The organism is Vibrio sp. ER1A (assembly GCF_000733315.1).
GTDB classification, from domain to species: domain Bacteria; phylum Pseudomonadota; class Gammaproteobacteria; order Enterobacterales; family Vibrionaceae; genus Vibrio; species Vibrio mediterranei.
In genome coordinates this window covers 1388792-1446462 of sequence record NZ_JPJA01000086.1, presented here as the reverse complement: position 1 = coordinate 1446462, position 57671 = coordinate 1388792, and the positions used below count along the sequence as shown (strand labels likewise).

Annotated in this window: 50 protein-coding genes (1 of these 50 cut by a window edge); 31 read left to right on the top strand and 19 right to left on the bottom strand. The window is 44.2% G+C overall.

Features of this window, described 5'->3' with window-relative positions; genetic code table 11:
- From recQ to HW45_RS13410, 3 genes are all read right to left on the bottom strand, one after another.
- A protein-coding gene (recQ, locus tag HW45_RS13420) for a DNA helicase RecQ (RefSeq protein ID WP_038227801.1) crosses the window boundary here: on the bottom strand, nucleotides 1-2003 show its 5' portion. The gene continues 130 nt to the left of window position 1, outside the view; only the first 2003 of its 2133 coding nucleotides appear in the window; its start codon is at nucleotides 2001-2003; the stop codon falls past the left edge of the window.
- Nucleotides 2004-2335: 332 nt separating this feature from the next.
- Nucleotides 2336-3136, bottom strand: coding sequence for a glucosamine-6-phosphate deaminase (gene nagB / locus HW45_RS13415; protein WP_031493925.1), 801 nt, complete (start codon nucleotides 3134-3136; stop codon nucleotides 2336-2338).
- 270 nt (nucleotides 3137-3406) lie between these two features.
- On the bottom strand, nucleotides 3407-3829 hold the full coding sequence (locus tag HW45_RS13410) for an organic hydroperoxide resistance protein (RefSeq protein ID WP_031493924.1): 423 nt from the start codon (nucleotides 3827-3829) through the stop codon (nucleotides 3407-3409).
- Between the two features lie 106 nt (nucleotides 3830-3935).
- Here HW45_RS13410 and HW45_RS13405 point away from each other — a divergent pair, with 106 nt between their 5' ends.
- The 3 genes from HW45_RS13405 to HW45_RS13395 all read left to right on the top strand — a co-directional run bounded on the left by HW45_RS13405 (nucleotide 3936) and on the right by HW45_RS13395 (nucleotide 6459).
- Complete coding sequence (locus tag HW45_RS13405) at nucleotides 3936-4391, top strand: MarR family winged helix-turn-helix transcriptional regulator (RefSeq protein WP_031493923.1); 456 nt, start codon at nucleotides 3936-3938, stop codon at nucleotides 4389-4391.
- 6 nt (nucleotides 4392-4397) lie between these two features.
- Complete coding sequence (locus tag HW45_RS13400) at nucleotides 4398-5312, top strand: LysR family transcriptional regulator (RefSeq protein WP_038227402.1); 915 nt, start codon at nucleotides 4398-4400, stop codon at nucleotides 5310-5312.
- A 229-nt stretch (nucleotides 5313-5541) separates the two neighbouring features.
- Entirely contained in the window at nucleotides 5542-6459 is a 918-nt protein-coding gene (locus tag HW45_RS13395; RefSeq protein ID WP_038227399.1) for a DMT family transporter, read from the top strand.
- A gap of 61 nt (nucleotides 6460-6520) precedes the next feature.
- Here the strand turns inward: HW45_RS13395 and HW45_RS13390 are convergent, their stop codons facing one another.
- On the bottom strand, nucleotides 6521-7657 hold the full coding sequence (locus HW45_RS13390; protein ID WP_081875818.1) for a glyceraldehyde-3-phosphate dehydrogenase: 1137 nt from the start codon (nucleotides 7655-7657) through the stop codon (nucleotides 6521-6523).
- Nucleotides 7658-8044: 387 nt separating this feature from the next.
- On the opposite strand from HW45_RS13390, the gene rarD reads away from it, so the two are divergent.
- Together rarD and sigZ are read left to right on the top strand one after the other, a co-directional pair.
- Complete coding sequence (gene rarD, locus HW45_RS13385) at nucleotides 8045-8971, top strand: EamA family transporter RarD (protein ID WP_051868064.1); 927 nt, start codon at nucleotides 8045-8047, stop codon at nucleotides 8969-8971.
- 34 nt (nucleotides 8972-9005) lie between these two features.
- A complete protein-coding gene (gene sigZ / locus HW45_RS13380; protein ID WP_081875833.1) occupies nucleotides 9006-9545 on the top strand; it encodes an RNA polymerase sigma factor SigZ in 540 nt (179 codons plus the stop codon).
- A gap of 71 nt (nucleotides 9546-9616) precedes the next feature.
- Here sigZ and HW45_RS13375 read toward each other — a convergent pair whose 3' ends face one another.
- The 4 genes from HW45_RS13375 to HW45_RS13360 all read right to left on the bottom strand — a co-directional run bounded on the left by HW45_RS13375 (nucleotide 9617) and on the right by HW45_RS13360 (nucleotide 12463).
- Nucleotides 9617-9925, bottom strand: coding sequence for a DUF6482 family protein (locus tag HW45_RS13375; RefSeq protein ID WP_038227394.1), 309 nt, complete (start codon nucleotides 9923-9925; stop codon nucleotides 9617-9619).
- A 197-nt stretch (nucleotides 9926-10122) separates the two neighbouring features.
- A complete protein-coding gene (locus tag HW45_RS13370; protein WP_038227393.1) occupies nucleotides 10123-11271 on the bottom strand; it encodes an iron-containing alcohol dehydrogenase in 1149 nt (382 codons plus the stop codon).
- Between the two features lie 218 nt (nucleotides 11272-11489).
- Nucleotides 11490-11828, bottom strand: coding sequence for a hypothetical protein (locus tag HW45_RS13365; protein WP_038227392.1), 339 nt, complete (start codon nucleotides 11826-11828; stop codon nucleotides 11490-11492).
- Between the two features lie 95 nt (nucleotides 11829-11923).
- Nucleotides 11924-12463, bottom strand: coding sequence for an NUDIX domain-containing protein (locus tag HW45_RS13360; RefSeq protein ID WP_038227391.1), 540 nt, complete (start codon nucleotides 12461-12463; stop codon nucleotides 11924-11926).
- 138 nt (nucleotides 12464-12601) lie between these two features.
- Here HW45_RS13360 and HW45_RS13355 point away from each other — a divergent pair, with 138 nt between their 5' ends.
- Both HW45_RS13355 and HW45_RS13350 read left to right on the top strand, forming a co-directional pair.
- The gene (locus HW45_RS13355; RefSeq protein ID WP_038227798.1) at nucleotides 12602-14236 is read left to right on the top strand and encodes a mechanosensitive ion channel family protein; all 1635 of its coding nucleotides are present in this window, start codon (nucleotides 12602-12604) and stop codon (nucleotides 14234-14236) included.
- Between the two features lie 155 nt (nucleotides 14237-14391).
- Complete coding sequence (locus HW45_RS13350) at nucleotides 14392-15246, top strand: SMP-30/gluconolactonase/LRE family protein (protein ID WP_081875816.1); 855 nt, start codon at nucleotides 14392-14394, stop codon at nucleotides 15244-15246.
- A 56-nt stretch (nucleotides 15247-15302) separates the two neighbouring features.
- On the opposite strand, the gene HW45_RS13345 is transcribed toward HW45_RS13350, so the two are convergent.
- The 3 genes from HW45_RS13345 to HW45_RS13335 all read right to left on the bottom strand — a co-directional run bounded on the left by HW45_RS13345 (nucleotide 15303) and on the right by HW45_RS13335 (nucleotide 17899).
- A complete protein-coding gene (locus tag HW45_RS13345; RefSeq protein ID WP_038227388.1) occupies nucleotides 15303-15554 on the bottom strand; it encodes a hypothetical protein in 252 nt (83 codons plus the stop codon).
- A 298-nt stretch (nucleotides 15555-15852) separates the two neighbouring features.
- Nucleotides 15853-16584 (bottom strand): carbonic anhydrase, encoded by a 732-nt coding sequence (locus tag HW45_RS13340; protein WP_038227387.1) that lies wholly within the window; start codon nucleotides 16582-16584, stop codon nucleotides 15853-15855.
- 124 nt (nucleotides 16585-16708) lie between these two features.
- Complete coding sequence (locus HW45_RS13335; RefSeq protein WP_051868062.1) at nucleotides 16709-17899, bottom strand: MFS transporter; 1191 nt, start codon at nucleotides 17897-17899, stop codon at nucleotides 16709-16711.
- Nucleotides 17900-18016: 117 nt separating this feature from the next.
- Between HW45_RS13335 and HW45_RS13330 the strand changes: the two genes are divergently transcribed.
- The 8 genes from HW45_RS13330 (at nucleotide 18017) to HW45_RS13295 (ending at nucleotide 30061) form a co-directional block, all read left to right on the top strand.
- Nucleotides 18017-18784: an ABC transporter ATP-binding protein gene (locus HW45_RS13330; protein WP_038227386.1), complete on the top strand. Its 768-nt coding sequence runs from the start codon at nucleotides 18017-18019 to the stop codon at nucleotides 18782-18784.
- 21 nt (nucleotides 18785-18805) lie between these two features.
- On the top strand, nucleotides 18806-19732 hold the full coding sequence (locus tag HW45_RS13325) for an ABC transporter substrate-binding protein (RefSeq protein WP_107306048.1): 927 nt from the start codon (nucleotides 18806-18808) through the stop codon (nucleotides 19730-19732).
- 11 nt (nucleotides 19733-19743) lie between these two features.
- Nucleotides 19744-21735: a Fe(3+)-hydroxamate ABC transporter permease FhuB gene (fhuB, locus tag HW45_RS13320; protein ID WP_038227383.1), complete on the top strand. Its 1992-nt coding sequence runs from the start codon at nucleotides 19744-19746 to the stop codon at nucleotides 21733-21735.
- A 270-nt stretch (nucleotides 21736-22005) separates the two neighbouring features.
- Nucleotides 22006-23748 carry an IucA/IucC family protein gene (locus tag HW45_RS13315; RefSeq protein WP_038227382.1) on the top strand — a complete coding sequence of 581 codons (1743 nt, stop codon included), beginning with the start codon at nucleotides 22006-22008 and terminating at the stop codon, nucleotides 23746-23748.
- A gap of 15 nt (nucleotides 23749-23763) precedes the next feature.
- Nucleotides 23764-24609, top strand: a complete 846-nt coding sequence (locus tag HW45_RS13310; RefSeq protein WP_038227381.1) for a GNAT family N-acetyltransferase — start codon at nucleotides 23764-23766, stop codon at nucleotides 24607-24609.
- A 3-nt stretch (nucleotides 24610-24612) separates the two neighbouring features.
- Nucleotides 24613-26391, top strand: coding sequence for an IucA/IucC family protein (locus HW45_RS13305; protein ID WP_038227379.1), 1779 nt, complete (start codon nucleotides 24613-24615; stop codon nucleotides 26389-26391).
- A gap of 11 nt (nucleotides 26392-26402) precedes the next feature.
- Complete coding sequence (locus HW45_RS13300; protein ID WP_038227378.1) at nucleotides 26403-27740, top strand: lysine N(6)-hydroxylase/L-ornithine N(5)-oxygenase family protein; 1338 nt, start codon at nucleotides 26403-26405, stop codon at nucleotides 27738-27740.
- Between the two features lie 185 nt (nucleotides 27741-27925).
- Nucleotides 27926-30061: a TonB-dependent receptor gene (locus tag HW45_RS13295; protein WP_038227377.1), complete on the top strand. Its 2136-nt coding sequence runs from the start codon at nucleotides 27926-27928 to the stop codon at nucleotides 30059-30061.
- 64 nt (nucleotides 30062-30125) lie between these two features.
- Here HW45_RS13295 and HW45_RS13290 read toward each other — a convergent pair whose 3' ends face one another.
- Nucleotides 30126-30371 carry a hypothetical protein gene (locus HW45_RS13290; RefSeq protein WP_006070382.1) on the bottom strand — a complete coding sequence of 82 codons (246 nt, stop codon included), beginning with the start codon at nucleotides 30369-30371 and terminating at the stop codon, nucleotides 30126-30128.
- Nucleotides 30372-30454: 83 nt separating this feature from the next.
- On the opposite strand from HW45_RS13290, the gene pcp reads away from it, so the two are divergent.
- Nucleotides 30455-31093 carry a pyroglutamyl-peptidase I gene (gene pcp / locus HW45_RS13285; protein ID WP_038227376.1) on the top strand — a complete coding sequence of 213 codons (639 nt, stop codon included), beginning with the start codon at nucleotides 30455-30457 and terminating at the stop codon, nucleotides 31091-31093.
- Nucleotides 31094-31154: 61 nt separating this feature from the next.
- Here the strand turns inward: pcp and HW45_RS13280 are convergent, their stop codons facing one another.
- Both HW45_RS13280 and HW45_RS13275 read right to left on the bottom strand, forming a co-directional pair.
- Nucleotides 31155-31652 (bottom strand): GNAT family N-acetyltransferase, encoded by a 498-nt coding sequence (locus HW45_RS13280; protein WP_038227375.1) that lies wholly within the window; start codon nucleotides 31650-31652, stop codon nucleotides 31155-31157.
- An 88-nt stretch (nucleotides 31653-31740) separates the two neighbouring features.
- Nucleotides 31741-32730, bottom strand: coding sequence for an endonuclease/exonuclease/phosphatase family protein (locus tag HW45_RS13275; protein WP_038227795.1), 990 nt, complete (start codon nucleotides 32728-32730; stop codon nucleotides 31741-31743).
- 83 nt (nucleotides 32731-32813) lie between these two features.
- Here HW45_RS13275 and HW45_RS13270 point away from each other — a divergent pair, with 83 nt between their 5' ends.
- Nucleotides 32814-34001, top strand: a complete 1188-nt coding sequence (locus HW45_RS13270) for an MFS transporter (RefSeq protein WP_038227374.1) — start codon at nucleotides 32814-32816, stop codon at nucleotides 33999-34001.
- Nucleotides 34002-34077: 76 nt separating this feature from the next.
- Here HW45_RS13270 and katG read toward each other — a convergent pair whose 3' ends face one another.
- From katG to HW45_RS13255, 3 genes are all read right to left on the bottom strand, one after another.
- A complete protein-coding gene (gene katG, locus HW45_RS13265) occupies nucleotides 34078-36282 on the bottom strand; it encodes a catalase/peroxidase HPI (protein ID WP_038227373.1) in 2205 nt (734 codons plus the stop codon).
- A 370-nt stretch (nucleotides 36283-36652) separates the two neighbouring features.
- Nucleotides 36653-38128, bottom strand: a complete 1476-nt coding sequence (locus tag HW45_RS13260) for a Na+/H+ antiporter NhaC family protein (protein WP_006070388.1) — start codon at nucleotides 38126-38128, stop codon at nucleotides 36653-36655.
- A gap of 17 nt (nucleotides 38129-38145) precedes the next feature.
- Nucleotides 38146-39492: a glutamine synthetase family protein gene (locus HW45_RS13255; RefSeq protein WP_038227372.1), complete on the bottom strand. Its 1347-nt coding sequence runs from the start codon at nucleotides 39490-39492 to the stop codon at nucleotides 38146-38148.
- Between the two features lie 347 nt (nucleotides 39493-39839).
- Between HW45_RS13255 and HW45_RS13250 the strand changes: the two genes are divergently transcribed.
- From HW45_RS13250 to HW45_RS13205, 10 genes are all read left to right on the top strand, one after another.
- Entirely contained in the window at nucleotides 39840-40586 is a 747-nt protein-coding gene (locus tag HW45_RS13250) for a gamma-glutamyl-gamma-aminobutyrate hydrolase family protein (protein ID WP_038227370.1), read from the top strand.
- 16 nt (nucleotides 40587-40602) lie between these two features.
- Entirely contained in the window at nucleotides 40603-41160 is a 558-nt protein-coding gene (gene puuR, locus HW45_RS13245) for an HTH-type transcriptional regulator PuuR (RefSeq protein WP_006070391.1), read from the top strand.
- Nucleotides 41161-41186: 26 nt separating this feature from the next.
- Nucleotides 41187-42671: an aldehyde dehydrogenase gene (locus HW45_RS13240; RefSeq protein WP_038227367.1), complete on the top strand. Its 1485-nt coding sequence runs from the start codon at nucleotides 41187-41189 to the stop codon at nucleotides 42669-42671.
- Between the two features lie 31 nt (nucleotides 42672-42702).
- Entirely contained in the window at nucleotides 42703-43980 is a 1278-nt protein-coding gene (locus HW45_RS13235; protein WP_038227366.1) for an NAD(P)/FAD-dependent oxidoreductase, read from the top strand.
- Between the two features lie 78 nt (nucleotides 43981-44058).
- Nucleotides 44059-44925, top strand: a complete 867-nt coding sequence (gene aguB / locus HW45_RS13230; RefSeq protein ID WP_031493990.1) for an N-carbamoylputrescine amidase — start codon at nucleotides 44059-44061, stop codon at nucleotides 44923-44925.
- Between the two features lie 11 nt (nucleotides 44926-44936).
- The gene (aguA, locus tag HW45_RS13225) at nucleotides 44937-46019 is read left to right on the top strand and encodes an agmatine deiminase (protein WP_038227365.1); all 1083 of its coding nucleotides are present in this window, start codon (nucleotides 44937-44939) and stop codon (nucleotides 46017-46019) included.
- Nucleotides 46020-46085: 66 nt separating this feature from the next.
- Complete coding sequence (locus HW45_RS13220) at nucleotides 46086-47513, top strand: NAD-dependent succinate-semialdehyde dehydrogenase (protein WP_038227364.1); 1428 nt, start codon at nucleotides 46086-46088, stop codon at nucleotides 47511-47513.
- A 32-nt stretch (nucleotides 47514-47545) separates the two neighbouring features.
- Nucleotides 47546-48820: a 4-aminobutyrate--2-oxoglutarate transaminase gene (gene gabT / locus HW45_RS13215; RefSeq protein WP_038227363.1), complete on the top strand. Its 1275-nt coding sequence runs from the start codon at nucleotides 47546-47548 to the stop codon at nucleotides 48818-48820.
- A 390-nt stretch (nucleotides 48821-49210) separates the two neighbouring features.
- A complete protein-coding gene (gene manA / locus HW45_RS13210; RefSeq protein WP_038227362.1) occupies nucleotides 49211-50401 on the top strand; it encodes a mannose-6-phosphate isomerase, class I in 1191 nt (396 codons plus the stop codon).
- A gap of 173 nt (nucleotides 50402-50574) precedes the next feature.
- Nucleotides 50575-51114, top strand: coding sequence for a GNAT family N-acetyltransferase (locus tag HW45_RS13205; RefSeq protein WP_006070399.1), 540 nt, complete (start codon nucleotides 50575-50577; stop codon nucleotides 51112-51114).
- Nucleotides 51115-51190: 76 nt separating this feature from the next.
- Here the strand turns inward: HW45_RS13205 and HW45_RS13200 are convergent, their stop codons facing one another.
- Nucleotides 51191-52111 (bottom strand): aminoimidazole riboside kinase, encoded by a 921-nt coding sequence (locus tag HW45_RS13200; protein ID WP_038227361.1) that lies wholly within the window; start codon nucleotides 52109-52111, stop codon nucleotides 51191-51193.
- A gap of 165 nt (nucleotides 52112-52276) precedes the next feature.
- Here HW45_RS13200 and HW45_RS13195 point away from each other — a divergent pair, with 165 nt between their 5' ends.
- From HW45_RS13195 to HW45_RS13180, 4 genes are all read left to right on the top strand, one after another.
- Entirely contained in the window at nucleotides 52277-53284 is a 1008-nt protein-coding gene (locus HW45_RS13195) for a LacI family DNA-binding transcriptional regulator (protein ID WP_038227360.1), read from the top strand.
- Between the two features lie 6 nt (nucleotides 53285-53290).
- A complete protein-coding gene (locus HW45_RS13190; RefSeq protein WP_038227357.1) occupies nucleotides 53291-54007 on the top strand; it encodes a GntR family transcriptional regulator in 717 nt (238 codons plus the stop codon).
- A gap of 199 nt (nucleotides 54008-54206) precedes the next feature.
- The gene (locus tag HW45_RS13185; protein ID WP_006070403.1) at nucleotides 54207-55568 is read left to right on the top strand and encodes a PTS transporter subunit EIIC; all 1362 of its coding nucleotides are present in this window, start codon (nucleotides 54207-54209) and stop codon (nucleotides 55566-55568) included.
- An 80-nt stretch (nucleotides 55569-55648) separates the two neighbouring features.
- Nucleotides 55649-57076 (top strand): sucrose-6-phosphate hydrolase, encoded by a 1428-nt coding sequence (locus HW45_RS13180; protein ID WP_038227356.1) that lies wholly within the window; start codon nucleotides 55649-55651, stop codon nucleotides 57074-57076.
- A gap of 62 nt (nucleotides 57077-57138) precedes the next feature.
- Here the strand turns inward: HW45_RS13180 and HW45_RS13175 are convergent, their stop codons facing one another.
- A complete protein-coding gene (locus tag HW45_RS13175) occupies nucleotides 57139-57321 on the bottom strand; it encodes a hypothetical protein (protein WP_038227355.1) in 183 nt (60 codons plus the stop codon).
- Between the last annotated feature and the right edge of the window lie 350 nt (nucleotides 57322-57671).

Sequence of the window (57671 nt, the reverse complement as noted above, 5' to 3'; positions counted from 1 at the left end):
ATTGCTGCTGTTGTGATGGTGTCATACTCTGCCTCACTAATATCGACGACTTGTTCGAGTTGGCAGGCATTGATTTCTATTGCTTTGGCTAAATGGGCCAATACCGTTGCTGGTTTAATATTACGCTCAGTCGCAATCTGTTCAGGCGCCAACCCTTGTTGAAGTCGTGTTAGTGACTCAAGCTCAGTCTCATTTAAGACGATTTTTTGCTCTGTTTTGGGTTCGATAGCATCAATAAAGCGCTGACCATATTTACTGATTTTAGTCTCGCCAAACCCTGAGATTTGATGCAGCTCGTCAAGTTGTTGAGGTCTCTCAATCGATAGCGCTTCTAGTGTTGCGTCGCTACAAATGATATAGGCTGGAACTTGTTGCTCTGTCGCTAAGGATGAGCGCACCTGTTTTAATACATCAAACTGTTTGATGTCTCCTGTTGAAAGTCCAGTACGGCGACCTTTAGTACTAGAGCGAGCTTTTGAATTAGAACTACGAAGCTTTCGTAATTGGATGGGGGCTTCACCTTTTAAGTATGGTCGACAATGTTCGGTCAAGCGGAGACTGCCATGGTCGCCATGTACCTCTAGCAGGTTCATTGCAAGCAATTGACGAAATACGCCTTGCCATTGTTTCGCATTTAATTCGGTGCCGATACCGAATGTAGAGACGTTATGATGCTGGTTCTGTTCAATTCTTTGGTCTGACTTGCCAAGTAGAATATTAATTAAATAGCTGGCACCAAAGCGTTGCTCGGTACGAAACACGGTAGAAAGAGCTTTTTGAGTCGCTTTGAGTCCATCCCAAGTCTCGGGTGGTGTAAGGCAGTTATCACAGTTACCGCACGGCTGTTCCAGTGATTCTCCAAAATAAGCCAAGAGTGCTTGGCGGCGACAAGTGGCAAGGTCGCAGTAGCCTAGCAGTGCATTGAGTTTTTGAATGGAAGTAAATTTGAATTGCTCCGAAGCGTCGGAGTTTTGCACCATTTGGCGTTGTAATACCATATCTTGCATGCCAAATGCCATCCAGGCATTGGCTGGCTGACCATCACGTCCGGCACGTCCTGTTTCTTGATAATAGGCTTCGATACTCTTCGGCAGACTTAAGTGTCCAACAAAACGTACATTAGGCTTATCAATCCCCATACCAAACGCAATCGTGGCAACTATGATGATGCCATCTTCTCGTAAGAACCTTTGTTGATTCAACGCTCGCTGATCCGCAGACATACCCGCATGATAAGGGAGGGCAACTTTACCTAACTCATTGAGCCATTGAGCTGTTTCTTCCACCTTTTTTCGGGACAGGCAATAGATAATACCTGCATCTTCTGGATGATGAGCTTGTATAAATGACCAGAGTTCTTGCTTGGCATTACTAAGGTCTGAGACGTGGTATTGAATGTTTGGTCTATCGAAACTGTGAACAAAGACCTCGGCGTTCTCCAAGGCCAGCTGTTCGATAATTTCTTGCTGTGTCCGACTATCCGCAGTCGCGGTAAGTGCTATTCGTGGAACAGAAGGAAAGCGCTGCTTTAGGACATCTAGCTTTTGGTATTCAGGACGAAAGTCGTGTCCCCATTGGCTAACGCAGTGTGCTTCATCAATGGCAAATAATGATAAATGGCACTGCTCTAGCAGACTAAGCGTTCGCTCCAGCATCAGTCGTTCTGGAGCTACATACAAAATATCGATATCGCCAGATCTTAGCTGTTGTTCGACAATCTGCTGATCATAGGGCGTTAAAGTTGAGTTTAAATATGCGGCTTTTACACCTATCTGATGAAGGGCATCGACTTGGTCTTGCATCAAAGCAATGAGTGGTGACACAACAATCCCAACCCCTTGCCGCAAAATGGCAGGGATCTGATAACAGATCGATTTACCGCCTCCAGTAGGCATTAAGGTCAGTACATCGTTTCCTGATATAAGAGTGTTGATGATGGACTCTTGCTGATGACGGAACTCATCATAACCAAAAAGGGATTTGAGTAATTGTTGTGGAGTCATTGGTTTGGCTATATTCGGATAGGTCGACACAGTTTCTCAATCGTGACGATCGTTTTCAAGCGCAGTCTGTTGTCACTTGAGGTTACTCGGGTTAACTCAATGAAAGGATGCAATAAAAGTTGTAGTCGATGGTTTAGAAATCAAAAAAACGGATTAAGTAGGAAAGAAGGGGAAGAAGAGATAGTCGGGCTTAGCTTGGCATATAAGCCCGACTTATACGGAGCTTTGGAATACGTTAGCACTCCATTGCTAGTCACTTTTTGTTGCAAGTGACGTCTTTTTAGAACAAAGGGTAACAAAAAAGTTCCATTACCCTTGTTCAAAAAGTTGGTTTATAGACCTTTGATGTTCTCAACTTCAAGTTCGTTGAAGTAGCGAACAGTCTTCACTTTAAGCTCTTGCTGAGCTGCATCGTCAGCAACGATGATCGCTTTGCGGTGCATTTGAAGTGCTGTCACTGTCCACATGTGATTTACAGAACCTTCAACTGCCATTTGTAGAGCAAGTGCTTTGTTGTGACCTAGAGTTAGGATCATTACTTCTTCAGCATCTAGAAGAGTCGCCACACCGATAGTTAGTGCGTACTTAGGTACTTGATTGATATCGTTATCGAAGAAACGAGAGTTAGCGATACGAGTATCTTCTGTCAGAGTTTTGATACGAGTACGAGATGCTAGAGAAGAACCTGGCTCATTGAATGCGATATGACCATCAATACCCACACCACCCATGAATAGGTTGATCTTGCCGTATGAACGAATCTTTTCTTCGTACGCAGCACAGTGAGCATCGATGTCATCAGCAAGACCGTCAAGAAGGTTGATGTTCTCTTCTTGGATGTCTACATGATTGAAGAAGTTGTTGTACATGAACGAACGGTAAGATTCTGGGTGCTCAGGGTCGATACCAACGTACTCATCCATGTTGAAAGTAACAACGTTTTTGAAGCTTACTTCACCAGCGTTGTATAGTGCGATCAGCTCTTTGTATGTAGAAAGAGGTGTTCCACCAGTTGGCAAACCTAGAACAAATGGTTTTTCAGCAGTTGGTTGGAATGCATTGATACGCTCTGCGATATGGCGTGCTGCCCACTTACCTACTTGTTCTGCGTTTTGTAATGGAATAAGTCTCATGTTGATCCCCTAATAATAGAATTTAGTTTGTTCTGAAACATTAATTCGCATTATAAAATAAGTTTTTCGAGTCGGCTATTACTTTTCTGTGAATTTTGCGATTTTTCTTGATCGGGATCGCTTTTCATTAGCTTTATGTCGACAAAATCAACAAAGTGAAAGGGATGAAAGTTAAAAATTTCGATAGGTAAATAAAGTGGTTACGACACGTAAGCTAGGTCATTTTTGAGGGGAAAAGCGAAGAGGGCGCGATGCACCCTCTAGAATTCTTTAGATAGCTTGACCGTTTGCAGTAACTGCAACATCGACATTGCCTCGTAGAGCGTTTGAATATGGGCATACTTGGTGTGCAACACGAACCAGTTCAATAGCAGCGGCATCTTCCATATCTAATGTCACATCAAGCGCAACATCCAAAACAAATCCGCCTTGTTCGTTTGCTTTTAATGCAACCGTTGCCTTTGTTGGCGCTGCTTTTAGGCCAAGCTTCTGCTGCTGAGCAACATGAAGGATTGCGTTCGAAAAACACGCTGAATAACCAGCAGCAAAAAGCTGTTCTGGGTTAGTCGCCGTTCCCGTGCCGCCAAGTGCTTTAGGATATGACAACGCAAGATCTAATAGACCGTCATCTGTAGTCACTTGACCGTTACGTCCAGCAAGAGCAGTAGCAGAAGTTGTATAAAGTGCAGACATGATTCATTCCTTATTGTATTAATAATGATTGTGCATAATTAGATTGTGCACAAATCATATTGCCAAATAAGAGTGATTGCAAGTATATTGTGCGCAATATAAATAAATGGTTTGGAAAGATATGAAGTTCGACCAGCTAGAGTCATTAGATATCGATAAGCAAGTTTGCTTTGCACTTTACAGCGCTAGCAATGCGCTGACGCGTGCTTATCGACCAATTTTGGAACAGATTGACCTGACATATCTGCAATACATGACCATGCTTGTATTGTGGAAGAAAGCCCCGATGAACGTTAAAGACATTGGTGCAGACTTGAAGTTGGATTCTGGAACGCTCACTCCTTTACTCAAAAGACTTGAACAGAAAGGGCTTGTGGAGAGAAAACGCAGTGAAACAGACGAGCGTGCGAGAATGATTACTGTCACAGAACAGGGCTTTGCTCTGCGTGACAAAGCCATGTCAGTCCCAAACTCCATTGCATGTAAGGCTCAGTTGGACCTGGAAGACGCGCTGACATTGAAACGAATCTGTGAGCAATTAACCAATAACCTAATGGATTAGTACTTGATGGATATCGAAGGATTATCAAAAGTAGGCTTTAAGCACCTTCTGGCGCTTCATGTCATGCTTGACACAAGCAGTGTCACCAAATCAGCAGAAGTACTGTCGGTTACGCCATCCAGTGTGAGCAAAACCATCACTCAGTTACGTGACATATTAGACGATGAATTGTTCTACCGTGATGGTTCTCAACTCACGCCAACCCCTTATGCCGTAAAAATCGCGCCATTGATTCACTCTATGCTGGCAAGTATGAACGGTTTATTGAACCAAACACGATTTGAACCAAACTCATTTGAAGGCCGATTCAGCCTATCGATGAGAGAAAGCACTTTTGAGTTGTTCGCGCATTCCTTGGCGCGGCTGACCATAGAGTGCACGCCAAAGGCCAAACTCCAAATCATGACAAAGGCTCGATTTGGCTTCGACGCTTTGCACAGTGGCCAAGTAGATTTCATTATTCTCCCTCACGATGTGAGCCAAGCCCCAACCAATACCAAAGAGTTGATTTGGGAAGTGATTCTGGAAGATGAATTGGTTTGCCTAATGTCTTCTGGCAACACGTTAGCAGGACGTGAACTGACAATTGATGATTACCTAAATAGTCAGCATATCGGTATTTCAGATGCCGAACTTAATCGCCCTTATTTTGAGCAGACTCTACGCCAGAAATATCGCGCTAGAGATGTAAAAGTGAATGTTTCAGACTTTGGTGCGGCAGCTGTACTGTGTCATCAATCCAATTTGCTGTTTACTTGCTCTAAAAAATGGGCCGATATTGCGCTTCAAGCAAAAGGATTGGTAGCAAAACCCTTGCCTTTTGAATACGGTAAGGTGGCATACAGTTTGGTGTGGAACCGAGCTAGCATTAACGATCATGCCATCGCATGGCTATGTAATTATCTTCGAAATCTCGCTTAACCCTTAGCTGCTTGTTTATGAAAACCGTATTGGCAGTTGTATATTGATAGGTGATGAAATAGTCTGTTATTTCATCACTAAGGAAATTCATATGTTTGCACAGTCTAACTACCTCTGGCTTCTACTCGATATACCAGTAGCTCGGTAGGTTTTTCTGTGCCTGGCTACGAGTAAAGCGTAGCCAGTCCACACCGCTTATTCTCGTAGCCTTTATTGAAAGGGAGTAAGAATGAGCAACGCGATAGAATCATCCCAAACGTCATCGAAGCCCCAATATGTTAAAGGGTTAATGTTCGCTTTATCTGGAGCGGCGCTTTTCTCACTCAAGCCGATATTGATTAAAATCGCTTTTCAATATGGTGGCGATGCTACAACCATCATGTCGTTGCGCGCATTTAGCTCGCTGCCTTTTTATTTATTGGTGCTTTGTATTCTTTGTCGTTCAGCGGAAAAGCGCCAGCACGTTAGACGTCATGGGTGGCAAGCCGCATTAGTAGGCGTTTTAGGTTACTACGTTGCCAGTTATCTAGATATAGCCGCATTGGAGTACATCAGTGCTCAACTCGAACGGTTACTTATATTCCTATTCCCCAGCTTCGTGGTGCTATTTTCTTGGGTATTTTTGGGACAAGCGCCGTCCAAGCTTGTGCTTAAAGCCGTTGGTATAGGGTATTTAGGTATTGGTTTTATTATCGCTCACGACTTACAGTCTTTTGGCGGAGAAGTATGGAAGGGGAGTGGCTTGGCTATAGCATCGGCCATCGTGTTTGCCGCTTACTTAATGTTAAGTAAAAACATCATAAGTAAGATAGGAAGCGAGCTGTTTACCAGTATTGGTATGGGTAGCGCCGGATTAGCGATCCTAGTGCATTTGTCCTTATCAGGGATTAGTCCGAGTGACTGGTCGTTTCCTCTAATTTTGCTGGGTATTATATTAGGAATCTTCTGCACAGTGCTTCCCTCTTACCTTATCGCAGCTGGAATGGCACGACTAACCGCGACCGAATTGAGTGTCACCTCAAATATAGGTCCCGGCATTACGGCATTAGCGGCGGTGTTTGTTCTAGGTGAGGCATTTACTGTCTATCACGCCGTTGGGTTATGCTTAGTACTGTACTCGGTATACAGTATGAAACAGGCAAACTAAGATATCACTGTGGCTAGATTGGTTGCCCAACTAGCCACATTAGACATAGCGGAGGAAAGGTTTATTTCCATGCGCTACCGAATTGAATATAGGTTGTCCACTCTTCAGGTCCTTTTGCGACGTCGATACCCATACGCAAACCAAGCTGACGGGCAAGCAAGTATCGAAAACCGGCACCTTGGGTATAATATACTTTGCTTCTAGAGATGCTTTCATCATGATTGAATGCAGTACCTGCACCAGCAAATCCAAGAATCGTCCAGCGATTATCAATGTCATAGCTCAGTTCGATTTCACCCAAGGCCGTATTGTCGCCACGATAACGCATGGCTGCTATGCCTCTCATTTCAATAAATGGTTTGGCGTACACTTCTGCTCGTGGGTCAACGTTGTCCGAAATAGATTTCACATCTGCGCGCAGCCCTAGCCCCCATTGTGATGAAAGTCTCGAGTAGTTGAGGAAATAAGCATTGTATTTTTGGTAGTCAAATTGACCCCCGAAGGCTTTTCTATGGTAATCCAGTTTGATACCCGCTTTAGTCCCTTCTCTTGGGGAAAACTGGTTGTTGCGACTATCGTACATCGCTCGAATGCCCACTCGTCCATCTCTAGAGTTTAATGCTAGCTCACTCAATTGGTCGAAGGTCGATGTCGAAGACATATAGCTGTAAGCGCCACCAAGGAAGAAGTTTGACTCTCCTAATCGAAAATCAATCTCTTGAAAGAAATACAGTCCTTTTAAACTTAGATCGAGAGGGGTATCTTGTTCGTACATTTTCAAGTTGAACTGTGCGCCAAACAAACCGCCAAGATAACGGATTTTATCGTTACGCCAGTTGCCAGAATGAAAACCACCATAAAGATGGGAGCCGTTGCTTGTTCCAAGCGCCATCAACCCGGAAGCACTGGCTGGAATATCTTCAACTTTTTCACCGGCCAAGCGTTTCGCTTTACGTTCGTCTGATTCGTGGAAGAAAAGCAACGCTGCACCACCGCCAACGCCAACTGCTGGGTCAGTGACTGTAAGGGGAACTGGCAAAAAACCAGCTGCGTTATCCAAGATAAATTGGCTGCCATCCAGTCTGCCGTCCGTAGGGTCGATAAAACTGTCCATCATTCCCGCACTGGTGTTTTTTGAAATGAAAACAAGTGGTAGTGACAGTAAAGCGAATAGGTGGGTTCTATTAGGTATTTGCATGTTTTGCTACTTAGTTAGGCCTATTAGATGAAGTTGACTCCCTATCTTTCCTTTATTCTATAAAGGATTCTGGTCTTCCTAAGTCAGATTTGTGTAGTTTAACGATGAATGAGTAAATACTCCAACTGCCATCTATTCGAATGCTTTATGAGTCTTAGTTGGACATTAGAAGGTTTACTCTAGTGGCCTTGAGACTGTGCTCTAATTGAATCAATAAATTCTAGTGGGCTGAGTAGAGCAAGAAAGGAAGCAAAAGATACAAAGTAGTGATAATTATCACAGCAAACAGTGCATGAAAAGTGAATCAGACATCGAAAAATCCTATGTAAAATAGGCTCAAAATGCGGTAATGTCCGCGTGTTATTCCTAACAAATAAAAAGCGTCCAATGATTAATAAGTTCTTAAGCTTGTCCGACACAGCGAAGGGGATTAGCGCGTCGATTTTAGCCTCATGCTTGTTTGGCTTATTGCCTCTTTATGTTCAATTTCAGCCCGAGTTAGAAGCATTTAATGTTGCGGGAGGCGAAGGGCATTGGATCGCGGCACAGCGTATTATCTGGAGTGTGCTTGTTGTGCTCTTGTTTCTTACACTGAGCCGAAGAATTGGTATGCTTTTTAGCGCGCTAAAGCAAGTCAACCGCTGGCATCGGTATTTGTTCTCTGCGTTACTCGTTGGGCCGCAATACTGGATTTTTGTTTGGGCACCTCTATATGGGGAGACCTTGTCAGTCGCCTTAGGCTACTTCTCTCTACCTTTAGTGCTGGTGGTGGTTGGGCGATTTGTTTATGGCGATAGACTGACACCGCTACAAACTCTGGCTTGCTGTGTGGCTGGTGCCGGGGTGATATACGCTTATATGATGGCTGAAGGGTTATCGTGGATAGTGCTTTTGATTGCGCTTGGCTATCCAGTTTATTTCGTCCATAGGAGGACTTTGGGTGTCAAAAGCGATGTTGGTTTTGCGCTCGATAATTTATTCCTGTTGCCATTTGCGTTAGGGGCCACACTCTATCTTCAACCGTGGAGTTATATCCAGCAATTGGATGCATCGGTTTGGATTTACTATGTTGGCTTGGCGGTAGCTGGCTCAGTTCCTATGTTGCTCTTTTTGTTTGCGTCACAGTCTTTATCTATGTCGCTCTTTGGCTTGTTAGGGTATGTTGAACCTGTTTTAGTATTCTGTGTAGGACTACTGTTAGGGGAGCGTGTGGCTGCGAGTGATATGCCGACGTATTTATTGGTGATGGTTGCTTTACTAATATTAGCCATGGATGGGTTAAAACGCGCCCGTTCTCACGGTGCGGTGAAGTAATCAGTTTACCAAGTATTAGCATAGAGAGTTGATGATGTTAGAAAGGATTTGGTCAGAATATCAAACTGGCTTGCGAAACTTCTTGAGAAGTAAGATTTCCAACGAATCGGATGCGGAAGATGTGCTGCAGGAAATTTTGATAAAAACGTATCAGAATCTCGACAAGCTACAGAACCCAGACAGCATCAAATCTTGGCTATTCCAAATCGCTAATCGTTCCGTAATCGATTTTTATCGAGCAAATGGTAAAGCTTCTTTGGCAGAGGGAGAAACTTTGTGGTACGAAAGCTCAGAAGAAGATGCCAAGCAACAACTCGCGAGTTGCATTCAGCCACTGATGAGCTCATTGTCTGATTCTTCGGCCGAGCTTTTACAGTCGATAGATATTGAGGGTAAGTCGCAGAAAGAAGTTGCTGAGGAACTAGGTGTTAGTTACTCAACACTGAAGTCGCGAGTGCAAAAAAGTCGCACAGAATTGAAAGCTGTGTATGAGCAATGCTGCCGTTTCTCCTTCGACTCGCGAGGTGCTGTCATGGATTACGAAGCGAAACAATCGAAATGTAATAAGTGTTAGGTATTCAGTCTCAATTGAATTCAGTGCAGTGCCGATTGCGTGGCACTGCACCCTACTTTATTCGCGAGATATTACATTACCGAGCTAAAACTTCCCAAGGGCACTTCTAAAGTGTTTTCACCCACTCTAATCGGGCTTCCAATCATTTCGTCATACGCATTATCTTGTCTTAGAACGACTTCCTTTGCCTCAATGTTATGGCACAATCTGCGCATATCAACAATGTTGTGACTGCGTATCAGCCGCCCATCTTCTTCTGTAATGTAGTGTTCGTCACCATCAATAATCACTGATGCTTGATAAAGCGACATTTCAAGTGAGTGTATGACCAACTTATCAAACTGAGCAAACTGTTCTAAAGCGCTTAATTTTGTGTTCATTCTAACTCCTCCTTGCTAGACAAATTTCTTACGATGTCAGTCGTCAAATTGTTCAAATAATGTTCGGTCAGGCTTTGGGCCCACGACGTTGAGAAGGCGTTTGTTAACGGTTTTTAGTTCGATTTACAATGTAAATGCAAGGCATAGCTGAGGTGCTATGCCTATTACATTTAGGGGTTGTGACTACTTCAATTTAACTACCAAGCCGCTTGGAATATTTCCGCGATTTCTTGTTTAGTTGCCTGACGAGGATTGGTTAAACAGCAAACATCATTCAGTGTACTTTCTGATAGTTTATCAATATCACCTTGGTTAACACCTAATTCTGCTAACGTCGCAGGAATGTTTACCTTTCTTGCAAGCTCATTCATCGCTTCAATTGCCAGCTGAGAAGCTTCTTCTGTTGTTAATCCATGAACCTCTTTGCCCATTGCTTGTGCAATATCGACGAATTTTTCAGGGTTAGCCGTGAGATTAAAACGTTGTACATGAGGAAGGAGTACAGCATTACAAATACCATGTGGAAGGTGATAAGTTGCGCCTAACTGATGAGCCATCGCATGTACGTAGCCAAGAAGCGCGTTGTTAAATGCCATACCTGCCATAAACTGAGCGTAAGCCATTTGCTCCCGAGCTTCGAGGTTACTTCCGTTGCTGACACACGTTGGCAAATGTTTAGTAATTAGCTCAATTGCTTTTAATGCAACCGTGTCTGTGATCGGGTTCGCGGCAACTGAGACATAAGCTTCAATAGCATGAGTAAGTGCATCCATGCCTGTTGCAGCACTCAGTGAGCTCGGCATGGCAAGCATTAACTGAGGGTCGTTGACTGAAATCAATGGGGTTACCTTTTGGTCAACGATCGCCATTTTGATTTGTCTGCTTTCGTCCGTGATGACGCTGAACATCGTCATCTCAGAAGCGGTGCCAGCTGTGGTATTAATCGCAACTAAGGGGAAGGGTGATTTACTCGCTTTGTTGATCCCTTCATAGTCGGTGATTTTTCCGCCATTAGTTGCGACTAAGGCGATGCCTTTTGCACAGTCATGAGGTGAGCCACCACCAACAGAGATAATAAGATCACAATCATTGTCTACTAACGTAGAGAGACCTTGTTCTACATTGTCGATGGTAGGGTTAGGCTGTGTTCCATCGTAAATAGCAAAAGACATGCCTTTGGCGGCAAGTTGCTCAGTAATCGTTGCTACGAGGCCAATTTGAGTTAAAACGGCATCCGTCACTATCAGCGCTTTGCTAAAGCCTTGTTGGTGAATGGTATCTACGGCTTGAGATAAACACCCACTGCCTAATAAATTGGTAGAGGGAAGGATAATAGAACTGCTCATTTGAATGCTCCTTGCTATTCGCCATGATGTATATGATAGCGAGAAGCTAACATGGGCAAGAGCAAGTTCTTATGATGTAAATCAATGGGTTAGTATGAGATAAATTTAGTGTAAATTATGTACTAACCCTTTTGAAACAATTGGTTAAGCGGTCTTTGTGGGGTGGTCTATCACTATTTGTGGTATTGAGCTCCCTGAACTATTAGTAATACGGATGGTTAAATGTGACCGAGTTCACCAAGTGTTACTTTAGATAATGCACGATCAGCTTCGAGAGTGTGGGCAATTAACTTTCGTGCGTCATCAAGTTCAAAGCCTTGATCTAATGATCGATCTGCTTCTTTGGTGACCATTTTTAGGAGCTCGATAGAGGAAGAAATATCGTCAATTGACCCTTTTAGCTCGCTCAGTATCTGAAGACTAAAAAGTTGCTCTGTGAGCTTTTTAATCGCAGATTCAAGATCATAGGCGTCCTCTCTCAAATACATTGTAGTTTTGTATGTTTCTAGTCGCCGAAGTGTGTCGATTAAGCACTCTTGAAGAGTTAACTGATCCATAGCCATTCCTCAATCAGGGTCGTATTCTTCCAGCTTGGGATATAATTACCGAATATCGAACTTTATAAGTACTTTTGTGACTAGTTTCCGATTTTTTAAGGAATCAAGCCTTTCATTTTGGTCAGTCCCCATGCGCCCGTGGTAACGATATCTTGGATTTCGCCTTCGATGACCATAGTTTCAAACTCTTTGATCGTGAAGGCCTGAGTGATGAGATCTTCTTCTTCACTATCAAGGCGCTGTTGCTTTTGAGTCAGTTCAGTAGCGAGGTAAACGTGGCAGGTTTGATTGAGGAAACCGTACGCGATGAGTTGTTTGCCTACATATGTCATATTTTGTGCTTCAAGTCCGGTTTCTTCTAATAACTCACCCTTGGCGAGATCCAGATGATCTGCATCGGGATTCGACTCCCAAGCACCCTGAGGAAGCTCCCAGAAGCGAGCACCCACCGAATATCGGAACTGTTGAACTAAGTGAATGTTCTGGCCGTCAAGGGCAATAATAACCGCGCAGTCGGGTTTATCTACTACACCATAGATTCCTTCTTTGCCACTGGGGCGTTCTATTCTATCTTCGCGAACGGTCATCCAATTGTTCTTATATACGACTTTTGAATCTAGTGTTTTTATGGTCATACAATTCTGGCCCTTAAATTGTTCTAGGAGAGATAAATCACATTACTTCGAACTCTTATAATTTCAATAAGAAAAAACGAGAATTCAAAGAATTAGATCCTATTCTTATAGAAAATCATACTGTTAATGGATGACCAAATGAAACACTGGCTGATAGTATTCTTGAGTTATTGTGTCGTCATGACTTCTTGGGCAGAGAGTGCTTTTCCTTTAGCACCCCCAGATACCAGTACGCCTAAAGCAACTTATGAAAGTTACCTTAAGCGGGTAACTGAGGCGAATTTGGCTCTGGGAGAGGTTTATGGTGATATTGCCAATGTAAGTGTGGAGCAAAAGCAGAATATCTACGCGCTGTTCGACAAAGCCTCACAAACTTTTGATCTTTCTGCTATTTCTGATCTTAATCGTCATAGAGTTGCGATGGAATCGGTAATGTTAATGAAAGAGATTCTGGATCGTATACCGAGCTTTGACCCGACAATGATACCCGATTCTAAAGACGTTCAAAGTTGGACGATTCCGGATACTAATATACAAATAGTAAAGCAAGAATCTGGTAATTATCTCTTCTCTAGACAGACTGTGGCGAATCTTCATGATTACTACTCATTAGTGAAGCACTTACCCTCGAAGTTGGATTCTACGCCTGACTATTATCAATATTATTCATTGAGTGCAGGACGATTGATTCCGCCAACGTGGTTTTCACTTATTGACTCGCTGCCTCCTTCGATGATGTCTGAAATCGCAGATCAAGCTGTATGGCAATGGGTTGCGTTCCTATTATTAACCGCTCTTCTTACAGGTTACGCGTATTTGGTCTATCGACAGGTGCACCATGCGCTGTTGAAGCCCTCTTTGATGGCATTGGGATTGTTTGGCTACACATGGATTGCTGATTATCAGCTCAATCTAACTGGTGGTCTGATGAACCTTCTCAATGTGGCAGGGGAGTTATTGTTCTGGCCTTTGATTGCACAAGTCGCATACATCGTCGCATCCTCAAGCTGTAAAGTATTATTCGCTGGTAATGGCCAGGTTAGTGGTTTGAAGAAGAGTTTGAGTCAAATCACGGGAACCATTGTTGGTACCTTATGTGGGGTAGCAATTCTTGGGTTCGGTTTACATCGTTTGGGTGTCCCAGTGTATGGGATTGTGACCGGGCTAAGTCTAGGTGGTATGGCAATTGCTCTAGCGATAAAACCTACGATGGAAAACCTGATAGGCGGGGTCATTCTATTTATGGACAAGTCTTTGTCTGTTGGCGACTTTTGTAAAGTAGGTAGTGTTTCTGGAGTGGTTGAGCAAATAGGTGTCCGTTCTACATTGATTCGCGCTAAAGACCGAACGCAAGTCACTATCGCTAACGGCGATCTAGTGAAAATGCAAATCATCAATTTCAGTCGCAGGGACCGTTATCCACTTTTGGTGACTCTCAATCTTCGCTATGAAACTCCAATGGAAACGATGGTGAGCTTGACCCGCGATATCCGTTCAATGTTGGAAGCACATGAGTTGATTTTGGCATCACCACTCAGAGTACATTTTTCTTCGTTCAGCGATTACAGTCTGGATATTGATATATTCGCCCATATTGATACCCAAGAGCGGGAAGCATTCTTGACCATTCAGCAAGAATTACTGATGAAGATAAATCAGATTGTTGCTGAGCATGAAGCCAAATTTGCCTTGCCATCGAATACCACGTATCTAAAATCCGATTTCCAGCTTAACAATCCCAGTCAGCTCAAAGTAGCGGGCGATAGAGACTGAATGTTTCGCTGATCATTCAATAGGGACGATTCTCCGTCCCTTGCTTACATAATTTGTCCTTCAAATTGTTAATCAGCGCTAGCGCCCTAGCGCTGATTTTGTTACAACAGTGCCAGAAAATTACCAACCTTAATTGATACAAAAAGGACATGAACGTGGCACAACCTATTCAGTTTGAAAAGTTCGTCGATCTAGATTTTGATTTGGCGGAATGTCCACGCTGGGACTGGCGTAATGAATCTTGGATGTGGGTCAACATCTGTGACGGAGAGCTTTGGCGCCAAAAAGACGGTGTGAACGAAAAACTTGAGTTTGACGAACCTATTGGGTGTTTCGCTATGCATGGTGAGCAAGGGTTCATCGTAGCGCTTAAGTCAGGTATGTATCACATTAGCAATTGGGGTGCAGAAAAAACGTCTTTGGCACCGTTAGTCTCTGAGTTTCCACGCATGCGTTACAACGATGGTCGCACTGCACCTGGTGGACGCTTTGTTGCTGGTACGCGTAATGGCGCCAAGGTTGGTGACCAAGGGCAATTCCATCAGTTACATCTTGATGGCACGATTGAAGCGCTACCAATGTTCGCCTGGACATGTAATGGCCTAGCGTTTTCACCAGATGGTCAATGGTTGTACTGGGCAGATACAGGTTCAAGTAAAGTGTATAAGCACAGCTACGACGCTGAAACAGGTCAATATGGTGAGCAACTAGTGCATTGTGACCTTACTGAACACAATGGTCGTCCTGATGGTGCAAGTGTAGATGCTGAAGGGAACTACTGGGTAGCTATGTATGCAGGTCAATCTGTGGTTAAAATCTCACCTGATGGCGACGTTATTGACGTGATTGCTGTGCCATCAGAAAACCCTACAATGGTCGGTTTTGGTGGTGAAGAGTTAACGGATCTTATTGTGACTTCTGCAGAAGGCAGTAATGAGAAAGGCAAGCTTCTGATTGCTAAAAACGTAGCACAAGGCCTAAAAGAAACACTAGCAGCAGTGGCGGTATAAGCTCGCTACGGCGCGTACCCAATGTAGTCATAGCGGTGCATCTGAGTGCACCGCTGTCAACAACTCATCGACATCTGCTGTTGGCGATACACAGCTCGATTCATGTCACTTAAGTCATCTTCTGTAATATACTTTTTGGCGACCACGTTGCCTGACACCACCAGGTGAGAAATGTAATCTCTGCAACTCGTTGTGGGCATATTGCTCCACATGAAGTCTGCTTTGGTGGTATCATTAAAGCCGATATTAAGCACGATAAACCGCTGCTTATTCCTCATATCGTATACGTTGATCTCACACTGTTGCATACTGCACCCCCTTGTTTTGCCCACCGCTATTCAAGGCTAACCTACTATTCTCAGTAAGGAATGCTTTTGAACATCGTGTTATTCAAAATCTCATCATTGCAACATATTCTAAATTTTGTTTAACAGTTAAGTTACACGCTATGCGTACGGTAAACTTTGAAGCAGTTCAAAGAGTTAATTTTCGAAAGGTTGGGATTCGTATTTCTGGAAGGTTGATCAAAAAAAATTACCACTAATGTAATGATTTTGTTAATTAAAATAAGGGTACAGAGAGCACCCTTGTCAATTTAGAGCTGAGTTACTTTAGAATCAGGCGGGCGTTATGTGGCTGTATAGGACGTGCATTATTCCCCATAGTGTCAGATAAGTTATCCAGAGGTGCTTGTTCAATAAATTGTGGGTCAGTTAAGACAATCCAACGTACTCCTTCGCTACATGGTGGAGTGGTTAGTGAACCGTTGTAACGATAATAGCTGTGAACTCTTGGAAGCATTGATTCAAGTTTTACATCTGATTCCACTTTTATTGACTGGCCATTTGCTGGCAGTGTATTCAGAAGAGCCGAAAGGGCAGAGTCTTCTCGTTTCCCTATGTCGTACATAACGGCAACAACCGCGAGTTCACCATTATCATTGGCGTGGACGAAATGCGCTTCAAGCGGGGCGTGTTTACCGTTAATGGTATTCTCAGACGGAGTATGAAAGTGGAACTGTTTTAACGTGAACGTTTGTTGGTCCAGTTTCAAGGTGTTGTTACCCGTGACATTGATTTGAATGGTATGCCCATTATTAACAACGTTGCCAATGCTACCTGAATAGTCAAACTCAAGTGGCGTCATCTCTGCTGCGGTAAGCGATTGTGTTTCTATATCGATGGGGCTTTGATTTTTACCTTGGCTGCATGTGCTGCTGAATGAGCCCCAGTGTGCAGGGCCGTTATCTGCATCGTATCCCCAACTTTGCGCGACTACCGCTTGAGAGAATGGCAGCAGTGATGTGAGAGTTAGAGCGAGTGTTATCTTATTTTTCATCTGATGATTATCCTTGTCTGACGTAGAGAGTGTGAATACTCTGGCGCTAGAATAATGGATAATTTCAAAATGCAATTGCTTGCATATTTAGTTTGCGATTCTGCTCCAATCTTAACCAAAAAGACTATGTCTTGAGCTGTCGAAATGTAAGTAAAATCATCAAACCAGCAAGCGAGATGCTAAACCCTATTGGAGCAACGTCTAAGTAGGCGCTCAATGACATGATAAGGCCTGCCAATCCAAACCCGATAGTATGTCCTGTTGCAATAAGCCCACTGATCTGTCCCTGATTTTCACTATGATGTTGCATCGCTTTTGCCGTGTAGGCTGGAGCCATTACAGCGTTACCTGAAGAAAGAACGATGATAGCGAATAGGTACGTCGTAATGCTAGGTACCAGAAACAGTCCGTAGCCAAAGAGAGTGAGAGTGGCGCCTAGAATAAGCATCTGATTGACTGAGAACAGCTTTTTCTTTACGACAAATAGCTGCGTCAATAACGTTGCCACGGCACTGGTTGTCAGTAAATAGCCAACCCAATTTGACCATTGTTCGGGTGTTAATTCAGGTATGCTTTGCAGCAACGACGTTAACGAGTAATGCAGTACGCCAACGGCCGCACAGAGACAAAGCCCAATGGTGATATAACTTTTAATACTACCTAGAAGCGCACGACTTTTTATCTTCTTGGGGCTTACTGTCGATGGTATTGAAGGTTGCAATAGACACAGTGTCACCAGAAATAAGGCGGAGGAACCGACGAAAGCGAAAGGAAGTAGCGGATTTAACTTAACTAAGGCAACGGATAGCAATGGCCCACCAATTCGGCCAACGCTAAGTGCGGCGCTGACAGAGGTAATTGCGCTCAAGCGATTTTCTTTCCCAACAGTTTGTATTGCCCAGTGTTGACTGGCTGGCACTAATCCCGACACTGTCAAACCATAGATTATTCTCAATGTGCCCAATAACAAAATACTTGTCGCCGTTGAAATCCAACTCTGTTCTAGGGCATGGATGATCAGGGCAAAACCGATAAAGGTAACAGCAAGGCCCAACAATCCTATAGAGACCACTTTTCTAGGCCCAGACTTATCACTCTGCTTTCCCCAGTATGGAGCGCTAGGTAGAAATAGAACACTTCCAATGGCAATTAGTATCGACCATGTGCCCAAGTCAATATCTGTGGTCATTACCAGTATCGGTAGTGAAACAAGTAGCGCATTTTGTCCAAAGCCGATCAGCGAAGCGAATGCGCCAATTAGCCACAGATTGCGTGTCGGACGTTGTTTCGCTGGAATGGTGTGAGTGTCGAGCATAGCAATGAGGTTTTATAGAGTGGTGACAGAACACTCTAAAGTAATTACAATGCGCATACAAATCTTTCTCATTTGCAATTATATTAATTGCTTTAATAATAAGATGCTCAATTTATTATGTTTTCATTAAAGCAAGCAAGCTTCGAAATAGGCTCACTTGAAATCCTAGTCCCTTTTGATTTGGACTTTGTTGCTGGGGAAGTCACCTCGCTGCTAGGTCATAATGGTAGTGGTAAATCAAGCTTGATTAAAATGCTTAGCCGCCAGAATCAAACTGCATCAGGAGAGGTGACCCTAGAAGGCAAAATCATTGATGATTACTCACCAAAAGAGTTTGCTAAGAAAGTGGCTTACCTTCCTCAACATCCACCTATCACCGATGGTGTGACAGTTCGTGAACTAGTGATGTTTGGCCGTTATCCCTGGAAAGGCGTGTTAGGCAGATATAACGCTGAAGATTATCAGATTGTCGAAGATGCCATTAAACGTGTTGGCTTGCAGCCGTTCGCTGAACGTTTCGTGAGTACGTTATCCGGAGGTGAGAGGCAGCGTGCCTGGGTTGCTATGCTTTTGGCTCAACAAAGCGAATGTATCTTGCTTGATGAACCAACCTCCGCACTCGATGTTACCCATCAATATGAGTTACTAAAACTGATTCGAGAATTAAACCAGAGCCTAGGTCTGACGGTGATTATGGTAATCCATGACGTCAATATGGCTGCGAGGTTTAGTGATCGTCTGGTGGCTCTTAAACGAGGACGAATTGTTGTAGATGGCTCGCCAGAAGCGGTGATGAATGAAACATCACTATCAGAAATCTACGGAATGCCTCTCTCTACCTTTACTGACCCACAAACTCAGAACGTCATCAGCTACGTTCGTTAACCCAATCAAGGAAAGCTCGCTGTGTTAAATCGAACTCAATCAAAAGTCATCATTACTACGCTCATGGCATTTATGCTGAGTGTGGTGTCAACGTTGTCTATGGCAAAAACAGTTCAGCATGAATTGGGAACCGTGACATTCCAGCAAACTCCGAAGCGTGTCGTGGTGCTTGATTGGGCGTTAGCTGAGTCGGTGCTAGCGCTTGGTGTGCAGCCGGTTGCTGCGGCTGACGTCAAAGGCTATCAAGATTGGGTAGGGTCGCCGGCATTACCCTCAGACACGATCGATGTCGGTTCACGCCGTGAACCAAACTTAGAACTTATCGCTAGCTTAAAACCTGACCTTATTCTGATGAGTGGTCATTTAGCGCCTGCTTATGAAAAACTGAACGCTATTGCACCAACCATTGCGATGAGTATTTACAACGACAAGCAACAACCTTACGAGAATGCTAAATCATTAGTGACTATGTTGGGAGAGGTATTTAATAAACAAGAACAAGCCAAATCAGTGATTGCGCAGACAGAGAAAAAGCTGGCAGATAATGGCGCTAAGGTCGCGCAGTTGAACAACGGTAAACCATTCCTAATGGTGCGCTTTATTGGCGATAAACATGTTCGAGTCCACAGTACAGGTTCTCTGATGAATGACACTATCTCGGCTATGTCGCTTAAAAATAGCTGGAATGGTCCAACTAACAGTTGGGGATTTTCTTCTGCAAGTGTTGAACAGCTTGCCAAGTATCAAGACAGTAACGTACTTATTTTTGGTCCGCTTACCCAGCAAGAGCAAACGCAACTTAACGCGTCTCCACTTTGGGGAGCCATGGCATTTTCACGAGAACATCGCGTGAAAATTATTCCTAAAGTTTGGACATTTGGCAGTTTGATAGCGATGCAGAGACTCAGTGATGAAGTCGTCAATCAAGTCTCAACACTTGGTCATTAACAGGTTTGCAGATGCAGTTAACAGCAACACAGCGCACTTCCTATAACATTAAAGCTCTTGTTTTAGTGCTCCTTGGATTAGTGGCGTTGACCTGGCTAGTAGATAACGCGCTACCCTACCAATTATCGGCGACAGAGTGGCAGACCTACTTTTTTCATCGAGATGATAGTGACTACCGTCAACTGATCCTCCATTTTACCTTTTTCCCTCGCTTATCGATGGCGCTGCTATGTGGCGCCGCGTTGGGGATTGCGGGATGCTTAATGCAGCATCTTTTGCAAAATCCGTTGGCCTCTCCAACAACACTTGGCGTGGCTGCTGGAGCAGAACTTGGCATGACGACCAGTCTGCTGTTTGGCATTGCTGGTGGCAGTATTATTCAGTACTCCTTTGCTTTTGGTGGCGGTATGGTTGCCGCCGCGTTAGTGTTCTTGTTGACCGCTAAAAAAGGGTTCGCTCCTTTGCAAATGGTGCTGGCTGGTATGGTGGTGACTTTGTTTTTGGGGGCGACCAACATGATGTTGGTTATGCTTAATGAGCAGCAGCTAACTAGTCTGTTTGTATGGGGAGCTGGCGCGCTCGCCCAGCAAGGTTGGGACAATAGCATCACAATTTTAACTGTGTTGAGTGTGATTCTAGTGGTGGTCATGGCAATGCTACGGCCGCTTTCTGCCATAGAACTAGGTAGTGAAGTTGCTGAGTCGGCTGGCGTGAATGTCGCTAGAGTTCGAGCCATCGGCCTGACGCTCGCGGTTATCGTGACATCGGTTGTTGTGGCGACAGTGGGAGTGATTGGCTTTGTTGGTCTTGTCGCTCCCACTATTGCCAAAATGCTTGGTGCTAGACGGTTCGTGCATCGAGTGTTTGTTAGCGGTGGTGTTGGCGCATTACTGCTGTTAACCGCTGATCTGATCATTCAGCCATTCTCAGGTGTCTCAAGTGAACTATTGCCAACCGGCGCGATGACTGCATTGTTTGGGGCACCATGCCTTCTTTGGTTACTGACTAAACACAAATTTGCTTCCAGTTTTAAGGCAGAAGAAGTTGCCAGCAAAGTTTACAATCCAAAACCTTTTGTTCTAGTTTCTTTGATTCTTGCTGCGATATTACTCACGATAGCAAGCTGTGCGCTGTTCTTGGGGCGAACTCATTTAGGTTGGAGTGTTACAGCGGACCTTAATATTCTCAACCTTCGTCTTCCTCGTGTTTTAGGCGCAATATTTGCGGGCTGTGGACTGGCTTTAGCGGGGACCATGGTACAACGAATCACAGTTAACCCAATGGCGAGCCCAGAGGTAATGGGTATTAGCTCTGGTGCAGCATTGGCTTTGGTACTTTGCGCGTGGTTTGGCTTCACACCAACAAGAGGCGAACAAATCCTTTATGGAGGAGTGGGTGCGGCACTAGTGATGATGGTGATCTTGCAGTTTAGTAAACGCTCGAACTATGCCCCGTCGCAGTTACTTCTCACGGGTATTGCTGTGAGCGCGGCGCTAGATGCTATCCTTCGAGTGGCGTTGTCATCTGGTCAAGATAATGTACAAGCACTATTAACATGGTTGTCGGGCTCAACTTATTTGGCGAGTTACAGTGATGTGTCGGCATTGGCTATTGGCGTTTTGGTATTGGGAGGCGGGACGTTTATCGCGAGTCGTTGGTTGGATATTCTAAATCTAGGGCAGGTATCTGCTGTCTCGGTTGGAGTGAATACCAAGCGTACCCGATTGTTCTTGCTAGTGATGGCGTCTCTGCTGACGGCTCTGTCGACACTGGTCATTGGTCCCCTCAGTTTTGTCGGACTGCTTGCCCCTCACATCGCTCGTGCATTAGGCCAGTATAAAGCGAAGAACCAACTTATCGTTGCTTGTTTTGTAGGGGCGATATTGATGGTATCTGCTGACTGGCTTGGTCGAACTCTTTGGTTTCCATGGCAATTTCCTGCGGGTTTAATGGCTTCTGTTGTAGGTGGTGGTTACTTCCTCCTTCTACTACGAAAGGCTTAAAAATACGCAGTAAAATGTGACTAGTATCATAAAAATGGCACATTTTAGTGCCATTTTTCATTTCTGCTTTCTGATGATTCTATCATCCTGTTCCACGTCATTTCCCCGATTTTATCTGCACACTTATTTCTTTTCACGTTCGTCCCTTGTTGGGCGATGGCTATTTCTCTGTTTGATGCTATTTCAGTAAAGATTCAATATATTGATGTTGATTGTGATAATCATTAGCATTCGCATTTGATTGTCGGGGTTAAGGAAGAGGTAAGAAAAATGACAACCCATCATGCCCATTTTACTGATGTGGCGGCGAACTGTTTTTGGAATGGACTGTATCGTGAGTCTACTCTAGTTGAGATTGTGAGTAAGGAAGCTACCAAGTACCTTTGCGCTCCAATTCGAGACGGCAAGTTAATTATTGTTGAGGTATTGAGTGAGTCTAGCACCGGTATTAACCGTTATTCACCATCAATTGAGCTGCGCAATTCACGTGGTGATTACGCAGAGACATTAAGCTTCCAGCAGGCCTGTGAACTCATCATTGCCAATGACGACATTGTTGGTAGCATCGACGCTACGCAGCGCAAGCAATTCCTTGGAGCTGTATCGGAAAGTCATCGCAATACCTGGGTGGCACTTGAGCAGTATGGTCAAAGTCTAGGGGATCAGCAAACATCGTTTGAGGAATCTGAGCAGAGTTTGTATGTCGGGCATTCGTTGCACCCGGCGCCGAAAAGTCGCTCCAATCTTAGCCTTGAAATCAGTAAACAATTATCTCCAGAGTTAAAAGCCAATTTTGCTTTACGTTGGTTTGCAGTGCGCAATGAGTATGTATTTGGTGGTTCGGCAACGGGTAGTGATTGGCGAGAGTATGTTAAGCAGCTTCAGGTGAGCGAAACGACATTACCTGACACCGCCAAACCGTATTTAAATAGTACCGGTTGGCAGGTTCTCCCGATGCATCCTTGGCAAGCGACACAGCTATTAGCGCTGCCTCAAGTTCAGGAACTGACAAACTCAGGAAAGCTAATTGATCTTGGATTCGGACACTCTACATGGTTTGCAACGTCATCCACTCGCGCTATTTATAATCCGACTGCACCATTTATGCTCAAGTTCTCGCTGAGTGTGAAATTGACCAATTCGATTCGCTTGTTATCTGAGAAGGAAGTGAAGAGAGGGACGGCACTTGCAGATATTTGCCAATCACTCTCTGAAGATGCGAGGAAATATTTTGCCAATGGATTGTCTATCATCCACGAGCCCAGTTACTTTGGTTTAAAGGACAACAAGGGGGAGGTTATCGATGAATCATTGGCGACCGTGCGCGACAACCCGTTTGTGGTTGATGACCAACAGCCGATGAAATCTCATGGCGTGCTTGCGACCCTTTGCCAGCAGACTCCTTACAAGCAAAGCGGCTATGCATTGTCCAACGAACTTCTCATGTTGGCGCACCGAAATCAAGCAGATGCCGAAACACTGGCAACGCAATGGTTTGAAGCGTTTTGTGACAATGTTGTAGTACCGATTTTCGAGTTGCAAAGCCAGTTAGGCATTGTGCTACTCGCTCATCAACAGAATATCGTTGTAGAGCTAGAGCAAGGTATGCCAACCAAAGGTTACTTTAGAGACTGCCAAGGTGTCGGGTTTACCAAACTCGCATTTGAGCACTTCCCACAACTGGGGAGCCCTGAGACGACAGAGAACTATTGGGATAGAGCAAAAGTAAACCGCTATTTCCCCTACTATCTGATTTTGAATTCATGTTACGGCGTCATAGCAAGCTTATCGCCATTAGTTGAAGAAGCGATTCTATTTGACCTGTTGAAGCAGCGTTTAACTCAACTATACCAATCTGCCCCAGCCGATACAGACTGCCTGCATTATGTGCTCAACTCTGACTCATTGTGCTGCAAAGGCAACTTCTATTGTTACCTCCAGGGTTTCAACGAGAACTCTATTCCCGATCCTTCGGTTATCTATTTTGAACTTCCTAACTATTTATCACGTTGATTAAAGGATTACGTCGTGAATACAGAACAACTTGTGCGTGACGTTGAGACGCAGTTTACTCATCACCCCAACTTAGGGGCAGTTTCGCTAACAGAACAAGAATGCCAGCTTTTAGGTTTTCCTATGCAGTGGTTAGATAAAACGGGAATTGATAGAGCTTGTTTCTTCCAAATTAACCACACCGGCCTTTGCCATCAGCCTTCTGATCGTTTTCCTTATAGTAAGCAGCAAGACGACCCTACGAGAGGCTATTTGGCTACACGTCCACCTAAGCCCGAAGGTGAAGTTTACCGTCGATTTGATGTGGCCTTAGAGAAAGTCATATCGTTTCGAACGTTTGATTTCGACAAAGATCTAGCTCGCTTTACCCAATGGATGAACAACCCTCGAGTCGCTGAATTCTGGGAGCAAGCTTGGACGGAAGACAAGCTCAAAGAGTTTGTTGAAAACCGATTCTCTGATGGTTTTACTTTGCCCTTGATTGGCGAAATTGACGGCCAACCATTTGGCTATTTTGAAGTGTATTGGGCCGCCCAAGATAGGTTAGCGCCTTATTATGATTTTCAGGAGTTTGATCGAGGAATCCATCTGCTTGTTGGTGACGAAAATTATCGAGGCAAGCAGTACTTCGATGCATGGTTGCGTGCCTTGTGTCATTACGCTTTCTTAGACGATGTTCGAACGCAACGTATTGTCATGGAACCTAGGTTCGACAACGTGAAGCTATTCAAACGTCTTGCGAGCAGTGCGTTCGAAAAGCAGTTTGAGTTCAACTTTCCACACAAGCGTTCGGCATTAATGATGATGAAACGAGAATTGTTTTTCGATCTCGCTTGGTCGATGGATAGTGAGAGGGCATAAGGTATGGACGCTAGTCAGGCTATTTCTCAGTATTGGTCGCACGCCAATCGGAATTTGGTGGCAAAAATCATCAGTGAGTTTCACTACGAGGGGGCGTTTGAGATAGGCGAGACCTCAGATTCAAACCTCTGTGCCGCTCGTATCGGCAATGCGCAGTATCATTTTCAGGGGCGTAAGCAGATATGGGGTAGCTATCGCATTGATGCCGACTCATTAGTGCGTGTTTGTGAAGAGCAAAATAAGACCGCTGTCGAGGCAAACTTACTATTGGCTGACCTCAAGCTTCATCTCTCAATGAGTGATCATCGAGTTGCTGAGCACGTCGAAGATATGAACGCCACGCTGTATTCCGATTGCTTGATGATGGCTGAGAATGCAAAGCGAACTGCGAGTGACATGTGTTCGATGAGCCTAATTGAACAGCAGGCGGGGATTGCAGGGCACCCTAAGTTCGCCTTTAACAAAGGAAGAAGAGGCTGGGGTGTGAGTGATTTAGAACATTACGCACCGGAATTTAGTGGTCACTTCCAGCTCGTTTGGTTGGCGATTCGTCGCACTAGTTTACAAGTTGGTATTGCCAACAATTTAAACTGGAATCACGATCTTGTAGCAAGCATGCTATCTCCATCTGAAATGGTTCTATTTGAGAACAAACTTGCTGCCGATTCGCTGGCTCCAGAAGACTATCTGTTGATACCTGTTCACCCATGGCAATGGGAGAATAAGTTGGCGATGGCCTACATTAAAGAGATAAGTGATAAGACACTGGTTTATCTTGGCGGAGCTGGTAAGCAGGTCTCGCCGCAGTTATCCATTCGCACTTTGAGTGTCATTGATGATTCGAGCGGTATTCCAGCGTTTGATATCAAACTTCCTCTTACTATTATGAATACCTCGTGTTACCGAGGCATTCCAAGTCGATATATCCAAGCGGGACCTTATGCTTCGAGCTGGATAAAACAGAAATGCGAAACAGATGCTGAACTGCAACAGCTAGGCACTCAAGCGTTGGAAGAGCCAGCAAGTGCGTATTTAGCGTCCACTGCCTATTCACAGTTACAAGACGCTCCCTATCGATTTCACGAGTTACTCGGCGTTATTTGGCGAGAGTCGGCGGAGAGTAAACTAGAGCAAGGTGACCGTGCCTATCTGATGGCATTGCTGTTTGAGATGGACAGTCATGGTCAACCTATGGTGTTAGAACTGATCAAGCAGTCTGGTCTGACGGCGACACTATGGCTGGAAAAACTGTTTACCGCGGTTGTGGTTCCTTACTATCACTTGTTGGTGAAGTATGGAATATCGCTCATTGCTCATGGGCAAAACGTGACAGTAGTCTGTCGTGACGGCATTCCTGAGCGAATTCTATTAAAAGATTTTCAAGGTGATATGCGATTAGTTCAAACGGACATTCCTGAACTAGATGCACTGCCAGATATCGTCAAGCAAGTCACTACACGCCTACCGGAAGAGCTGATTATTCATGATCTGCAAACCGGTCATTTCGTTACAGTACTCAGGTTTTTATCTCCGCTGCTTGAGAAAATTGAGGTGACAGAGCTGGAGTTTTACTCCGTATTAGCGAGAACCATCCGACAATATCAAGGCCGACATCCAGAGCTTGCTTCACGTTATGAAGCACTGAACCTATTCAAACCACAGATCCTAAAACTGGGCCTCAATCTGTCTAAATTCAGACACGATACCGACAACAGCAGCGACCGTATGCTTCCGGATATGGATCTTTATATGGACAACCCACTTTATTTTTCAGAGCGATAAGGACGACTACTATGGCAAATTCAAAGCAACACGAAATATACGATCTTGTAGGGATAGGCGCAGGTCCTTTCAATTTGAGCATTGCTGCGCTGTCTAATGAAGTTAATACACTAAAAACCTTATTCTTAGAGGCACGAAGTGAGTTTTCATGGCATCCGGGTTTATTACTGGATGGTGCTAATATGCAAACTCATTTCTTAAAAGATCTTGTTAGCGCTGTTTGTCCGACGAGTGAATATTCATTCTTAAATTACCTCGTATCTAATAAAAAGTATTATCGTTTTTTGAGTACAGAACAGAGTTGTATTAGTCGACAAGAATTTTCTGATTACCTTTCTTGGGCAAGTAAAAATATGCCTAACGTTGTGTTTGATAGTGCGGTACAGAATATTGAGAAGCACGATGGCTTATATCATATTCACACTAAAGATTCGGTTTATCGTGCCCGACATATTTGTCTTGGGACAGGCAAAACGCCGTATTTCCCCGAATGCACTAAGCCTTCTCTAGGTGCCAATGTATTTCATGCTGCCGAAATTGGTCTGCGAGAGCGGAACTTAACAGGAAGAAGAGTCACCATTATTGGAGGAGGCCAGTCTGGTGCTGATATATTCCTAAATGTTTTAAGGGAGAAATGGGGTAAACCAAGTCATTTAAACTGGGTGACAAGAAGAGCGAACTATCAACCTTTAGATGAAGCTGCCTTTACCAATGAATACTTTACCCCGGAATACGTTGATACGTTTATTGGATTAAACGACAAGGTAAAACAACGTGAAATCGCCCATCAAAAACTTACTTCTGACGGTGTTACTCAGAAATGCCTATTGGAGATATATCAAGAGTTATATCAACGATTTGACGTTATGAAAGAAGAGCGTTGGATAGAGCTTCTCCCGCATCGCACTCTGACGGCACTGGAAGAAACATCACAAGGGCTGAAGCTAAACTACGCTAACGCCATCACTGAAATAGACGAAGAAGACAATGCCGACGTAGTCATTCTAGCAACGGGGTATCAAGGGCAATTACCTTCCTGTGCTAAAGCACTTGAAAGTAGCTTTAAGCGTGACCAAAACAGACAGATTCGACTCAATGGAGCATTTTCTATTGAACTGAGTGACAGTGATGAAATAGGTAATGTATTTGTGGTGAATGCAGGTTTACATTCACACGGAATTGCTGAGCCGCAATTAAGTTTGGCAGCATGGCGTGCGGCGAAAATAATAAATCAAGTTGCGGGCCAAGTAGCTTTTGATATCGAGGCCGTTAATGGTCTTATGAATTGGGGAAACATTAAGATGGAACGTTGTGAAGAACGGGCATTAAACGAATTAGCCACTTCTTAAATAACAAAAACATCAACTATATAACAGGGTTATTAACGACTAATTATTGCAAAACGTGACAAATTAATAATAGAAATAGTAATAATTATCATTTATCATTCGTTTCGCTTGTGGGGCGGACGTGCTACACAAAAAGCGCTGCCGATAATTAGAGTTAATAACCAAAAATGTAAAAGAGTCATAAAATGAAAATCAGCTCAAGGAAGTTCCCCCTTAACGCCATTTTGGCGACCATGATAGTGTCAGGTGTTTCAGCTTCAGCAGTGGCGGAAACTGAATCGTCAAATACCGCTACGAATACCGATGAAAAAATGGTGGTGGTAGCGAGCCGCACTCCAAAAAGTATTAGTGAAATTCCAGGTACGGTTTGGTATGTAGGTGCAGAGGAAATTGAAGAACAATATCGCGCAGGTAAGAGTTTGGATGAAATTCTTGCGGCAACTGTGCCTTCACTAGATGTAAGTAGTGGTGGTCGAACGCACTCTGGTCAAAACCTACGTGGTCGAAGCATCATGGTAATGATTGATGGTGTGTCACTGCAGTCTGTTCGTTCTATTAGTCGTCAGTTAGACTCCATTGACCCATTTAATATTGAACGTATTGAAGTGCTATCAGGTGCGACGTCGGTATATGGCGCTGGTTCGAGTGGTGGTGTCATTAATATTGTGACGAAAAAAGCACAAAGCAACGATCTTCAATTTGAATCATTTGTCGGGGGTACATCAGGCTTTAACTCTAGTGAAGACGGTGATTATAAGCTCGCTCAGTCTGTTTCTGGTGGTAGCGACAAAGTGCGTGGTCGTGCATCGGTTGCTTACACCAAGACACAAGCTTACTACGATGCGAATGGTAAAATGGTGACGCCAGATATCACTCAAGGCTCGACTCAGTTCAACGAGACAGTCGACTTATTGGGTAATATGCAAATTAGCCTTACTGATACTCAAGACCTTAACCTATTAGCTCAGTACTACAATAGTCAACAAGATTCGCCTTACGGTTTGTACTTTGAACAGGACAACAATGGCGTCTATAAGTTTGTTGATGTTCGCAAAGGCTATGAAGCTGATCGTCAGCAAGGTACTGAGCGCTATATGCTAAGTGCACAATACACCAATCAAAGCTTCCTTAATCATTTGCTCATTGCTGAGCTATCGTATCGTAAGGAAGATCATACGTTCTCACCATACACCCAAGATGGTGGAACATCACTTAAGCTAAGTTCATCTAACCAAAATACCGATATCTTCGCGCTAAAAACGGCGTTAAGTAAATCGTTTGATAAGCTGCAATTAACTTATGGTGTTGATGGATTTATTGACCGATTCTCAAGCGATCAGGCCCTTTATAACCAAACCATCACGGAAAATACCGGTGGCTTGGTTAACAAAATTGATTCTATTCAAGGACGTTATCCAGGGATTGATACTTATGCCTTAGCGGGTTTTGTTCAAGCTGAATACGCACTGACTACTGACTGGATGCTCCAAGGTGGCTATCGTTATCAGTACATGAACACCAAAGTAGATGACTTTAAGAAAAATGCCAGTACAGCGCTCGTTCCGGGTGGTGAAACGGACTACTCTGCGAATTTGTTCAACTTGGGCACTATTTACCATCTTGATCAAACCTCGCAAGTTTGGGCTAACTTCTCTCAGGGCTTTGATTTAGCAAACCCAGCGAAGTACTACGGCAAAGATCCGTCGGTCAATGTTAACGATACTAAACTAGATGGTATTCGTACCAATAGCTACGAAGTGGGTTATCGTAGCGATTGGGATAAAGTGTCACTGCAAACAGCGGCATACTACTCATACTCTGATGGTTCGGTTGAATACTCGGCTGATCAAAGTATTAAAGGTATATCCAACCCAATCCGCATTTACGGTGCAGAAGCTCAATTAACGTACTGGGCGACCAACAATCTTCAATTGGGTGCAACAGGTCATTATGTAGTTTCTGAAGAAGATACGGCTACTGGTTGGGAAGCATATGATGCAAGGAAGGCCAGTGTTCCAAAAGCAAGTGCTTGGCTAGGCTGGTATGAAGACAACTACAACGTGAAGCTGCAAAGTCTATCATCGTTTGACTACAAGGATGCGGATGATCGTAAACTAGAAGGTTTTACCGTTGTTGACCTAATGGGTAGCTACAAGCTGCCAGTGGGTAGCCTTGGGTTTGGTATTAAGAACCTGTTCAATGCTGACTATCAAACTACTTGGAGCCAGCGTGCAACTTACTGGTATAGAGGTACTCCAGCACTATATGACTACAAAGGTCGCGGACGTACGTTTACTTTGAACTATCAAGTGAAGTACTAATTGTTGTGATAAATAAAAGGTCTAGCACAGTCTAGACCTTTTTACTTTCAATCTGTCGGCGATGTTAGTTACGCTTTGGACCAGTTCTCACCAAGTCTTTGCCGTTTTCATATACATCTTGAGAGACCCAACGCCCTAGCAGAAGCTCGTGTTTATCGCTTAATACCGCCACAAATGGACGACCGTCAGAATTAGAGGTTGCTAACGCGATGCCAGCAACATCTTTTAGTCCCAATGCACCACTTTCTACTTGAATGAGAAAGTTCTCTAGCTGCTCAAGCGTTTCAATTACATCATTTTCAATATTCATCAGATTCTATCTCTTGCAGATAATGACTGGTGGCGTACTCTACCTAAGTTAAACCAAGAAACCAATAATAGGCAGGGTAGTAAATGAAAAAAGTGTTGATAGCGGGCTTTGATGTGTTTGGAGACAACACGATTAATCCTGCGTTGGAAGCGATCAAGCAACTATCCAATCAGCAGCTCAAGGGTGCAAAAATACAGGTATGCAAAGTACCTGTCACACAATATGAATCTATCGACACAGTGATTGCCGCTATTGAGACTTACCAACCCGATGTAGTTCTAACGGTTGGGTTAGGTGCAGGACGAGCTGCGATTACACCTGAACGAGTTGCAATTAATGTCGATGATTTCCGTATCGCTGATAATAATGGTAATCAACCGATTGATGTTCCTATTGTGAACGATGGGCCCGATGCGTATTTCAGCACGCTGCCTATTAAGGCGATAACACTAAAACTCCAACAACAGGGTATTCCTTGTCAGGTATCCAATACGGCGGGGACGTTTGTGTGCAATCACCTATTTTACGGTGTGCAACATTACTTGCGGGGTAGTGGTATTAAACATGGTTTCATTCACGTACCATTGTTACCTGAGCAAGATATTGACGGCAGTCAGCCCACTATGTCGTTGGATAAGATTGTCGAGGGGCTGAGACTTGCTGCTCAGGTTGCGATTAATTGTGAGAAAGACAGTAAAGTTGGAGCAGGACAGATTTGCTGACAGAAGAGTAACGAGCGAATACCAAGAACACGGTGAACTCGTGTTCTTGGTAAAATTGACACTACAATTGATCTTTCAGTCGAGCCATATAATACGTCGAGATAAATTCACCGTCTCGAAAGACGGAGCACAGCGCCTCACCTTCAATCTCAAAACCGAATTTAGAGTAGAGGGCGATAGCTGCTTTATTATCGGCGTTTACTTCGATCTGTACCCTTTGAACATTGAGCCAATTATCTGTTAGGTCTAACACGGTTTCCACCAATCGACTACCAATGCCTAAACCATGGTATTCATCATGAACTCCAATCCCAAAGCTTGCACAGTGTGCCGTTCTTGGGCGCTGAGAGTGTTCCAGTCCAATATTACCGACAATTTTGCCGTCTAATTCGGCTACGTAGCTATACACTCCGGCAGGCATATTACTTAGCCTTTCTTGCCACATTGCGACCGAAGGTAAGGGCAGTTGTAGGGTTTCTCGTTGCGCTTTTGGTTGCGAATAGAGCTGACTCAGACCCTCAGCGTCTCGTAGTTCTGTTGGTCGAATAATAACGTTCATGTCAGCCTCCTCGCTTGTGATGTTGTTAACTCCTATAACTAATTGAATTTTTTATCATAAGCAAGCGCTTTATCTTATTGGATTGAGATTAGGCACGTGTTTCAAACGAGACAGACACCAAAGCATGGTCGGTACTGAGATCATCAATGCCAAATATGGGGTCAATAATATGCTTGTTAGTGAGCTGATAGTCAGTCACCTCAAACATTGAGCGTTCATAGTTAGGGCAAAACTCACTGGATAGAAGAATATGGTCTAATCGACTGCCAGACTCACCATAGTAATGAGTGATAGGTGGCTTAATCTCATCCACAGGGCGAATCGGCTTACCTTTTGGCACTAAATCCCAACTGTCGTGAAAATGATAAGCTTTGATGTCTGCGTGGGTATCTTTCCTTCGATGACGGTACTGGCTTCGAAATGGTTCGAACTCGTTGCTGCCAATACTGTTGTTGAAATCACCAAGCAGTAGAAAAGGTCGTTGGTAGCGTTGTTTATTTTGCACTATTGCTTGGTGCAACGCGCCTGCCTCTTGAATTCGCATCAGCGATGAAAGTGTCTGACCTTGCGTTTCAACGAGCCAAGCATCGACAGTAGACTTATCGTCTAGATTCTCGTCAGGAAGCGTTGGTCTTTTTGACTTGAGATGAACATTGTACATGTCCAATTCCCCTAATCCCTCAATATTCAAGGAAATATGTAATGCTGGACGGCTGAACTCGCCTTCAAAGGGCGCAAGGGAGGTGAGATTTGAATGGCGGACGATTGGGTAACGAGAGGCAAAAGCTAAAGCAGGGTGAGAATATATATATCCGGATTCTAACCGTGGCTCAGTATTGTAAGTAAAATAACCATAACCCAGTGATTTAACTAAAGCCCGCAACGCTTCAACCGAAAACACTTCCTGAAAAGCAATGACATCGGAGTTGAGTTCGCTCAGCGTTTGCTTTAGCCACAGTGTTTTTTGTTGCCATTGTTTTGCCGTGTAGATGTTCTCCATCTCATAATAGGCAAACGGTGGCTCAACAAAATTACATAAGTTGCAGGTGGTGACTTTTAATTTATTTATCTGTGTCAACGTATTAGACTCCACTAAAACTCATGTCTAATCGTGAGCATACATTTCCCAAATTAAAAATAACAGCTCCTTAGGAATTGATAATGTCTTCAACGCAAAGCGCTAGCGGATGGCGAACCCCAAAAAACTTTCTCATCATTATCTCGATTATAGTGCCAATTGCGTTTTCGAGTTGGATGGCATTGCTGAACAACTTCGTAATTGAGAAAGCTAATTTTGATGGTTCCGACATTGGTCTATTGCAAAGTGTTCGTGAGATTCCTGGATTTCTAGCTTTCACTACCGTCTTTGTTTTACTGTTCATTCGAGAACAGAAGTTCATGATTGTTTCTTTGTTACTACTGACCTTTGGCACGGCGATTACGGGTATGTTTCCCTCTGTTGCCGGTTTGCTAATTACGACTTTGATTATGTCGACTGGATTTCACTACTTTGAAACACTAAAGCAATCCTTGTCACTGCAATGGTTAAGCAAAGAAGAGGCGCCTGAAGTGCTGGGTAAACTCATCTCTGTAGGAGCATTAGCTTCGCTCTTAACCTACGGCGCGCTATGGGTGATGGTTGAGGTGTTCAAGCTAGACTACGTATGGGTTTATGGAATCAGTGGCGGTATTGGTTTCGTCTTAGTGCTGTTTATTGCCTTGGCTTTCCCACAGTTCAAATCCGAAACCCCTCAGACTAAAAAGCTGGTGCTGCGTAAGCGTTACTGGCTGTATTACGCCCTAACGTTTATGAGTGGAGCAAGAAGGCAAATCTTTACCGTCTTTGCTGGCTTCTTAATGGTGGAAAAGTTTGGTTATAGCGTCTCTGATATCACACTCCTTTTCTTGATTAACTACCTGTTTAACTTCCTATTTGCTAAAAAAATCGGTCGGTTCATTGGTGTTGTTGGTGAACGTAAGGCTCTTATGTTTGAGTATGTTGGACTGATCTTTGTTTTTGTGGGTTATGGACTGGTTCAAACGGCAGAATGGGCCGCAGCGCTTTACGTTATTGACCATCTTTTCTTTGCGCTAGCGTTAGCTATCAAAACCTATTTCCAAAAAATCGCAGACCCAGCGGATATGGCGTCTACAGCGGGAGTATCCTTTACCATTAACCATATTGCAGCTGTTGTCATTCCTGTTACCTTTGGATTCATTTGGCTGATTTCACCTTCAAGTGTGTTCTATATTGGCGCAGGAATGGCCGCGATTTCACTATTGTTGTCACTTAACATTCCTCGAAGGCCTGAAGAAGGCAATGAGGTAAGAGTACTTAACTGGAATTAGGTTAATGCCGAACCGATCCTAGAAACAAAAAAAGCCACTTGGTAACAAGTGGCTTTTACTTTTGGGTTTATCGTAATTAGATGTCGAAACGGTCCGCGTTCATCACTTTGACCCAGGCGGAAACAAAGTCGCAAATAAAGGTCTCTTTGGCATCATCACAAGCATAAACTTCTGCTAACGCACGCAGTTGCGAGTTTGAACCAAACACCAAGTCAGCGCGTGTGGCTTTCCACTTGGTTGCACCTGTTGCTCTCTCTAATCCGACAAACTCCGTAGCCTCTTCGTTACTCGGACGCCACTCGACATTCATATCGGTTAGGTTGATGAAGAAATCATTGCTAAGAACACCTTTACGCTCTGTAAGAACGCCATGCTCACTATTGCCGAAGTTTGCGCCTAGAACACGCAAACCACCAATCAAAACAGTCATTTCTGGCGCTGTTAGTGTTAGCAGTTGAGCTTTATCTAGCAGTAAATCTTCTTCAGACACTGAGTAGGCTTTTTGTGCGTAGTTGCGGAATCCATCGACTACGGGTTCGAGAACATTAAAGGATGCTTCATCGGTTTGAGAAGCCATTGCGTCCACGCGACCAGCAGTAAATGGAACCTCAACGTTAGTACCTGCTTCTAGGGCTGCTTTTTCAATCGCAGCGTTACCGCCAAGGACAATCAGGTCAGCAATGGAAACCACTTTGTTACCATGAGCTTGATTGAACTCCTCTTGAATTGCTTCAAGGGTTGCTAGAACACGTTCAAGTTGCGCTGGCTGGTTTACTTCCCAGCTGCGTTGAGGCGCAAGGCGAATACGTGCTCCGTTAGCGCCCCCGCGGAAATCAGAGCCTCTGAAGGTCGATGCGGATGACCACGCGGTGTAAACCAGTTCAGAAATGGTTAAGCCTGAAGTAAGGAGCTTGTGCTTCAATTCTTTAATGTCTGTGTCATCGATCATGTCACCAGAAACTGCAGGTAATGGGTCTTGCCAAATGAGATCTTCACTCGGAGCTTCTTCGCCTAGATAGCGAGATTTTGGTCCCATATCACGATGAGTCAATTTGAACCAAGCGCGTGCAAAAGCATCTGCGAATTGGTCTGGGTTATTATGGAAACGTTTAGAAATTTCCCCGTAGATAGGGTCCATACGCATTGCCATATCGGCAGTGGTCATGATAGTGGTGACTTTCTGTGATGCATCATGAGCTTTTGGGGCCATATGGTCTTCTGGAACCCCTACAGGTACCCATTGCCAAGCGCCAGCTGGACTTTTAACAAGATCCCAATCGTAGCCAAACAACATATCAAAGTAGCCGTTATCCCATTGGATTGGGTTTGGAGTCCAAGCTCCTTCGATACCACTGGTTGTTGTGTCATCTCCCAAGCCGCTGCCAAAGTGGTTACGCCAACCGAAGCCCATTTCTTCCATTGGTGCCGCTTCCGGTTCTGGGCCCATCAGTTCAGGATCGCCTGCACCATGCGTTTTACCGAATGTATGGCCACCGGCAACAAGTGCAACGGTCTCTTCGTCATCCATGCCCATTCGAGCGAATGTGTCTCGGATATCACGGCCAGAAGCAAGGACGCTTGGCTCCCCGTTTGGTCCTTCAGGGTTAACGTAGATAAGTCCCATCTGTACCGCAGCGAGTGGATTCTCTAGTTGACGATCGCCGGAGTAACGCTCATCGCCTAACCAATCACTTTCCATGCCCCAATAAACGTCTTCCTCAGGTTCCCAAATATCTTCACGGCCACCCGCGAAACCAAAGGTTTTTAGCCCCATTGATTCTATGGAAACATTACCTGCAAGAATAAATAGATCTGCCCATGAAAGAGCTTTGCCATATTTTTGTTTTACTGGCCATAACAGGCGACGAGCTTTATCTAAATTACCATTATCTGGCCAGCTGTTTAGTGGTGCAAAACGTTGGTTGCCTGAGTTAGCACCGCCACGTCCGTCCGCCGTACGGTAAGTGCCAGCCGAGTGCCAAGCCATACGAATCATAAAGGGACCATAGTGCCCATAGTCAGCGGGCCACCAGTCTTTTGAATCGGTAAGAACCGTTTCGATAGCTTGCTTAACTTCTTTTAGATCAAGTGTTAGAAATGCCTTCTTGTAATCGAAGGAAGGATCGTACGGGTTACCTTTTTGATCATTCTGATGAAGAATTCTGAGGTTGAGTTGATTAGGCCACCATTGTCGGTTTTGTGTACCTTTACCACCAACTCGAGTATGACTGCCATGCATCACTGGGCATTGCCCTTTTCCTGCGCCACTATGGTGTTTCATTTTCATCTCCATAATTTGAAATGTCCTTAAAAGCGAATGCGAATAAGGAAAATAACTAACACTGTGCACGTCCATTCCACTGTAATACATCCGATCTTTGTAGTTACAGTATGGTCGTTTGTATCACAATGAAACAACAAAAATGATTGAGTAAAATTGATTTAAATCAAGCAATTAAATAAGAATGATACTCTTTACAATAACTTACAAAATGTAAGGCTATTATGTTTAAATGCTTCAAGAGTGTAAGACACATATTTGTAGGAAAGTGAGAACAGGTGCTATTTTTTCGAAATCAAAAAGCTAGAGAACGGAACAAGAAAAGGGATACCCGCTGAGTAGGTATCCCTTTGGCATTCTTAGATCGCTGTTATGCAACGACTATGAAGAATAGGGTGGTCGCGACAATACCAATCAACGCATATGGGAACTGCGTTACGGCATGTTGCATTGATGTACATCCAGATCCTTGAGCCGATAGCACCGTGGAGTCACTGAAGAAACATGAATGACTACCTGCTGCTGATGCTGACAACATAGCGGCGATGGTTAAGTGCAGTGGAACACCAATTTGCTCCGCGAGAGGAAGAATAATTGGCATTGCGACCGCAAAGGTCCCCCAGGATGATGCTGATGCAAAGACAAGGCCGCCTGTTACTAGGAAGATCAGGGCTGGGAAGTACTGTGCTGACAAGTATGGGCTTACAGTCTCAATTACGTACTGTGTTAGCCCCAATGAGTCGTTAACACTCTTAAGCATAAAGCCGCCAATCACTGTAGCTAGAGGCAGTAACATGACCTTAATGCCATCGTACACTGCATCGAACAGTTCATTCATGGTGACTAGTTTTTGAATGCCGTAGAAACAGATAGTAAAGATAATGGCAACAAACACACCTGCTAATAGGTCAATACCGAAGTACCAAGAGGCTCCGACCAGAACAACCATTGGCAATAGGAAGTTAATTAGTCCCATAGTCGGGTTTGAGTGTGCTTTGATGTCAGCACCAAAGTCGATATCTGTTGCGCCATCTGGTTTAACTTGACCGTTGCGAGCGCGCTCTTCTGCTTTTTTCATTGCGCCTAGGTCTGGCATTTTGCCAATAGCTACGAAGAAAACAATCGCCAACGTTACCCAGCCATAAGCCATATACGGAATGGCTTGAATATACGCAGCAATACCTTGTCCCGGTTCAGCAACTTCATTGGCTTCCAATAGAGAACTGAAGAAGATAGCCCAAGTAGAAATCGGGACCAGAATACAGATAGGTGCTGCCGTTGAGTCAACAAGATAAGCGAGCTTCTCGCGTGAAACCTGATAGCCATCAGTAATTTTCTTCATTGATGATGAAATCGCAATGGCGTTCAAGTAGTCATCAATGAAAATCAGAATACCTAGAAAAAATGTCATCAATAGCGATTGATTGCGGCTCTTAACTTTGTTCACCAGCATGTCACTGAAGCTAAGGATACTGCCACCTTTTTCTAGAATCGCAATCAGGCCACCCATTAGACCGCAGACGAGAATGATCCATGCGATGGTTTCATTCATCATCACATCCATCGAAATGCCAACGATCTGTTCTACTGCTTGAGTAGGGTCAAGCAGTAGAACACCGGCAATGGTGCCACTGAATAGTGCTTCAACGGTGCGGTGTGTGGTTAGTGCAAAGACAAGTACTAACGATGTCGGTAACAGTGCCAACCAGCCGTAGCTTTCGCCTTCGACATGATTGAGTCCAATCGAGGTAAAGGTTATAAACAGGAAGACTATTGTAAGGCTAACCGCCAAATGTTTACTGCTTATTTTGAGCGGCGCCTCCAGCGCCTTTGTCTGCGTAGTCATAAAACTCATTCCTTTCGTTATGCAGAGTGAAGCATCCAATCAATTTCTAACGGTGTAATAATGCGTTCGAATTCGGCCAGTTCACTTCGTTTGCAAGCGAGATACATATCAATAAAGTCTTGAGAGAAAAAGGCACCTAATTCACTGGCTTCAAGCTGTGTCAGTGCATCAGACATACGCGTTGGTAGGTCTACGGCGTTTTCACTAAGAGCTGGTGGACATTGTTCTTGGGTATAGTTATCACTCGCTAATACGGCTGAGAGTACTACTGCAGCGAGAATGTATGGATTGACATCCGCACCTGCGATGCGATGTTCAATACGACGGTTTTTACCATCGCTAATTGGAACGCGAAGGGCTACGCCTCGGTGGTTCTCACCCCAATCCGCTTTTGTTGGTACGTAAGCACCAGGCACAAAACGGCGGTAAGAGTTCACGTTAGGACATAGGAGGGCCATCGCATCCGAAATCTGCGATAACATTGCAGCCATAGTTTGGTAGAACAGTGGGCTTGCAGAGTCATCGTCTTTATTGGTAAACAGGTTATCGCCTTGCTCATCGATAAGGCTGATGTGCATGTGTTGTCCATTTCCTGCTTCTTCAAGGAAAGGTTTTGCCATGAATGTGGCATCAAAACCGTGTTTGTGGGCGATTTGTTTAATAAGACGCTTAGAGAAAATGATTTCGTCACATACGCGAAGTACGTCTTGCGAGTGATTAAAGTTAATTTCAAACTGACCCGGTGCAGATTCTGATAGCGCACCAGCCGTATTTAAACCTTGATCAGTAGCTGCAGCGTTAAGCTCAGCTAGGAAGTCAGCATAATCATCAAGCCCATCGACATCATAAACTTCGGTATCTCTTTCTCGTCGGTTCTTCGTCGGATTAATAGCGGTTTGCAGTTCACCATTTTCACCGCGTTCCTTATCAATGAGGTAAAACTCGAGCTCTAAAGCAACAACTGGAAACATGCCTTTTGAATGCAAAGTATTCAACATACGGTCGATGATGTTGCGGATAAACAAACGGTGAGGGGTTTTTCCGTCATCTTCCATCATGCTGAGTAGCAGTTGTCCGGTACCTTCCTTTGCAGTTGGTAGCAAAGTGCCAGCGACAGGAAAGCAAAGGTTATCAGGTTCGCCAAGATCTTCACCTAATCCTGCTGATTCAACAACAGCACCTTTGGTATCAAGCGTAATAGTAGAAAGAGGAAGAGCAACACCTTTCACTAACTTGTCTAAGGAATCTACTGGTATGCGTTTACCGCGTGGTGTTGCGTTGACGTCCGTGAAAATGAGGTCAACGTACTTAATTTCTGGCCAACTTTGTCGAAAATTTTTAACTTCCTGTAAATAGGTATCCATCTTTACTACTCCTAGTGGCCCCACTCTTTGATGAAAAATTAGCTTAGTGTTTAACAAAAAGAACACAAAAGCCATGTCTTAAATGGGGTTTTTGGCTGTTTTACAAACTTATGTAATTGTTTTTATTGTGATTTGTTTAATTTGGTGATTATTTCGACCTTGTTAAACGTTAACTAGTTTGTAACAGTTGATCGCCTTTTGCTCAATATATCGAGCGAAATTAGTGCTTTTTTTGAACAAAATAGAGATCAAAGTCACGATTTGGAACCTATTTTGAACACTTGTGTTGATAATTTTGTACATGGGTTGTACGGTTTTTGTTAAATAAATCGAACGTGAGTGTGACAATGTCTGAGATGAGAAAACCGATAATAGGACTCGTAAGCTGTAAGAAAGAGCTCGCTGGATATCAGATACAGGCATTGAATGAGTTCTACCTTCAAGCAGTGAAAGACTTCGGTGGCACACCAATCATTCTTCCATCTGTAATAGAAGACAGTGAGTTAGATAGAGTGTTGGCGGTTTGTGATGGACTGTTATTCCCTGGTAGTCATTCCAATGTGGCGCCTCATCGATACAACGGTTCACATGAAGAATTAAAGAAAGATGAAGCACGAGATGAATTAGCTATTCAGCTTATACGTCGTGCTATAGATATGAACATTCCGTGCCTTGGTATTTGTCGTGGTTTCCAAGAGATGAACGTGGCGTTAGGGGGAAGCCTAAACCCTGCAGTTCACGAAGCGGGGTTCGATGACCATCGTGAAAGCGAATCAAAAGATTTCAATGAGAAGTATGCGCCCGCTCATCCTGTTTATGTTGAAAATGACGGCGTCTTTCAGCAATGGTTATTGAAAGCAGAGTGGAATCAAACGGATAAGTTTGAAGTAAATACGCTTCATAATCAGGGGGTTGATAATCTGGCTACAACCTTAAAAGTAGAAGCTAAAGCACCTGATGGACTTGTAGAAGCTTTTAGTCTGCCTGGTCAAAAATATTTTGTTGGCGTGCAGTGGCACCCAGAATGGCAAGCAAAACACAATCATTTCTCACAAATTTTATTTAAAGAATTTATTATGTCAGCTTCACAGTAATTTAGAGGCTGAATGCATGGATAACCACCAGATTGGTAAAAATATCGCTCAACTAAGAAAGGAGCGAGGACTTTCACAACGAGAACTGGCAGAAAAAGCGGGCATCACCCATAGCGCTATTTCTTCAATCGAGAATGCCAAAGTGAGTCCTTCGGTGAGTTCTCTGCAAAAAATAGTGAACGTTTTTTCGTTGTCTCTTTCAGAGTTTTTTACTCTTGAGCAACAAGAAAATAAAGAGATTAAGGTCGTGGTTAAACCAGAAGACCTCATTGAAATTGGCAGTGAAAATGTCTCAATGAAGTTGGTTAACAATGGCAGCAATAAACAAGAAATCGGCTTTCTTATTGAAGAATATGGGCCTAACAGTACAACGGGCGCATCCAATATCAAGCATGAAGGTGAAGAAGTCGGCACCGTATTAAGTGGTGAAGTTGAACTTGAATATAACGGGGAGACCTACCTAATAAAGGCAGGGGAGTCTTACGTTATTGATACAACGATTCCACATAAATTTACTAATCACTCCGATAAGGCTTGCAGAATGATAAGTGCACACACGCCAAAAGCATTCTAGCGCCTTGAGGTAACCAAGGAGAGCGTATGAAAACGCAGCAACAATGGATTGAACAACGAAATGCTCTAAATATCGAGCAAAGAGCGTTTCTAAATGGTGAGTATACCGCAGCAGCAGATGGCAAGACGCTAGAGGTCGTAAACCCAGCTACCGATGAAATCATTGCTAATATTGCACGTTGCCAAACTGCCGATGTTGATTGTGCTGTAGATTACGCAAGACAAGCATTTAAACAAGGTGAGTGGAGTCAAATTGCTCCAGCGGCGCGTAAAGACGTACTGTTGAAGTTTGCTGCTCTTATTGATGAAAATGTTGAAGAATTAGCGCTATTAGAAACACTTGATACTGGTAAGCCGATTGCACACAGTGTGTCGACGGATATTCCCGGCGCAGCGAAATCTATTCGCTGGTATGCGGAAGCCATCGACAAAGTTTATGGTGAAGTTGCACCTACAGAAAAAGATGTTCACGCCTTTATCTCTCATCAAGCGATCGGTGTTGTCGCTGCTGTTGTTCCGTGGAACTTCCCGCTATGGATTGGTTGTTGGAAGTTAGGTCCAGCCTTGGCTGCGGGCAACAGTGTCATCCTAAAACCATCAGAAAAGTCTTCATTAACGGCAATCTTCTTAGGCAAACTGGCGAATCAAGCAGGTATTCCAGCGGGTGCATTTCAAGTTATTACTGGTTATGGCCATGAAGCGGGAGAAGCGTTGGCACGTCACGAAGATGTAGATTGTATCGCTTTTACAGGCTCAACTCGTGTGGCTGGTCATCTTATGATTGCCTCCGGTGAAACTAACCTAAAACGTGTCTGGGCTGAGGCTGGTGGTAAGAACGCAAATATAGTCTTTGATGATTATGCCGATCTTGACCGCGCAGCTGCAGAAACAGCCGCAGGTTGTTTCTATAACCAAGGTGAAGTATGCGTAGCAGCAACACGCCTTTTGGTTCACGAAAGCATTAAAGATGTATTTATCGATAAAGTGATTAGCGCAGCGCAGGGTTTCATACCTAAAGATCCAATGGATCCCACGTCTTCTATGGGGGCGCTTATTGACCGTGAACACAAAGAAAAAGTGCTCGATTACGTTAAGTTAGGTCAAGATGCAGGGGCTACGCTGCGCTGTGGTGGTGACGCAGGCGGTAAAGGCGCCTTTGTTGAGCCAGTGATTCTCGATAATGTGGACAACAGTATGCGTGTGGCTCAAGAAGAGATCTTTGGCCCAGTGTTATGCGTCATTCCATTTAAAACAGAGCAAGAAGCTATCGCTATTGCTAATGACTCCAAATATGGCTTAGGCGCTGCACTTTGGAGTGACAATATTAATCGCGTACATCGAGTCGCAAAGCAGTTAGAAGCTGGCTCTGTGTGGGTGAACAACTACAACGAGGGCGATATGACCGTCCCATTTGGTGGATTCAAAATGAGTGGTAATGGACGTGACAAGTCGATTCATGCCATCGAAAAATTCACTGAAACCAAGACGACATGGATTCGTCTCCAACCTTAAGCCTGAAGCTGTAATCGAAAGGAATATAACCATGAACAAACATACTGATTCATATTATGCTCACTCAATCCCGAATGTAAGTGAGTACCCACAACTGCAAGACAATATTGAGTGTGATGTGTGTGTCGTAGGCGCGGGTTTCTCGGGTCTTTCCTCAGCTCTTCATTTAGCAGAAAAAGGCTTTAAGGTTGTAGTGCTGGAGAATGCGAAAGTAGGGTTCGGCGCGACAGGTCGTAATGGCGGCCAGATTGTTAACAGTTATAGCCGCGACGTAGACGTTATTGAAAGTCGCTATGGTGAAAAGCAAGCTAAGGCACTGTGTGACATGATTTTTGAAGGTGGTGATATCATTCGCGGCCTTATCGACAAACATAACATTGATTGTGATTTCAAGCAGGGGGGAATGTTTACTGCTCTGAATAATAAGCAATTAAAAGGTCTAGAAGAGCACAAAAAGCACTGGGAACGTTATGGCAACGATCAGCTTCGTATGATGGATGCGAGCGAAGTGGAAGCCGCAGTCGGTACCACTGCTTATAAAGGCGCTCTGCTGGATATGCGTGGCGGCCATATTCACCCACTCAAATTGGCGTTGGGCGAAGCAGCAGCTGTAACGGCACTTGGCGGTCAAGTTTTCGAACAGTCCGGTGTGACCCGTCTGGAAAAAGGCGCCAATCCTGTTGCTCATACAGAAAAAGGCAGCGTAAAAGCGAAATACATCGTTCTTGCGGGTAATGCTTATCTAGGTGGGCTTGCTCCAAACATCAGCAATAAAGCGATCCCGTGTGGTACACAGGTCGTAGCCACTGAGCCCCTTTCCGAGGCGCAACTTAAAGAGATCTTGCCATCAGATTACTGTGTTGAAGACTGCAACTATCTATTGGACTACTTCCGTCTTAGCGCGGACAAGCGCTTACTATTTGGTGGCGGTGTAGTTTACGGTGCTCGTGACCCAGAAAATATCGAAGGCATCATTCGTCCTAAGATGGAGAAGATCTTCCCACAATTAAAAGGTATCGGTATTGATTATAAGTGGACGGGTAACTTCCTACTGACTTATTCCCGCATGCCGCAATTTGGTGCTTTTGCAGACAACATTTATTACCTACAGGGCTACAGTGGTCACGGTGTTACTTGTACTCACCTTGCTGGCAAACTGTTGGCTGAAGCACTAACCGGACACGCAGAACGTTTTGACGCGTTCGCTGATTTAACCCACATCGCGTTCCCTGGCGGTCGTCATTTTGCTATCCCAATGACGGCGATGGGGGCGGCTTATTACAACTTACGCGACAAACTAGCAATCTAATTCAGAAAATAACAAGAAGTGCCTGCTATGACAGGCACTCAGTCAGCCTCAAACAAAGAATAGATAAAGGAAGATCCGATGAGTAGAGTAGTTAAATTTGCTGCGATGCAGTTAACCAAAACTTGGGATTTAGAAGCGAATCTAGAAAAAATTAAAGGTGCGATTCGCGAAGCCGCGGCAAATGGTGCGAATGTTGTACTACCTCAAGAACTCATGGCAGCGCCTTACTTTTGTAAGAAGCAAGAAGCCAAGTATTTTGAACTTGCTGAAGAAACGGATAACTCTCGTCTGATCAAAGAGCTTAGCGCGCTAGCTAAAGAACTGAATGTGGTTATACCTGTGAGCTATTTTGAGAAAGCGGGAAACACCTTTTTCAACTCTTTAGTGATGATCGATGCAGATGGTACGGTACTAGAAAACTACCGCAAATCCCATATTCCAGATGGTCCTGGCTATAGCGAGAAATACTATTTCAGCCCTGGTGATACAGGATTTAAAGTATGGAAAACCAAGTTCGGTACTTTCGGTGCAGGTATTTGTTGGGATCAATGGTTCCCTGAGCTGGCACGTTGCTTAGTGCTTAACGGTGCAGAAGCTATTTTCTACCCAACAGCAATTGGTTCAGAGCCGCAAGACCTATCTCTGGATTCACGTGACCATTGGCAGCGTACTATGCAAGGCCACTCGGCTGCCAACCTTGTACCTGTTATCGCGTCTAACCGTGTAGGAGTAGAAGTGGATGATGGCATTGAAACTACCTTCTATGGTTCATCATTCATCACTGATCATACTGGCGGTAAGCTGGCAGAAGCTCCAAGAGAAGGTGAAACTATCATCTACGCGGAAATTGACCTACAGGCTACTGCGCAAGCGCGTCACGCGTGGGGACTGTTCCGTGACCGTCGTCCGGACTTATATCAAGACATAATGAGCTTAGCTAAGTAACGAGGTGGACGATGAAACTCGATACGACCCCAAAGCAAGACGGTTTCTATTTTCCTGCTGAATATGAATCAGTAAGAGAGGTTTGGTTGGCATGGCCTGAGCGTCGTGATAATTGGCGCGCTAGTGCAAAACCTGCGCAACAAACCTTTGCCAACGTGGCGAATGCGATTGCGGACGTAGTGTGTGTTTCTGTTGCAGTAAGCTCTTCGCAATATGAAACCGCAAGAAGCATGCTGCACTCGTCCGTCAAACTGGTTGAAATGGCATTCAACGATTCTTGGATGCGCGATATCGGTCCTACTGTTGTAGTGAATTCATCGGGAGAGAGACGCGGCGTCAGTTGGAAGTTCAATGCTTGGGGAGGCGAGTTTAACGGCCTTTACGAAGACTGGAGTGATGACGATAAAGTTGCCGCATCCGTCTGTGATGTGTTGGGAATCGATCATTATCGCGCTCCATTTGTCCTGGAGGGTGGCGCGATTCATACCGATGGCGAAGGCACGTTATACACAACTGAAGAATGCTTATTGAGTCCGGGACGTAACCCAGAACTAAGTAAACAACAGATAGAAGCGCTACTAGCCGAGTATCTTGGTATCGAAAAGGTCGTCTGGCTTCCAAACGGTTTGTTTAATGATGAAACGGATGGGCATGTCGACAACTTACTTCACGTTGTCGCTCCAGCAAAAGTGGTACTCAGTTGGACGGATGATCCCTTCGATCCGCAATTTAAGTTATCACGTGAAGCGCATGCGGCGCTTAGTGCACAAACCGATGCACAAGGTCGAGCCATTGAGATTGTCAAAATCCCAGTTCCGGGTCCTCTTTACTATTCGCAAGAAGAAGCGAATGGAATTGAATCAAGCGATGGTATGAATCGTCACGAAGGGGAGCGACTGAGTGCTTCCTATGCTAACTTTCTGATGGTGAACGGACATATCTTTTTGCCATTACTTGATGACCAATATGACGATATTGCTATCGAGATTTTGACAAAAGCGCTTCCCGATTATGAGATTGTTGGCATACCAACACGAGAAGTTTTACTAGGCGGTGGCAATATTCACTGCATTACCCAGCAGATTCCCGCTTAGGATTCATCTGCTTTTTATCCACAGCATTCCTAGCGAAAGCTAGGACTAGGAACAAAAGGAATTACCATGCAGCAAATAAATAATAAGAGCTTACTCTCCTTTATGGTAACGGCAGCGGACAACGCTGTAGCCGTGACAAACCCAGCAACAGGCGAACTTGTGGGTCATGCTCCTATTTCATCTGAACCTGAGCTGATGGATGCGATCGAGCGAGCTCATGTGGCGCAGAAAGAGTGGGCTAAAGTGCCAGCTAAGTCGCGCGCAGTATTATTAAACCGCTGGTATCAACTAATTCTTGAGAACAAAGACGACCTTGCTCGCATCATGACTGTTGAACAGGGTAAGCCATTGGCAGAAGCCGCGGGTGAGGTTCTGTATGGCGCCAGCTTTATTGAATGGTTTGCTGAAGAAGCCAAACGCACCTATGGTGACTCCATTCCGGGACCAACGGCAGACAAGCGCTTGGTAACCATCAAGCAACCTATTGGTGTTGCATGTGCGATTACGCCATGGAACTTCCCTATCGCTATGATCACACGTAAAGCAGGTCCTGCATTGGCTGCCGGTTGTAGTTTCATCGTTAAGCCATCGGATTCAACACCGTTGTCTGCATTTGCAATTGTGGAACTCGCGTACCAAGCGGGCATTCCGAAAGACGCGCTACAAGTGGTTCTAGGTGAAAGCTCACGCAAAATCGGTGCAATCTTCACTTCTCACCCACTGATTCGCAAGCTGTCTTTCACAGGTTCTACCCAAGTGGGCAGTGTGTTAATGCAACAAGCCGCAAAAGACATCAAACGCACGTCAATGGAACTGGGTGGTAATGCGCCATTCATCGTCTTCGATGATGCTGATATTGATGCAGCTGTGCAGGGCGCTATGGCCTCTAAGTTCCGTAATGCGGGTCAAACTTGCGTCTGTGCGAACCGATTCTATGTGCATAGTAAAGTGTACGATGAGTTCGTAACGAAATTTGATGCAGCAGTGCAGCAGTTAAAAGTCGGAAACGGCTTAGATGAAGGTGTCAACATTGGTCCCGTTATCAATGCGAGTGCAAAACAGGGCATTCAAGCACTGATTGACCGTGCGGTAGAGCAAGGTGCAGTGCCTGTTACTCCTCTTAAACAACTAGACGGTTTGTTTATGCAGCCAGTTGTCCTCAAAGACGTGAAACACAGCATGGATATCGTTCAAGAAGAGATATTTGGTCCGGTGGCTCCGGTAATTCGTTTTGATACGGATGAAGAACTTGTCGAAATGGCGAACGACACGATTTACGGTTTGGCGTCCTACTTCTACAGCCAGAACATCCACCGTGTTTGGAAAGTAGCAGAAGCACTGGAATACGGCATGGTCGGCATTAATGAAGGTATTATCTCGACAGAAGTAGCGCCGTTTGGCGGTGTGAAGCAGTCGGGTATTGGACGTGAAGGTGCGAAGCAGGGTATCGACGAATATATGGATGTGAAATACCTGTGCTTTGGTGGCAACTAAACGTCTAGCGGTAACAAATAAAGGATTAAACAATGAAAAACCAACAACTACACGAAAGAAGAAGCAAAGTTATCGCTCAGGGTATGGGCGCGCTGTACCCACTTTATGTTGAGAAAGCTGACAACGCTCATGTATGGGATGTCGATGGTAACAAATACATTGATTTTGCGGCAGGCATTGCAGTGACAAACACGGGTCACTCAAACTCGCGCATCACTGACGCTGTGAAAGCTCAGGTCGACAACTTCTCTCATACTTGCGCTATGGTGACACCGTATGAGTCTTTTGTGGAGCTGGCAGAAAAGCTGACTGACATTGCTCCGGGTGATTCTGAAAAGAAAGCGATTTTCCTAACAACGGGTGCCGAAGCGGTTGAAAACGCAGTGAAAGTAGCACGTGCTCATACTGGGCGTAGCGGGGTTATTGCCTTTAAAGGTGGTTTTCACGGTCGTACCAATATGACCATGGGATTGACGGGAAAAATCGCACCATACAAAGCGGGCTTCGGTCCTTTCCCGAACGAAATCTACCATGCACCTTATCCAAATGCGTTCCACGGCATCAGCACAGGAGATAGCTTACAGGCATTGCAAGATTTGTTTGCATGCGATATTGAACCTAGTCGCGTTGCTGCGATCATTTTCGAGCCTGTACAGGGCGAGGGTGGTTTTTACCAAGCACCAGCGGAATTTGCTCAGGCACTGCGCAGCCTTTGTGACCAGCACGGTATTATGCTAATAGCAGATGAAATCCAAACAGGTTTTGCCCGCACCGGTAAAATGTTCGCAACGGAGTATCTGGATATTGAACCAGATATGATGACGATGGCGAAAGGTATTGCTGGTGGTTTTCCAATCTCTGCTGTTGTAGGTAAAGCGGAAGTTATGGATTCTGCGTTGCCAGGTGGTTTAGGCGGTACTTACGCTGGTTCTCCATTAGGCTGTGTTGCCGGTTTGGAAGTGCTCAAGATAATTGAAGAAGAGCAGCTATGCGCTAAAGCCCAAGGTATTGGTGAAGTGGTTAATGCACGCATGACTGAGCTTCAAAAAACGGTGCCTGCGATTGGTGAGATTCGCACCATTGGTGCAATGATGGCGATTGAGTTTACCGATCCACAATCGGGGCAACCACTTCAAGATGTTACCAAAGCGGTGATTAGCAAAGCGCAAGAAAATGGTTTAATTCTGTTGTCTTGTGGCGTTAAAGCCAATGTTATTCGCTTGCTCCCGCCACTAACGATTGAATCAGATGTATTGGCAGAAGGTTTAGACAAACTGGAAGCCATCATCGCAGAAGTAGCGAAATAGAACGACGTTACGTAGGATAATATAAGCCCCCTCGATTCGAGCCCGAGGGGGCTTTTTTAATGTTCATGGTAATTTGTCTAGGAGTGATAAACCAAATTGTATCTTGGGTCTATCACAGTTTTTGTCTGTTCCCTTCAGCGGTTAATACTCTCTAACCGCTTAAGCAATGAAATAAAATGTATTGATTACAGCGGGTTAATGGATTGGTTTCTTCCCGAAGATACCATTTCTGCGTTGAATATCTTTTTTCAATCTCTTACTTAAAAACTATACAGTTTTACTCTAAAGTCTGCTAATTTGTGCTGACAAAATGAGAGTGATCAAAATCTCGACACCATGATTAAGATACATTGCTGCTCAGAAGAATTTAATAATCGCTTGGACTGAAAAATGAAACATCAACATTTCTTACCTATGCAGAACGTAATCCAAGATTATGCTTGGGGTAGCGTGACGTCTATTAACACTCTGTTTGGCATTGCCAACCCAGATAACAAACCACAAGCTGAGATCTGGATGGGTGCACACCCAGGCGGCTGCTCTGAAGTGGTCTCCGCAGATAAGACTTTGCGTCTGGATCAGTTTGTTACTGATAACCTAAGTGATGTTTTGAGTGAAGCCATTAGCCAGAAATTTGGTGAGCTGCCTTACCTGTTCAAAGTCCTTGCTGCAGCGAGCGCTTTGTCTATTCAGGTTCACCCGAGCAAAGCTCAAGCAGAACAAGGGTTTGCCAAAGAAGAAGCCGCTGGTATCGCCCGTAACGCAGCAAACCGCAATTATAAAGATCCAAACCATAAACCAGAGTTGGTTTACGCATTGACACGTTACCAAGCAATGAATGGCTTCCGCTCTTATGAAGAGATCTTAAACAACTTCGAACAGCTTAATATTGAGGAGTTAGCGCCTCTTATTAATGCTTATAAAACATCTCTGGACGCAACAGGTCTTGAGGCGTTGTTTGTTAGTATGCTGAAGCTTGACGGCCAAGCAAAAGATACGGCATTGAATAAGTTGCTTGCTTTCGCTGAGACCAAACAAGGCGACGAAACCTTTGAACTCATCTTATGGCTAAAAGATCTCTACCCTGGTGATATTGGTCTTTTCTCTCCATTATTCTTACACGTATTGACGCTTGAGCCGGGCGAAGCGATGTTCCTTCACGCTTGTACTCCACACGCTTACTGTCGTGGTACTGGACTTGAAATTATGGCGAGTTCAGACAACGTACTTCGTGCAGGCCTAACGCCAAAACACATTGATGTTGAAGAGCTGGCTTCTTGTACCATTTTTGAACCTAAGCTGCGTGAGGAGTTGTTAACTCAACCAGAAATGGATAATGGTGCAGAGCACTATCCAATTCCGGTAGAAGACTTTAAATTTAGCGTCTACGTTGACCAGCAAGACCGATTTGTCAACGTCACAACACCAGAGATTCTATTTGCATTGGATGAGCCAATCGTATTGACGCATCTAGATGGCGAAACCATTACGGTTGAACGCGGTCATTCAGTGTTCATCCCTGCTTCTGCGGGTAACTACAGCGTGACTTGTGCTGGCAAGTTCGCAAGAGCCTATTGCTAGCGTAATATGCTGCCAGTAGGGCAGTAATCCTACTTATAAAGGGAGATCGTGAAAGATCTCCCTTTTTTTGTGCAACTTGCCTATTACTTATGCAGCATGGATTGCATTTTAGTTGCAGATAATTAGTATGTAATGAAAGGATATGTAAAAACTTAAGCAGTAGGTACTATAAAATGGAATTTAGAGTAGCAGAATATTCTGACTACCAAAGTGTGGCGGAACTACACGCGGTAAGTTGGCAAAAAGCCTATAAAGGCATCATGCGTCAGTCGTATTTAGACGAGTCGGTTCTTGAAGACAAGCAACTGATTTGGCAAACCCGACTATTAAACCCTCCTTTCAGCCAACATGTCATTATTGCTGAGCACCAAGGCGAATTAGCGGGTTTTATCTGCCTGTTTGGTAATCACAATGTCGAGTTCGGTACTATCATTGATAACCTTCACGTTAGGGCAAGTGCGCAAGGCAAAGGTGTGGCAAAGAAACTGATTGCGTTGGCGATGGAATGGGCAAGTAAGTACTATCCAGACAACGGTGTGTTTTTGGAAGTACTGGCGGATAATTCGAACGCCATTAAGTTCTATGAATCCATAGGTGCGAACAGAGCGATGAAACAGCGTGGCGAATCGCCATGTGGGCGCCACGTCGATGAGTTTATCTATGTATGGAAAAATCCAGAAGCGTTGATGGAACAGTGTGTTGTGTCGGTGTAGTTTGCCTTTTCAAACAATAGAACTAAAAAAACGCCTAACATGAATCATGTTAGGCGTTTTTGTGTTGTGTCAGGAGCTACTTGATGTATTCCAAAAGTGCTTTTTCATTAGGCAGTGCGGTCATTGCGCCTTTTTGCGTGGTTGCCAATGCCCCACAACCGTTAGCCCATCGTACAGCGTCATGAATGGTTTCATCATTTACCCAGCTTTCTGTTTTCGACAGGCGAGTTAGCAGACCACCAACAAAGGCATCGCCTGCACCTGTCGTATCGACGGGTTTTACTGGAGTGCCAGCAATCAACTCTTGTTGTGCGCCACGAATAACCAGTGCTCCTTTCGCTCCTTGAGTAATCAAGACCAATGTATTGCTAAAGGATTCAAGTGCTTCAATACCTGCTTCTAAGGTGTTGGTGTCTGTGAGGAACATGAGTTCGTCATCTGAAAACTTAACTACATCGGCCAGCGCAATAGCTTCTCGGCAAACAGGTTTGATTAAGTTTTGATCGCCCCAGACCTCATCACGTAAGTTGGGGTCGAAGCTAACAAAGCCTCCAGCAGCCTTAATTTGTTTCATTGCGTCAATCGTAGAACTGCGGCTAGGTTCATTGGCAAGGGCGATTGAACAAACGTGCAGCCACTCGCCTTTTTCGAAAGCAGGAATGTCACTTTTTTGCATAAACTGGTCGGCACTAGGCTTAACCATAAAGGTAAAGTTGCGCTCACCGCTGTCATCTAAGTCAACAATAACGGTAGAAGTGCGCTGTTGCTCATCAAGCCGCATATAGTTGGTATCGACGTTTTCGTCGCTCAAAGTCTGCTTCATGAAGCGACCTAGCGGGTCTTGTCCGACGCGACCGAAAAATCCAGTGTTACCACCTAAACGTGCGATAGCTACAGCTACGTTTGCAGGCGCACCACCTGGACATTTCAAATAGGTAGTTGCCGTATCTGGTATTAAATCTACGACAGCATCTCCGGTTACCCACACTTTGCTCATGAGAAAAATCCTGTATTAACTAAGTTGTCTTTAGTTTACTAAATCGATTTAGCAAAGAAAATGTGTTTTAATAGACCTCTAATGGATTGAAAATGAATTTGTGATCTCACACACGATCTTTTAGGAAAATAAGATCAAACTGACCGAGTGGATGAGTAGGAAGGAATGAGCAAAAAATTAAAACTTGCTGACATAGCAAAACTCGCTGGTGTATCGAAATCAACGGTGAGTTTTGTATTGAATGGGCATGCAGAAAAGCATCGAATCACGAAAGAAACCGTGGAGAGAGTACTGCATGTTGTGCAAGAGAATAACTATTCGCCTAGTGTTTATGCCCGAGCGCTAAAATCGAAAAAGAGCTCTACTTTTGGACTTGTGATCCCCGACCTACTCAACCTTGGTTTTGCGTCTATTGCCAAAGAATTAGAACGTCTCTGCTTAGCATCAGGCTATCAGTTATTACTGGCTTCAACCGATGATGACCCTGAAACAGAAATGCGCGCAGTAGACAATCTAATATCACGTCAAGTCGACGGCATCATGATTGCGTCTTGTCTCACCAGTGATGCTTTCTATAGCGGATTACCTGACGATCTTCCGCTTGTTTTCTTTGACCGTTCGTTCGAATCTTCAGATTTTAATATGGTGACCACTGACGCTTACGATGCAACGAGACTGTTATTAACGGAACATACGAAAAACGTGGCAGAGTGTGTTTTTATTGGTGGACAATTAGAACTTTCACCAAGTAAAGAACGCTATCAAGGTTATGTAGATGCGTTAGCTACAAACCAAATTCCGTTGAATCAGAGCTTGGTGTTCAATCGTGATTATCAGCCTTCAAGTGGTTACGACATGATGGCTGCGTGTGTTGATGAACTTGGTCGATTGCCACACTGTTTATTTACGGCATCTTATTCATTGTTAGAAGGGGTGCTGCGCTATCTTAACGAACATGATCTGTTTGCAACAGCAACCAATGCTCGGATGCGAATTGCTACGTTTGATAATTACGCCATATTGGACTGCTTACCGTTACCAATAAACTCTATAGAGCAAAATTGTGTCGAATTAGCGTCGGAGATTTTTGACTGTCTACAAAAGACCTTGTCTAATTCTCAATATCAAAGCAAGATTAGTGTTAAAGCGCACCTTCATCAGCGGAGTTACTAACCGGACATGGAATCAAAATCTCTACAGCCTTTATATATTCAAGTGGCCGATACGCTAAAACAGCGGATTGATGAAGGGCTATATCCGCAAGGCTCGAAGTTGCCTTCCGAGAATCAGTTAGTAGAGAGTTTAGGTGTAAGTCGTGTTACGGTCAGGAAGGCGTTAGGTCAACTTGCCGATATTGGCTATACCACCTCCGAAAAAGGTAAAGGAACTTTTGTTGCTCATCAAAAACTTAAGCATGATTTCTTAGGGATGGCGGGCTTTGCTCAAGAGTTGCAGGGAGCGGGGCTTGAGGCTCACAACCAAGTGATTCACTTTGAAAAGGTGGAAGCAGATGCATCATTAGCTTCCAAGCTGTCTATAACAGTGGGCGATCTCGTCTATCATTGCGGTCGACTGCGCGTTGTAAATCAACAGGTTGTTTCTTACGAAGATTTCTATATACCATGGGCGTTACTTCCAGATTTAGATGCCCAGTCTCTTTCGGGCTCCAAATTTGCTTATCTTAAGCAACATGATATTGAAATGGTGAAAACACAACAAAAGATAAAACCAGCGTTGCCAAGCCTATTCATTCAAAAGCAGCTGTCTGTAGATAAGTTAGAGCCGATACTGATCAATGAATCGATCAATTTTCGCACTGAATCTCAGCCTTATGAGTACTCCATTGTCTATTATAAGTCCAGTGTCTATGACTTTGAGATAACTGCCAGACTTTAATAATCTTATCAATTAGTTACCAAGCCACCTTTTAATGAGGTGGTTTTTTTGTATCTGAGCTAACTATTATTGAATGTGATGATAAGCACGTTTCTAAAGTTCAAAAGCACAAATAGATACAACTTGTATTTATCCTGTATTACATTAATACATGTTGAATACAGGTTGTTATCTTGTGCTCTTGGGAGAGAACGAAAAAATGGCAAGAAATGCTCAAATCGTTGCAACAGAAGTGATGGCGCTGCTTGGTGGAGAAACCAATATCGAGCAGTTGACACATTGTGCAACGCGATTGCGGGTCGTGACGAAAGACGACTCTAAAGTCGATGCGGAAAAACTAGGCGAAACAGAAGGCGTTCACGGTTACTTTTTTAAAAATGGCCAACACCAAGTCATACTAGGTACGGGCTTTGTTGGTAAGGTGTTTGCGGTATTAACAGGCAATGGTGATGTTGAAACCAGTGCCGCACCGAAAAAAGAGCAAGCGGGTAGTGCTTTCCAACGAGTGACTCGTACGTTTTCAGATATCTTTGTTGCCATTATTCCTGCGCTAGTTGCGACGGGTTTATTGATGGGATTGCGCGGACTGATCGTTAATGGCTTTGGGGTGGAATTGTCACCTCAATTGACGACGCTGTCTCAAGTGCTTACTGATACCGCGTTTATCTTTATTCCAGTCTTAGTGACATGGTCAGCGATGAGAGTGTTCGGTGGCAATCCAGTACTCGGTATTGTACTCGGATTGATGCTGGTTGCTCCTCAATTAGCAAGCAAATGGGATGTCGCTTTTGGTAATGCAGAAGCACTGATGATTCCATTCTTCGGCTTTAATATTGCCGTCACTGGCTTGCAGAGTTCTATCTTACCTGCCGTGTTTATGGGTTGGTTTGCTGCAACTGTTGAGAAAACATCACGCAAGTACGTGCCGGAGGTGTTGGATCTTATCCTTACTCCATTCATTACACTGTTGGTGTCGCTGATTGCAGGATTAGTTTTCGTTGGACCATTACTATTAGGTATCGAAAAGCTAATTACCGATGTAGTGGTGTATTTTTTACAAATTCCATACGGTATTGGCGGTTTGATTTACGGTGGTGCGATTCAGTTCATGGCCGTTACGGGGATGCACCATACTATCGTGCCAATTACCATTGCCATGGTGACAGAAACTGGTTTTGACTATATCAACCCACTAGGTACCGCTGCGATTGCAGGTCAATTTGGTGCGGCGATTGCCGTGATGACTATGCAAACCAGCAAGGTGAAAAAGTCAGGCATGTTTGGAGCAGCGCTACCTGCGTTATTTGGTATTACTGAGCCGGCGATGTTTGCAGTGACCTTACCTCGCGTTAAGCCATTCCTTTATGGATGCGTTGGCGGTGCAATCGGTGGCTGTCTAGGTGCTATCGCAGGAATTGGTTCAGCGGGTACGGGGGCGACGATGCTTCCTGGAATGCTGCTGTACCTCGGTGGTGGTCTTGGTATGTATATCGTGGTCATGTTGGTTGCTGCTTTGGTAGCTTTTGTCATGACTAAGTTATTCTACAAAGAACCTCAATAAGTTATTTCCTTTTTATCCCTTCATGGACGCGGCTAGGTGACATGAAGGGATTTTGCGTTTTAAAGCTACAGAGAGTCGTTATGGATTTTTCTAATCGTCAAAACCGCTTCGTGCGGCTAGACGAAGTGTCAGCAGAGTATCTGGAACATATTGAGTCATTGACTCAAAATGACCCTTATTATCCGAGTTACCATATAGCCCCCAAACATGGGTTGGTTAATGACCCAAATGGGCTTAGTTACTTTAATGGTGAACATCATATTTTCTATCAATGGTTTCCATTAGGGCCCGTTCATGGACTTAAGCACTGGTATCACGTATCAACGAAGGATTTTGTGCACTTCAAAGATAGAGGAGTCGCACTGTATCCTGATCAGGATTACGACCAACACGGGTGTCATACTGGTGTGGCAGTCGTTGAGGGTGAGCAGCTTAACCTTCTGTATACCGGACATTTGGTATGCGAACCAGAAAGTGGTCACCCGACTCAAGTTCTCGCAGTGATGGATAAAGAAGGGAAGATAGAGAAGAAAGGAGTCGTTATTGACTACAACTCTCAACACTACACACATAATATACGTGACCCTGTCACAATAAAGAGAGAAGATGACTATTATATGTTGATTGGTGCTGAGAGCCATCAACAGCAAGGTAAGTTGGCGCTTTATCACGGGAGACAAATCGATGCCTACCAATATAAGGGGAATGTTGATATAGGCATTGGTGAGTTTGGTTATATGTGGGAGTGCCCTAACTACTATGAGGAGGCTGGTAGTGGCGTCTTTATTTTCTCTCCTCAAGGCGTCACTTCCGATAGTAAGTACGATTTTAATAATGTGTTTTCTGTGGTCTATATCGTTGGTAAACCGTTAGATACTGAGAATCTTAAGTTCGAACATCAGGGCTACTTTGAACTCGATAAAGGCTTTGATTTCTATGCCCCTCAGACTTATTTAGACAACAAAGGACGCCGCATTCTGATTGGTTGGTTAGGTAATTCGAAAAGCGAGTATCCAACGGATAAGAATTACTGGGCGCATATGCTGACATTGCCAAGAGAGATAAGCATAGAAGGTAATAAACTGCGTCAAACACCGCTAGTGGAACTTACTGACTTGCGCGAAAGTAGTGAAGTATTGAGGCCACAACATGAACTAATTAGTCGAGCTTTTGAACTTGAAGTGAGTGTGGAGCAAGACTTCGTTATAGAGTTTGCTAATCAGAGTGGCGACAAAATGACGTTTTCTGGCAATGAAACGGAGTGGTGCTTAGACAGGACACATGTGACGGAAACACATGCTGAGCAGTTTGGCACAGTTCGATACGCTATGCGGCAAAGTAATGACAGCCTAGTGCGTGTGTTTGTCGACCATTCCAGTATTGAAATATTCTGTGACTTCGGAGAGACGGTATTCACATCACGTATTTTCGTTAGCGATTTGAACCAACTTTATTTGTCCAAAGCAACCGGACAGATACATTACTTAAGTGGTATTCATTACGAATAGATGAAAACAAAAACGACCAGCCTAGGCTGGTCGTTTTTGTTAGGTATGGTCACTCGTCTAGATTAGCGGTAGCTTCGCTTGGATGTGCTTAGTTCCATAATCATGGCTAATTCTTCTTCCGTAACCAAATCGCTGGGCTGTTGGCGTGTTGATAAACGCTCAACAAATCGCTTCACGTCGCGAAGCTGCTCAGTATTTAAATGATGCATAGCGTCGACAATGTCTTTTTCTAGCGCATGGTTCATATCAGCATCACTCCTTTGTTTTTCCTTATCTCTAACTTAGACCATATGAGTCTAATAGCAAGGCTTTTTATGCATATTGTTACACTTGATATCTATAACACTGCATGGATAACGAGAACTAGATTAATAGAAAGGCAACACAAATAGTGTGGAAAAAATAAACATGAGCATTAGAGGTGATATAGAAAATACATTCACACCATTGTTACATTTTGGAAACTGATAATTAATAATTTAAATAGTAGTTAAGAATTACTATGTGTGTGAGCAAGATCACTGAAAGTAATTTATCTGCCAAAAAGTTCCCCTACATTACCTCAATAAATGTTTTTACAGCTAAATGTATATTT

Bases quoted from the DNA above. Each gene is read 5' to 3' on its own strand.
- HW45_RS13180 (WP_038227356.1), top strand. From the start codon at position 55,649: ATGGATTTTTCTAATCGTCAAAACCGCTTCGTGCGGCTAGACGAAGTG.
- HW45_RS13295 (WP_038227377.1), top strand. From the start codon at position 27,926: ATGAAAATCAGCTCAAGGAAGTTCCCCCTTAACGCCATTTTGGCGACC.
- HW45_RS13405 (WP_031493923.1), top strand. From the start codon at position 3,936: ATGGTTTGGAAAGATATGAAGTTCGACCAGCTAGAGTCATTAGATATC.
- HW45_RS13400 (WP_038227402.1), top strand. From the start codon at position 4,398: ATGGATATCGAAGGATTATCAAAAGTAGGCTTTAAGCACCTTCTGGCG.
- HW45_RS13395 (WP_038227399.1), top strand. From the start codon at position 5,542: ATGAGCAACGCGATAGAATCATCCCAAACGTCATCGAAGCCCCAATAT.
- HW45_RS13240 (WP_038227367.1), top strand. From the start codon at position 41,187: ATGAAAACGCAGCAACAATGGATTGAACAACGAAATGCTCTAAATATC.
- HW45_RS13195 (WP_038227360.1), top strand. From the start codon at position 52,277: ATGAGCAAAAAATTAAAACTTGCTGACATAGCAAAACTCGCTGGTGTA.
- HW45_RS13205 (WP_006070399.1), top strand. From the start codon at position 50,575: ATGGAATTTAGAGTAGCAGAATATTCTGACTACCAAAGTGTGGCGGAA.
- HW45_RS13365 (WP_038227392.1), bottom strand. From the start codon at position 11,828: ATGGATCAGTTAACTCTTCAAGAGTGCTTAATCGACACACTTCGGCGA.
- katG (WP_038227373.1), bottom strand. From the start codon at position 36,282: ATGAAACACCATAGTGGCGCAGGAAAAGGGCAATGCCCAGTGATGCAT.
- manA (WP_038227362.1), top strand. From the start codon at position 49,211: ATGAAACATCAACATTTCTTACCTATGCAGAACGTAATCCAAGATTAT.
- HW45_RS13345 (WP_038227388.1), bottom strand. From the start codon at position 15,554: ATGCAACAGTGTGAGATCAACGTATACGATATGAGGAATAAGCAGCGG.
- sigZ (WP_081875833.1), top strand. From the start codon at position 9,006: ATGTTAGAAAGGATTTGGTCAGAATATCAAACTGGCTTGCGAAACTTC.
- HW45_RS13185 (WP_006070403.1), top strand. From the start codon at position 54,207: ATGGCAAGAAATGCTCAAATCGTTGCAACAGAAGTGATGGCGCTGCTT.
- HW45_RS13335 (WP_051868062.1), bottom strand. From the start codon at position 17,899: ATGCTCGACACTCACACCATTCCAGCGAAACAACGTCCGACACGCAAT.
- HW45_RS13340 (WP_038227387.1), bottom strand. From the start codon at position 16,584: ATGAAAAATAAGATAACACTCGCTCTAACTCTCACATCACTGCTGCCA.
- HW45_RS13255 (WP_038227372.1), bottom strand. From the start codon at position 39,492: ATGGATACCTATTTACAGGAAGTTAAAAATTTTCGACAAAGTTGGCCA.
- HW45_RS13390 (WP_081875818.1), bottom strand. From the start codon at position 7,657: ATGCAAATACCTAATAGAACCCACCTATTCGCTTTACTGTCACTACCA.
- rarD (WP_051868064.1), top strand. From the start codon at position 8,045: ATGATTAATAAGTTCTTAAGCTTGTCCGACACAGCGAAGGGGATTAGC.
- HW45_RS13355 (WP_038227798.1), top strand. From the start codon at position 12,602: ATGAAACACTGGCTGATAGTATTCTTGAGTTATTGTGTCGTCATGACT.
- HW45_RS13410 (WP_031493924.1), bottom strand. From the start codon at position 3,829: ATGTCTGCACTTTATACAACTTCTGCTACTGCTCTTGCTGGACGTAAC.
- HW45_RS13235 (WP_038227366.1), top strand. From the start codon at position 42,703: ATGAACAAACATACTGATTCATATTATGCTCACTCAATCCCGAATGTA.
- gabT (WP_038227363.1), top strand. From the start codon at position 47,546: ATGAAAAACCAACAACTACACGAAAGAAGAAGCAAAGTTATCGCTCAG.
- HW45_RS13220 (WP_038227364.1), top strand. From the start codon at position 46,086: ATGCAGCAAATAAATAATAAGAGCTTACTCTCCTTTATGGTAACGGCA.
- HW45_RS13375 (WP_038227394.1), bottom strand. From the start codon at position 9,925: ATGAACACAAAATTAAGCGCTTTAGAACAGTTTGCTCAGTTTGATAAG.
- HW45_RS13280 (WP_038227375.1), bottom strand. From the start codon at position 31,652: ATGAACGTTATTATTCGACCAACAGAACTACGAGACGCTGAGGGTCTG.
- HW45_RS13250 (WP_038227370.1), top strand. From the start codon at position 39,840: ATGTCTGAGATGAGAAAACCGATAATAGGACTCGTAAGCTGTAAGAAA.
- HW45_RS13260 (WP_006070388.1), bottom strand. From the start codon at position 38,128: ATGACTACGCAGACAAAGGCGCTGGAGGCGCCGCTCAAAATAAGCAGT.
- pcp (WP_038227376.1), top strand. From the start codon at position 30,455: ATGAAAAAAGTGTTGATAGCGGGCTTTGATGTGTTTGGAGACAACACG.
- aguB (WP_031493990.1), top strand. From the start codon at position 44,059: ATGAGTAGAGTAGTTAAATTTGCTGCGATGCAGTTAACCAAAACTTGG.
- nagB (WP_031493925.1), bottom strand. From the start codon at position 3,136: ATGAGACTTATTCCATTACAAAACGCAGAACAAGTAGGTAAGTGGGCA.
- HW45_RS13305 (WP_038227379.1), top strand. From the start codon at position 24,613: ATGGACGCTAGTCAGGCTATTTCTCAGTATTGGTCGCACGCCAATCGG.
- HW45_RS13190 (WP_038227357.1), top strand. From the start codon at position 53,291: ATGGAATCAAAATCTCTACAGCCTTTATATATTCAAGTGGCCGATACG.
- HW45_RS13200 (WP_038227361.1), bottom strand. From the start codon at position 52,111: ATGAGCAAAGTGTGGGTAACCGGAGATGCTGTCGTAGATTTAATACCA.
- fhuB (WP_038227383.1), top strand. From the start codon at position 19,744: ATGCAGTTAACAGCAACACAGCGCACTTCCTATAACATTAAAGCTCTT.
- HW45_RS13360 (WP_038227391.1), bottom strand. From the start codon at position 12,463: ATGACCATAAAAACACTAGATTCAAAAGTCGTATATAAGAACAATTGG.
- HW45_RS13300 (WP_038227378.1), top strand. From the start codon at position 26,403: ATGGCAAATTCAAAGCAACACGAAATATACGATCTTGTAGGGATAGGC.
- HW45_RS13175 (WP_038227355.1), bottom strand. From the start codon at position 57,321: ATGAACCATGCGCTAGAAAAAGACATTGTCGACGCTATGCATCATTTA.
- HW45_RS13330 (WP_038227386.1), top strand. From the start codon at position 18,017: ATGTTTTCATTAAAGCAAGCAAGCTTCGAAATAGGCTCACTTGAAATC.
- HW45_RS13290 (WP_006070382.1), bottom strand. From the start codon at position 30,371: ATGAATATTGAAAATGATGTAATTGAAACGCTTGAGCAGCTAGAGAAC.
- aguA (WP_038227365.1), top strand. From the start codon at position 44,937: ATGAAACTCGATACGACCCCAAAGCAAGACGGTTTCTATTTTCCTGCT.
- HW45_RS13370 (WP_038227393.1), bottom strand. From the start codon at position 11,271: ATGAGCAGTTCTATTATCCTTCCCTCTACCAATTTATTAGGCAGTGGG.
- HW45_RS13270 (WP_038227374.1), top strand. From the start codon at position 32,814: ATGTCTTCAACGCAAAGCGCTAGCGGATGGCGAACCCCAAAAAACTTT.
- HW45_RS13315 (WP_038227382.1), top strand. From the start codon at position 22,006: ATGACAACCCATCATGCCCATTTTACTGATGTGGCGGCGAACTGTTTT.
- puuR (WP_006070391.1), top strand. From the start codon at position 40,603: ATGGATAACCACCAGATTGGTAAAAATATCGCTCAACTAAGAAAGGAG.